A 56184-nucleotide genomic window follows, 5' to 3' on the forward strand; every position below is an offset into this window, starting at 1 on the left:
ATCGGTTCCAGCCGCCTGGCCCAGCACCGGGCCACCTTCCTGGGCAGCACCGCCAACCGGATCCTGCGTGCCCTGCCCGTTCCCATGATTGTGGTCCCCCGCGACTACACGCGCCACAGCGCCTAGCAATCGCCTGAGAGGCAAAACCCATGTCAACTGCACCAAAGACGGTCCAGTCGAAAGAAACGTCATCCCTGAGTGAAAAGGGACTGAAAGCCGGATCGGTGGGCCTGATCGGCGCCGTCGTGATCGGTGTTTCCTGCATCGCGCCCGCCTATACGCTCACAGCGGCCCTGGGCCCCACCGTGTCCGAGGTGGGCGTGCACCTGCCCGCCATCTTCCTGGTGGGCTTCATCCCCATGCTGCTGGTGGCGCTTGGCTACCGCGAACTGAACAATGCCATGCCCGACGCCGGAACCTCCTTCACGTGGGCAACGCGCGCCTTTGGTCCGTGGATCGGTTGGATGGGTGGCTGGGGGCTGATCGCGGCAACCATCATCGTGCTGTCCAACCTCGCTGCCGTGGCCGTGGACTTCTTTTACCTGATGCTGGCGCAGATATTCAGTAACCCCTCATTGGGGGAGCTCAGCAAGATTCTGCCCCTGAACATCGCCACCACACTGGTGTTCATTGCCTTGGCTTGCTGGATTTCGTATCGCGGTATGGAGACCACCAAGGGCGTCCAGTACGTGCTGGTGGCCTTCCAGTTGCTGGTTCTGGGCTGGTTCGCTGTCTCGGCGTTCGCCCACGTAGCAAACGGCACGGCGTTCGACGCCACCGCCATTTCACCGGATTGGTTCAACCCGTTTGCCGTGGATTCCTTCTCCTCGTTCGCTGCGGGTGTGTCTCTCTCCATCTTCATTTACTGGGGCTGGGACGTCACCCTCACCATGAACGAGGAGACCAAGAACCCGGAGAAGACACCCGGCCGCGCAGCGACCATCACTGTGCTGGTTATCGTGATCATCTACATGACCATTGCACTGGCTACCCTTTCCTTCGCTGGCGTTGGCGAGACCGGATTGGGTGCTGGCAACCCGGAGAACCAGTCCAGCATCTTCGCCGTACTGGCCGGTCCTGTGATGGGTCCTTTTGCGATCCTCATGTCTTTGGCCATTCTGAGCAGTTCCGCCGCATCCTTGCAGTCGACGTTCGTTTCCCCGGCACGCACCATGCTGGCCATGGGCCATTACCGCGCCATCTCGCCAAAGTTCGGCAAGATCAGCCCCACCTACAAGTCGCCCAGCTTCGCGACCATTGCGGCCGCGATCGCTGCCGCGGCGTTCTACGTGATCACGCGGACAGTGTCCGAGAACGCACTGTGGGACACCATCACCGCCCTGGGCATGATGATCTGCTTCTACTACGGAATTACGGCGCTGGCTTGCGTCTGGTTCTTCCGGGCCGAGGCTTTCCGTGGTGCGCGGGCGTTCTTCTTCAAGTTCCTGGCGCCGTTGCTGGGCGGGGTGATCCTGCTGGTTATGTTCGTCAAGACGGCCATGGACTCGATGGACCCGGAGTATGGCTCGGGATCATCCGTGGGTGGCATTGGCTTGGTGTTTGTGCTGGGAATGGGCGTGATCCTGCTCGGCGTGGTGGTCATGCTGGTGATGTATAGGCTGCGTCCGGAGTTCTTCAAGGGCAAAGTGTTGTAGCTCTTTGCTCTCACCTCCGTCGAGGTGACGTATATGTCACCTCGGCGAGGGTAGCGCGGGAACACCTGCTGCCCGTTCGGCGGTGGCGAGGGCCTCGGCGAGACGCTCGACGGCGGCACAATAGTCAGTCCCGGCTGTCACCTTGCAGTACTCGGCCTCCCGCATGGCCCGCGTCAGTGCCGCTGTTTCGGCAGTCCTGACGTCCGTCATGGCCGGAAAGTCGATGGTCCGCGCAGGATCCAGCTCGTATTGGCGCCACTGCTCCAGAATGCTTTCGTGGCGGGCTGCGTCGTCCGGGAAACCAGCACGACGGCGGGGCTCGGCTGCATGGATCCGTTCCACTCTGCGGACGCTGAGGAGCGTTCCTGCCACGGTGGCGATGCCGACGAAAATCATGATGAGCCCGGCCGGAGACCATTGCACGGCAGGGACGAGAATGGCGGGAAGAATCACCACCATGCCACCGAACACGTCCCAGAAGACGCCGTCCGGCTCCGGGCCGCGGCCGTAGGTCAGTTTCCTGTGCAGGACGTAAGTAGTTGCTGCGGTGGCAAGAACAAGAGCTACACCCCACAGGAGCATCATGGCGGGCATCGGACCACCTCCAGGCGACTTCGCTGCTTTGAATTCAGTATGCGCCAGCGCCTGCCTGGGCGCGAGGGGTTAGGTTGTCGGACCCGGGGCGTAGCCTAGGCAGCATGAGACTGAAAATGTGCAGCATCCACGTCAAGGACCCCGCAACAGCCCACGTTTTCTACACGGAGACCCTCGGCTTCGAGACTCTGATGGCCATGCCCGAGTACAACCTGTTCATCATCAAGGATCCCGGCGCGGAGAACAGCACGTCGCCGGGGCTTTTGCTGGAGCCCAGTGACAACCCCATCGCGTCCAACTATATGAACGCACTCCATGAGTCCGGCCTGGCCGCCATTACGTTTGGCGTTCCCGATGTTCAGGCCGAGTATGAGCGTTTGACTGCCGCCGGTGTGAAGTTCCAAGGCGAGCCCTCTGAGGATCCTTCCGGCGTCAGCGCAGTCTTCGACGACGGTTGCGGCAACTTCATCCAGCTCCACCAGGACTGAGCTTAAACAGTTGTGGCCGGGACCCGCTGGTCCCGGCCACAACTTGCTAAGACTTACGCGTGATCGCGCTTGGAGGTCTTCGGAGCATCGCGCTTAGCAGCGGCGTTGTCCCGGGCTTCCTTGGTGGCGGCCTTCTTGGCAGCTTCATCCTTGACGCGCTGCGCCTCGGAGCGGACAGCAGCGTGGGTGGCGCGCTCGGTGACCAGCCACTGCGGCGGAGCCTGCAGCAGCTCGGTGATTTCCGCCGTCGTGAGCGCATCCTCCACGCCGCCGCGGGCGAGGCCGCTGATGGAGATGTTGAGCTTGTGCGCGACTACCGGCCGCGGGTGCGGGCCGTTGCGGCGCAACTCGGTCAGCCACTCCGGCGGGTTGGCCTGAAGTTCTGCGAATTCTTCACGGGAGATGGACGAATCCTGGAACTCCTGGGGTGTCGCGGGCAGGTAGATGCCGAGTTTCTTGGCAACTGTTGCCGGCTTCATGGACTGGGAGTTCGAGGACGTCATGCTTCAAGGGTATCTGGCCGGTACTGTGAGTGTGTGCCAGACGCTGAAGAATCCGCCGAAACAACCGAACCCCTAGCCGGTCTCCGCTTCGCCTACGTTGCGGGTGTGACGCCTGGGAAGTGGATTCGGCGTTGGGAGGAGCGGATGCCGAACTTCCCGTTGCACTCGTTCATGTCCGACGACGCCGCTCAGGTTTCGGTGTTGCACGACGGTTTGGCTGACCTCAGCTTTGTTCGGTTGCCGGTGGACCGCGAGGGCCTGAACGTCATTCCCTTGTATGAAGAGCAGCCCGTGGTGGTGGCTCCGAAAGGGCACGAGATCTCAGTGTTTGAAGAGGTGGCCGTCGATGATCTTTCGGAGGAGAACTTCCTAGACATCGACGAAATGGGTGGGCCGGACATGGCCCTCCAAGTAGTTGCATCCGGCGCGGGGTTGGCAATACTGCCCATGTCCGTGGCGCGTCACCTGAACGTAAAAGACACGGTCATGCGGCGCCTGACCGGTGCTCCCGTTACGCAGATCGGCTTGGCGTGGCTTGTTGGAACCGACAGCCCCGTGATCGAAGAATTCATCGGGATTGTGCGTGGGCGGACAGCTCAGAGCTCCCGTCAGCCTTCAGCCCAGCAGGAAAAACCCAAGAAGGCACCCAAGCCCGATCGTCGTGGCGGTGGCCCCAAAAAGCCGGCAGTCGCGCAGCGCTACGCCCCCAATCCGGACAAGGGCCGCGGCAAGGGTTCACGCAAGAAGGGCAAGCGCTGACTATTCGCCGTGGATGGCGCTCTGCTGCTGTTCTGAACGGTTGAGGTAGGCAAGGAGAAGGTCTCCGGCGGACTCGAGCTCGCCCGCTTCCAAAGCTGAGCAGATCTGCTCATTTTCCCTCAGCCAATCGCTGTAGAAGTGGGCGTTCAAGGTGGCTTTGTGAAAGTAGAGCCGCATCTCGGCCAGGATCTGCGCCATGATCGTGTTCAAGCGGCTGCTCTCGGCCAGGGCGACGATTGCCCCGTGGAAATGCTGGTTTGCGCTGCCCAGGCCTTTATTGTCGTTGGCATCTGCTGCCCGCTTGCCTTCCTCGACGGCGGCCCTAACGGCGGCGATGCGTTCCGGAGAGCCACCCGCACGGATGGAACTGACCTCGATGGCGCGGCGAACCGTGTAGACATCATGGATGTCGCCTGCTTCAAGCGTGGCTACGAAGACGCCCTTATTCGGCTGACGGAGGAGTAGCCGCTCACCGGCCAGCTCGGCGAATGCTTCGCGAACGGTATTCCGGGAGACGCCCAGATCCTCGGCAATGGTGGCTTCGGTCAGTTTGGCGCCCGGCACCAGGAAACCTTCGGCCAATTGGTACCGCAGTTCCTGGGCGACTCTCTCGGCAACGGACGGAACTCTCATGCGGACCCGGGCCCGGGCGCTGTCAATGCCGGCATGTTCGCTTTTTTCCTGATCTACACCGGCCATGACACCAAAATTACACGATTGCCGAAAATTAGGATCGCTGGATTGTTGAACAATCCAGCAGATTGATGCATCCTAGATGTAACGCACATCACGAGGCAGGGATCACATCATGGCAGTCATCGATCTGAACAGCGACGTCGGAGAGTCTTTCGGGCGCTGGACGCTCGGTGATGACGCGGCCATCTTTGAGTCCGTATCCAGTGCCAACGTTGCGTGTGGATTCCACGCCGGCGACCCCAGCGTCATCCGCAGCACCTGCGAAAAGGCGGTTGAGGCCGGCGTCGTTATTGGCGCCCATGTCGGCTACCGCGATCTCGCTGGTTTCGGCCGCCGCTTCATGGACATCGATCCCGTTGAACTGGCTGACGACGTGGTTTATCAAATTGGTGCGCTCCAGGCGTTGGCCGCCACTGCCGGGGCCAGCGTCCAGTACGTGAAACCCCATGGCGGCCTCTACAACGCGATCGTCAAGCACACAGCCCAGGCCCGCGCCGTCGTACAAGCCGTGAAGTCGGTTGACCCCAACCTTCCGATCCTTGGCCTCCCCGGTTCCGAGGTCCTGCGCCTCGCCGAGGAAGCCGGCCTTCGGGGAGTTCCCGAAGCCTTCGCGGACCGCGCTTACAACCCGGACGGAACATTGGTTTCGCGCTCCCAACCCGGCGCTGTTCTTCATGGCCCCCAGGAAGTGGCTGAACACGTCCTGCGCATGGCAACCGAACAGTCCGTCAGGACCATTGACGGTTCCATCCTGAAAATCCGCGCAGAGAGCATCTGCGTGCATGGTGACTCACCCGGAGCCGTGGCAATGGCTACCGCAGTGAAGTCCGCTCTGGGCGATGCCGGCGTAACTGTCGGCTCGTTCCTCTAGCTCCATCAAGGCTCTGCACCACAACCCTCATCCCCCCGGAGGACATCATGACCAGCACCAACAATGCAGCCAAGGCAGTGACAAGGAAGCCACCGCCCGGCGCCATCAAAGCGTACGTAGCCAGCCTCACCGGAACGTCGCTTGAGTACTACGACTTCGCCATCTACTCCGTGGCCTCGGCCCTCGTGTTCCCCAAGATCTTCTTCCCGGGCAACGACGAATTCGTGGCGTTGCTGCTCTCCTTCTCAGCATTTGCAGTGGGTTACTTGGCCCGACCTATTGGTGGCGTCATCTTCGGGCGTCTGGGCGACAAGATTGGCCGCAAGTACGTCCTGGTCTTCACGCTCGTCCTGATCGGTGCGGCTACGGTCCTCATCGGTGCACTGCCTGATTACTCAGTGATCGGCGTCGCGGCACCCACCATTCTTGTGCTGCTGCGTCTGGCCCAGGGCATTGGCGTGGGCGGAGAATGGGGCGGCGCGGTGCTGCTGTCCAGCGAATTCGGCGACCCCAACAAGCGCGGCTTCTGGTCCTCTGCAGCCCAGATCGGCCCGCCCGCCGGCAACCTCATGGCCAACGGTGTCCTCGCTATTCTCGCCGCTTCCCTGAGTGAAGAGGCCTTCCTCTCCTGGGGCTGGCGCGTGGCCTTCCTGGCTTCCGCGCTCCTGGTGGGATTCGGTCTGATCATCCGGCTCAAGCTTGAAGAAACCCCTGTATTCAAGGCCATCCAGGCCCACGGTGACCGTCCCAAAGCTCCCATCAAGGAAGTCTTCACCACTCAACCCAAGGCTTTGGTAGCCGCAGCACTTTCCCGTGTTTGCCCTGACATCCTCTATGCGCTGTTCACGGTGTTCGTTGCTGTTTATGCCACCAAGGAACTGGGCATGACCACCGGCAACGTTCTGTCCGCCATCCTGATCGGCTCTGCCTTCCAGCTCTTCCTGATCCCGGCGGCCGGTGCGCTCACGGACCGCGTCAATCGTCGCTGGGTTTACGGCATCGCCGCAGCTGCAACCGCGGCTTACATTCCCCTTTTCTTCTTGATGATCCAAGGCAAGTCCGTAGTGATGCTGACAATCGGCACCGTGATCGGCCTGGCTCTCCACGCCTTCATGTACGGCCCGCAGGCGGCTTTCATTACCGAGCAGTTCCCGGCAAGGCTCCGTTACGCCGGCAGCTCCTTGGCTTACACCCTGGCCGGTGTCATTGGTGGAGCCGTTGCTCCCATCATCTTCACCGCGCTCTACGGGGCAGCTGATGGTGGCTGGTACCTGATCGCCGTGTACATCCTCGTTGCCTCTGTTGTCACGATCGTCGGCATGCTCCTCGGCCGTGACCCCAAGCCGGAAGAAGATGTCCGACTGATTCAGGGAACCCACGCTCAGCCGGCGGCGTAGCGAACAATGGAAACCGTGATGCACACACCCACAGCCAAGAGGGTTCGCTCCGTCAGGCCCGTGGGCACCCGTGCCGTGCTGGCCGAATTGGACGGTCTCCAGGATGTCCTCGCGCTGCAGGACATGCTCAACAAGTCCCCGCTCCCCGGGCAAGTGGACGTTCTTGCCGCCGCAGAAACGGTGATGGTGGTTGGTGAATCCGCGGCTGCCACCCGCGCCATCGGCGCACGGCTCATGGAGTTGGAACTGATGGTGCCGGAGGTCACTGACTCCGGCCTGGTAATCATTGATACCGTGTACGACGGCGACGACCTGGCCGACGTCGCGGAGCTCACCGGACTGAGCGCGGACGGTGTCGTAGCAGCTCATACGGGCCAGATCTGGACGGTCGCCTTCGCTGGCTTTGCACCAGGCTTCGGCTACATGGTGGGCGAAAACGAGGTTCTCACAGTTCCACGGCGATCTTCCCCGCGCACGGCTGTTCCCGCTGGATCGGTGGCTCTCGGTGGACAGTACTCCGCCGTCTACCCCCGCCGGTCTCCAGGGGGTTGGCAGCTGATTGGACGCACCGGTGCAAGGATGTGGGACTTGGGCCGGGCACAACCGGCGCTTGCCAGGCCCGGTGATCGGGTTCAGTACCGGGCAGTCCGCGAAGTTGTTACTGCTGGAGCCTCGGTTGCCGGCGAGCCCGAAAAGGAGCACCACCCTGAGTCCGGCCTTCAGATTCTCAACCCGGGTGCGCAGAGCCTGATCCAAGACCTCGGCCGTCGGGGCTATGGTCCGTTGGGTGTCTCTGCTGCCGGAGCCCTGGACCGGGCTTCCCTGCGGCGGGCCAACCGGCTGGTGGGGAACGCTCCTTCCGCTGCGGCCATCGAATCGGTCAACGGGGGCCTCACAGTGGAAGCTGTTGGCGACCAAGTAGTTGCTGTGACAGGTGCGCACGTCACGCTGACTATCGAGTCGCCGTCGTGGTTAGGGTCCGACGACGGCGCCGACCAGCCGGGTGCCATTCGAACCGTCCCCATGGCAGCCCCGTTCGCGTTGCTGGACGGCGAAGTACTCACCTTGGGTGCTCCGGAGTCGGGGTTCCGGAACTATGTGGCTATCCGTGGCGGAGTGGATGTCCCGGAGGTGCTGGGTAGTCGCTCGGCGGACACCATGAGTGGGATCGGACCGGCACCACTGGCCATCAGGCAGGTCCTCGCTGTCGGTGACGACACGGCCTCCACCGCAGTTGGGGCCCCCGAATTGCAGCCGGACTTCCCAGGAGTGGGGGTTACGGTGCTGGACGTAGTTCCTGGGCCGCGTGCCGACTGGTTCAATTCAGAAGCACTCGATTCCCTCTGCGCCCAGGAATGGCTGGTCACTCCCCAGTCCAACCGTGTGGGCATGCGCCTGGATGGCACACCGCTGAAGCGCACGCGGGAGGGGGAGCTTGCCAGCGAGGGCACCATGGCTGGAGCCCTCCAGATTCCGCCTGCTGGATTGCCCGTCCTGTTCCTGGCCGATCACCCCATCACCGGCGGCTATCCGGTGATTGGTGTGGTTCGTGACGAACACCTTGATCTCGCCGCACAGGTCCCCATCGGCGGAAAGATCCGCTTCCGGCTCGTTCCGGATGCCCCGAGCTTCACCACGACTTTTACGAAGACCCCAGAGAAGTGAGTATTTGATGCGCAAGGTCCTGATCGCGAACCGTGGCGAAATCGCCGTCCGCGTCGCCCGTGCCTGTGACGACGCCGGCATCCTGTCGGTGGCCGTCTATGCAGACATCGATGCCGATGCCATGCACGTTGGCGCTGCCGACGAAGCCTTCAGCCTGGACGGAAATTCGCCGGCTGACACGTACCTGAATATGGGAAAGTTGCTCGCCATTGCGGAGAAATCCGGCGCAGACGCGGTCCACCCTGGGTACGGTTTCCTGTCCGAGAACGCGGACTTTGCACAAGCAGTGCTCGACGCCGGACTTGAGTGGATCGGTCCCTCGCCGGAGTCGATACGTCAGTTGGGCAATAAGATCACAGCCCGCGACATAGCAGTCCGCGCTGGTGCCCCGTTGGTTGCCGGCAGCGACGGTCCCGTTTCCTCCGCAGTGGAAGCCCGGGCCTTCGCAGAGGAGCACGGACTTCCGCTGGCCATCAAGGCTGCTTTTGGTGGTGGTGGCCGTGGACTGAAGGTGGTTCGGGAGCTCGCCGAAGTTGAAGAAGCGTTCGATTCCGCAGTCCGTGAAGCTGTTGCTGCTTTTGGTCGTGGCGAGTGCTTCGTGGAGCAATACCTTGACCGGCCGCGACATGTGGAAGCACAGATCATCGCGGACAAACTCGGCAATGTAGTTGTAGTGGGCACACGCGATTGCTCACTCCAGCGCCGCCACCAGAAGCTGGTGGAAGAGGCTCCCGCCCCATTCTTGAGCGATGAACAGCGGCGGCAAATCTACGAGGGCTCCAAGGCCATTGTTCGCGAGGCCGGCTATTACGGGGCCGGAACGGTGGAGTTCCTGGTCTCAGCCGACGGCGCCGTGGCCTTCCTCGAGGTCAACACGCGCCTCCAGGTTGAACACCCCATCACAGAGGAAACTGCCGGGATTGACCTTGTGCAGGAGCAGTTCCGCATTGCCGCCGGCTTGCCGTTGAGCATCACGGAGGATCCCGTGGACCGGGGACACTCCTTCGAGTTCCGTATCAACGCCGAGGATGTTGGACGCGGATTCCTGCCGTCCCCGGGCACAGTTGTTTCCTTTGAGGCGCCCACCGGTCCAGGCATCCGCTTGGACACCGGAGTCCGGTCAGGCTCATTCGTCGCGCCGCAATTCGACTCCCTGTTGGCCAAACTGATCGTCACCGGAGCTGACCGGCAGCAAGCACTGCGGCGTGCCCGGCGTGCCCTGGCCGAAACCAACATCACTGGCCTCGCAACCGTCCTGCCGTTCCACCGCGCGGTCCTGGAGTCCGAAGACTTTACATCCGTTGCAGGAATGCGCGTTCACACCCGGTGGATAGAGACGGACTTCGCAGACCAGATCCCCGTGGATCCCGAATACAACGTGGTGGCCCCGGAAGGGGAGAGGCGCACCATCACCATCGACGTGGACGGGAAACGCCTCGCTGTTGGGCTCCCCGCAGACTTGTTGGATGGCTGGGCTCGTTCCGGTCAGGGCATTCCTGCGTTTACTGGGCCGAGCGATACGCCGGGTTCTGTCCCAGGCAGCGACGACTCACCTGCTGAATCTGCGCTCGTGTCCAGCATGGCCGGAACAGTAGTGAAGTGGTTGGTGGAACCCGGCACGGAAGTTGCAATTGGCGATCCGTTGGTGGTCCTGGAGGCCATGAAGATGGAAACCCAGGTCCCGGCACACCGGACAGGTACGCTCTCCGAGGTCTTTTCCGCACCCGGTGGCGTGGTCACAGCCGGAGCCGTGCTGGCACACATCGAATAGCGGCGCTAGGCGTGCGTCGCTGCGGAGATGCCGAGCACGCTGTCCAGCAGTTCGTTGCGGAACTTCCCGGAAGGATCGTTCGCCTGGACCAAGGCACGGAAGTCCTCAAACCGAGGATACAAAGAAGCAAAGTCGTACTGGCCGGGTGTGAAGAGCTTGCCCCAGTGCGGGCGTGCACCGAACGGACGCAGGGCTTCCTCAAGCTCGGGCAGCACTGCTTCCACCTCGGTCTGAAGCGGTTTCCACGTGAAGTGGAGCGCCACGCTTTGCTGCTGGTAGAACGGGCTGAGCCAGAACTCATCTGCTGCCACAGTGCGGATTTCAGAGACGAACAGGAGCGGCGCGAGCTTGGGGGCGAGTTCCCGGACAGCCTGAAGTGCGGCCGGTGCCTGGTCCAGTGGCAGGAGGAATTCGCTTTGCAGTTCCTCGCCGTTGCTGGGCGTAAATTCGTGGCGGAAGTGGGGTAAACGGTCCAGCCACTTACCTGCGACGTCCAGTTGCTCGGTGCAGTTCTCCGCGGACATATCCGGGAGGGGGTGCATGGCTGCCGTCGCGGGGGTGGCGCCGAACAGGTCCGGCAACGGAGCTTCGGTGTCCAGCGCTTTGAGCCAGATCTGGGGGATGGTGTCGCCGGAGTAGTCGGTGAAGAAGCTGACGCTGTAGGCACTGGATGCGATGGCCTGGAAGTTCGCCAAAGCATGTTCCCATGACAGGTTGGTGAGCACGCGCTGCCGGACCTCATAGCTCGGCCGGACCGCCAGCTCCAGCCCTGTGACAATGCCAAGTGCGCCCATTCCCACCACGCTGGCGAGGAATTCGTCGTCGTCCGCTGTGAGGGTCACCAGCTCGCCGGAGGCGCGCACCAGGTCAACGCTGACGACGGCGGCAGCCAGCGAGGGGTTGTTGACTCCACTGCCGTGCGTGCCGGTTTGAATAGCGCCGGCCACTGAGATGTGAGGGAGGGAGGCGAGGTTGTGGATGGCGTAGCCCTTTTCCTCGAGCGCTCGGCCCAGAGCCCCGTAGCTGATGCCACCGCTGACCTTGACTGTGTTTTTCGCGGTGTCCAACACAACCTCCTGGGGGAGGGCATCGAGCAGAATGTGTGTTCCGTCTGTGTCGGCAACCGTGTTGAAGGAGTGCCGGGAACCAAGGGCCTTGATCCGGGCGGCCTGAGCTACGAGCTCGCGCAGCTGATCCACGGTGGTGGGCCGCTGGACGTCAGCTGACGAGTACTCAAGATTTCCTGCCCAGTTCTTCATCGAATAATCTCCCGCTTTGTATTAATAGACTCCCGCAATTGTTAACGTTCACAACTAATTGCGTCAAGAGGAGTCCAGCCCGGCAGCGGATAGAGTTCAACAAATCCGCTGTCTACGAGGAGTCGCAACGTGAGCAAGGGATCCAAGCCCACCATTCGGGACGTGGCCAGGGCGGCCGACGTCTCATTGACCACCGTGTCCTACGTTCTCTCCGGTCGCCATGGTGGCACCACCCGTATCAGTCAGCCCACGCAGGACCGTGTTTTGGCAGCGGTCAAAGAACTCGGGTATGTGCCCAATCAGGCTGCGCGGGGGATGCGTCGGGGCAGGACGGACGTGGTGGCCGTGGCCATCGGAGATCTCGAATGGCCGTGGGACCGCGCCCTCGCCACCGCCGCAGCGAGGATTCTTCCTGAGCACGGATACCAACCGGTGATCCTGCTGGGCGACGACTGGCGGAAGTTCATGATGTCCGGCGGCGCCGACGGCGTCATCATCGGCTACTTCCCGGAAGCAACGTCCGAGGACCAGACAGTTACCGAGCTGGCCCGCCGAGGCGTTGCCCAAGTGGTCATCTCAGGGACCATGAAAGCAGCCGGATTCGATGTCCTTGCTCCTGAGACTGACGCCGGACTCACAGAATGCATGGAATTTCTCACGGCGTCGCACCGCAGAATCGCCTGCATCCGCAGAGCAGACCCCACCGGCCGGCCCAAGAGCCGCTTTGCCGTCTACGCAGCCGGGCTGGAGAAGGCCGGCATTCCCGTGGACGAGGCGTTGGTGAGGACGTCACATCACCGCCCGGCCGCTGCGTATCAATCGGCCCTTGAGCTGCTCCAGCTGACGGACCGGCCCACGGCCATCTTCTGCACCGATGACATGGAGGCGCTGCAGGCGATCCGTGCTGCCTACCGCCTTGGGCTCCGCGTGCCTGAGGACGTCCAGATTGTGGGCGTGGGGAATTCAACCGAGGGCCAGGACTACGATCCTGCTTTGACTACCGTTGGTCCGGATCCGATCTTCGAGCAGGTTGTCCGCATGTTGCTGGATCGGCTCGCTGGAACCACACCGGCGGAGGGTGTCCGGGTGGCGTCACCGTGGAGGTTGCACCGCCGCGGCACTACGGAGGGCTAGTTAGTCCTTCAACGGACGGCGTGCCAGCCAAGCGGCCACGATCGCACCGGAGATGTTGTGCCACAGCGAAAACACGGCTGACGGCAATGCTGCCAGGGGGCTGAAGTGTGCTGTGGCCAGCGTGGCGGCCAGGCCCGAGTTCTGCATTCCCACCTCGAACGCCAACGCGCGGCGTGCCTTGTCATCCAAGCGGCCTAGCTTGCCCGCCAGGTATCCGAGTCCCAAGCCGAAGCCGTTGTGGAGGACTACCGCCAGGAACACGATGGCCCCGGCAGCGACGATCTTGCTGGCGCTCCCGGCCACAACGATTGCCACAATCAGGGAGATCACGACGGCGGATGCCCACGGAAGTGCCGGGAGAACCTTTGCCACAACCTTGGAAAGGAAGAGGCGGGCGAGGAGGCCTGCGATTACCGGCAGCAACACAGTCTTCACGATGTCCATCACCATGGCGCCGGCGTCGATGTGCAGGAAGGATCCGGCCAGGAAGAGCGTCAGCGCGGGGGTCACAAGGGGTGCGATCAGCGTGGATACCGAGGCGACAGCCACGGACAGGGCAACATCGCCCTTGGCAAGGAACGCCATGACGTTGGATGCAGTGCCGGAGGGAGCGCAGCCAACGAGGATCAAACCGACGGCCAGCTCCGGCGGCAGCTGCAGGAGCACCGCAATGAGCCAGCCAGCACCGGGCATGATCACGTAGTGCGCCACAATTCCCAACGCCACAGCCCACGGACGGCGGGCAACCGAGGCGAAGTCCGGCGGGGTGAGGGTAAGGCCCATGCAGAACATGATGACGCCCAGCAGGTACGGAACTGCGACGCCCATGGGTTTGAACAGATCGGGAATCAGGAAGCCGAGAACGCCGGCAACCACCACCAGAAGCGGGAACACTGTGACGGCAATGCGCGCAATCTTGGCTTCAGCGGCCAGTGCGGCGTTGACGGGCGCAGCAGTTTCTTCGGGTTTCGAGGGGGAATTGGTTGCCTCAAGCATTCATCCATGCTCACACTCGGCGCCTAAGAGGAGCGAATTCGTTACATTCGCAAACGTGTATATGTCAGACAATCGCTGCTTCGTCAGGAGTTGAGTTTCCCCGCCAACCGTTCACGCATGCGAACGCTGGCTTCGTTGAGGCCAATGAACTCGACTTCACGCCCGTGATTCCGGTACTTCTCGGTGACTGAATCGAGTACTGCAACCGTGGAGGCGTCCCAAATGTGGGAGCCATGCAGATCGATAATCACCCGATCTATGCCGTCTGAGGAATCTTTCGCATAATCGAATTGCGTGTACAGATCATTGGAGGAAGCGAAGAACAGCTCGCCGTCCACGGTGTACGTCGCAACAACTTCACCGTTGAGCTCGAGTTCCGTCCGCTCAACGGTGGCGAAGTGGGCCACCCGCCGCGCAAAGAGCACCATGGCGGTCAAGACGCCGACGCCGACACCCACCGCGAGGTTGTGCGTCGCCACGACAGCGGCAACAGTGATGAGCATGACAGCGGTTTCCGATTTTGGCAGCCGTTTGAGGGTAGAGATGCGAATTGAGTGCCAGTCGAAGGTGATCAGAGAAACGAAGATCATTACTGCCACCAACGCTGCCATGGGAATCATGCCCACAACATCGCCCAGTACAACCACCAGCACCAGTAGGAAAACGCCGGCAAGGAACGTTGAGAGCCGGCTTCGAGCTCCTGAGCCCTTGACGTTGATCATGGTCTGACCGATCACCGCGCATCCACCCAGGCCACCAAGGAAACCCGTGACGATGTTGGCGGCACCCTGGCCCCAGGAGACCCGGGTCTTATTGGAGCGGGTGTCCGTGATGTCGTCCACCAGCTTGGCGGTCATCAGCGATTCCAGCAGGCCCACCAGCGCCATGGACAACGCGAACGGTGCGATGATCCGGAATGTTTCCAGGTTTAGGGGAACGTTGGGCAGGAAGAACCCGGGCAAGCTGTCCGGGAGCTCCCCTTTGTCACTGACTGTAGGAACATCGACGTTCCCTAAAACGGTCACCAGGGTGATGGCCACGATCGCCACCAAGGGTGCAGGGATGGCTGTGGTGATGCGGGGCAGCCCGAACACGATCACCAAGCCCACAACGACAATCGGATAAACCATCCATGGCACGTTGAAGAGCTCGGGCATCTGGGACATGAACACCAGGATTGCCAGGGCGTTCACGAAGCCGATCATTACGGATCGCGGGATGAAACGCATCAGCTTGGTGACGCCAAGGACAGCCAGGATGATCTGGAAAACTCCCGCCAGGATGATGGTGGCAATGAGGTAGTCGAGCCCGTGCTCTTTCATCACAGGTGCGATTACCAAGGCAACGGCACCGGTGGCCGCCGAGATCATGGCAGGGCGCCCGCCCACGATTGCAGTAACCACGCCCATGGTGAAGGAAGCGAACAACCCGATGCGGGGATCCACCCCGGCAATCACTGAGAACGCAATTGCCTCGGGGATCAATGCCAATGCCACCACGAGCCCCGCGAGGGATTCCGTCAGGAGGCGGCGGGGCGAGCGGAACGTCGCCCGCAGTGACATGAGTTGCTCGGGAGTCATGGGTCCTTACAGTGCAGTTTTGTACTACAGCGGCAGTTGTCCTAAAGCGCAGTCTGGCGGTAGCGCTCAATCTGCTTGAGACGCCGCTGGAGGCTGTCGCGCCGCGGGTGCGGGACGACGTCGGGCGCCTCAGCGGTGAGATCAATGTGTTCGGTTCCGTACTGCCAGAGCAGGAGATCATCCAGGAGGCGGTCCGGTCCGGGGGAGTAGCGGTGATCCAGGGCCTTGCGGACCTCGGTGATCCGGTTGGCGCTGAGCAGTCCGGCAAGCTCCACGGTTTTGGTGAGTCCGTGGGCGGCGAGCAGTTCGGCAGCCCATCCCCAGTCATCATCAACTTTACGGTCAACGTGCGGTAGCAGCGTGCGCCAGACATCGCGGACCCGGTTGGGCGTCAGGGGCATGCCGCCATCGCCCTCAAGATCCCAATAGCCACGGACTTCCTCGTACCGTTCGTGAAGATCGGCGAAGGCGCTCTCCACGGTTTCCAGCATGGCCGCGGTGGCTGTGAACTGGCGGTCGAAATGCGGCGTCCAAGCGCGCGGGTCTTCGGCCTTGAAGCGGATGTCGTGCTCGATCTCGCTCCAAGCATGCGCAAACACGGTGCGGATCTGGCACTCGAAGAAATAGCTGCCATTGGCGGGCATATCAGGGTTGAAGACGTGCTGATATTCCTTAACAGCCTCGTTCTGGATGGTCCTCAGAATGAGGTGGCGGCTGGAGTATCCATAGGTTCCGGACTCGATGGAGCCGATGTCCTTCTCGCGATCGCCGCGGCAATCAAAGAGTTGCCGCTGCCGCTTGATGATGTTGGCTACCGCCGCGTTTTCCGCCGGCAGTTTGGTGATGACGCGGATGCCCACCATGTCATTCAACGTTCGGAACGGGTCCGGGAACTTCAACACCCGCGACCCGCCCGGCTCCAAAGGATCATCCGTGCGGGAAATCTTTTCGCGGAACGACTCCACCGTTTTGGTCCGTCCCGTGACAAACAAGGGAGTGACCTCGGCGTCGTTCAACATGTCCCGCAAAGTCAGCAGCACATCCCGTGTGACCCGCTTCAATGCAGGGCGAACACGCTCATAGAGCGCCACGTTCGCATCCACTGCGTCGCGCTGAGCCTGGTCCAGGCTGTCCCAATTGCTTGCCATGCCCCCAGCTTACGGGGCGGGTCCGACACTGAACCGAGCCACCCGCCGTCGGGGTGCCTCTAGCCAAACTTCCGAAACGTCACGATAGGCTCAGTACAAAGGAGGGCGCAATGTTGCGGCACAAGTACAGCTACGGCGAACACCCCAGCCAATGGGGCGAACTCTTCATACCTGAACCGACCAACGGAAACCATCGCGGCGCGTCTACGGTCGCAGGAGGAATCGCCGTTGTGATCCATGGCGGCTACTGGCGCTCACAGTACGGCGCTGAGCTCGGTGAACCCCTTGCGCGCGATCTCGCAGCGCATGGCATCACCGCGTGGAACCTCGAGTACCGGCGGGCCGGAAATGGCGGTGGTTGGCCCCATACTTTCGAGGACATCTTGGCCGGCATCGACCACTTGTCCGAAATCGCCGGCCAGCATGACCTTCAGCTCGGCAAAGTAGTGGCGCTAGGGCACTCGGCCGGTGGTCATTTGGCCGTCTGGGCTGCCGGACGGCAGAAGCTATCCTCCATCGGAACGCCCGACGCCGACCGCCAACTTCAGCGCGGATCAGAGGACAACGCTGTGCACCTGACCGGCGTGGTCAGCCAGTCGGGCCTCCTGAACCTTGCTGCGGCGGAGAAACTTAACCTCAGTAACGGTGCCGTCTGTAACCTGATGGGCGGCGATTCCCATAGATTCCCTAAGCGGCATAAATATGCGGACCCCATGAGTTCGTTGCCCATCAACGTCCCCGTTTATGCCGTTCATGCCACGGATGACGAGGACGTTCCTGCAAGCCAGTCCGAGGCGTACGTCGCGGCGGCAACGGCGGCAGGAAGTGCGGCCCAGCTGCTGCGCGTACCCGGCGACCACTTCGACCTCATCGACCCCAAAGCCGTGGCCTACAAGAAATGCCGCGAACTGGTGCAACGGCTGCTCTCGTAATCTGTGGTTCGTGAGGGCTCGCCTCTGGCAAAGTGGTCCCCATGCTGACAGTCATTGGTGAAGCCTTGGTGGACGTCGTTCAACGCTCCTCGGGAATTGAGGCGCACGTGGGCGGGAGTCCCCTTAACGTTGCCGTCGGCCTGGCACGGCTGGATCACCCGGTGCAGTTCATTGGGCGCTACGGCCGGGATGCGTACGGCGATTCCATTGCTGCGCTCCTCCGTTCGAGTTCGGTGATGGTTCCGCTTCCGCCGGACGAAAAGCCAACCAGTGTGGCCACCGCGCAGATCGACGACGACGGCGCCGCCACCTATGCGTTCGACCTCGCTTGGGAGCTGCCCGGGCTCGCCGGACGGTTGCCGCTCATGCTGCAAGGTTCCACTCTGCTGCACACCGGTTCCATTGCCACCTTCCTGGAGCCGGGCGCCGCGGAGGTGCTTGCCGCCGTCGAGCATGCCCACCCGGGCAGCACCATCAGCTTCGATCCCAACTGCCGGCCCAGCATCATCACGCATGTTGAGCATGCACGAACCCAAGCCGAGCGTTTTGTGGTGCTCGCCGACGTCGTGAAGGCCTCGGATGAGGACCTCGAGTGGCTGTATCCCGGTGTTGATCCGGTGGAATCCGCGCGTCGCTGGCTGTCCTTGGGCGGGGAGGAAGGCCCGGCGTTGGTGGTGGTGACTCGCGGTTCACGCGGTCCTTGGGGCATCACGCGGGCAGGGGCAACCCAGATTCCGGCGCCGTCCGTGAACGTGGTGGACACCGTGGGCGCGGGGGATTCGTTTATGGCAGGGCTGTTGTCCGCCATTGTGGATCATGGCTTGGACGGCGCGCAGAACCGGTCCGATCTCCGGGCCATGCCAGTGGAAACACTGGCCGCCATCATGGATCATGCCACGCGTGCGGCGGCTGTCACGGTGTCACGGGCAGGCGCGAATCCGCCCACGCGGGCTGAGCTCAACCACGGCGTGGCATAAACCGCGAGTGTGGGCGCAGCTGGCTACCCGGCCCCGTGCCCGTCAGCAACTTCTTCGCCGTCTTTCACCGGCCCCGGAGGAGTGCCCTCACCGAACGGACTTCCGCCCAGCAATTCCCGTCCGTGATCGGTAAGCCAGCCGGAGAGGTCCGGGCCTACGGGAACGATCTTGGTGGGATTAATATCCTCGTGGACCATGTAGTAGTGCTGTTTGATCTGCACAAAGTCGATGGTGTCCCCGAAGCCCGGTGTCTGGAACAGATCCCGGGCGTACGCCCATAGTGCCGGCATTTCGCTGAGTTTGGTGCGGTTGCACTTGAAGTGGCCGTGGTAGACGGCATCGAAGCGGGCCAAGGTGGTGAAGAGCCGCACATCAGCCTCGGTGATCGAATCACCTACCAGGTAACGCTGATCGCTCAACCGCTCCTCCAGCCAATCCAACGCAGTCCACAGCCGGGTATAGGCTGCTTGGTACGCTTCCTGGGATCCCGCGAAGCCGCACCGGTAAACACCGTTGTTGACCTCGGTGAAGACGCGCTTGTTGACCTGATCGATTTCCTCGCGCAGGTGTTCCGGGTACAGCTGTGGTGCTCCGGGGCGGTGGAATTCTTTCCACTCACTGGAGAAGTCCAGTGTGATTTGGGGGAAGTTGTTGGTGACCACTGCTCCGCTGGGGATGTCCACCATGGCCGGGACCGTGATGCCGCGAGGATAGTCCGGGAAACGGCGGAAGAATGCTTCCTGCAGGCGCTCGATGCCAAGTACCGGGTCTTTGCCATCGGGATCCAGATCGAAGGTCCAGGATCTGGCGTCGTGCGTGGGGCCGGGCTGCCCGAGGCTGATGACATCCTCCAAGCCAAGAAGCCGGCGGACGATCACGGCACGGTTGGCCCAAGGGCAGGCCCGCGCTGCGATCAACCGGTAGCGGCCCGGTTCCACAGGCCAGCCAGGCTCACCGTTCGGCCCGGCGGCACCGTCACGGGTGATCCTGTCCTCGATGTAATTGGTGTCGCGGTTGAACTCGTCACCAGTGACGTACGCCCCGCGGGTGCTGTGTTCTTCGACTTCTCTGGTCTTCTCACTCATGACTTCACACTATGCCGCGCTCCCTGAACCGCGCGACCTTACGGGCCATTGCGCCCACGTAGACTGGCATGATGCGGCTCGTAGCAAGCGATATTGACGGCACCATCCTCGGTCACGACGGCAAAATCAGTGACCGGACCATCAAGGCATTCCAGGCGTGCCGCGACGCAGGGGTGGAACTCGTCTTCGTCACGGGTCGCCCGCCGCGATGGTTGTACCCGCTCCAGGACCAGCTGGGTCACAGCGGGATCGTGATTTGTTCCAACGGCGCCGTGGTGTGGGATCTTGAATCAGAGAAGGCCCTGTCCTCGTCTGTCCTGGACGCCAAATCCGTCTTTGAAGCGCGCCGCATCATAAAATCCATCCGGCCTGATGCCCTGTTCGCTGTTGAGACTCTCACGGGTTTCCAGCTTGAGCCGGGCTTCATAGAGAACGAAACCAGCGAGCTACTAGCGGAGTTCACCCCCAAACCGCTGGCCGAGACGCTCACGGCGGATGACGCCGTCGTGAAGTTCCTGGCGATCACCCGCAAAGGCACGCCGGACGAGTTCCTTGCCGAAGTGCAGCCGGCCGTGGCGCACCTGGTGAGCACCACACACTCAGCGCCACGGACCGCGATGCTGGAAATGTCCGTCCCGGGCATCAACAAGGCCGTTACGTTGGCCAAGTACGCCGATTCTCTGGGGATCGAGGCCGCTGACGTTGTGGCGTTCGGGGACATGCCCAACGACATCGAAATGCTTCGCTGGGCTGGTCACGGTTATGCGATGGCCAGCGGACACCCGGAAGCCATCCTCGCCGCCGGGCAGCAGGCGCCGCATTTTGACGACGACGGCGTGGCCCAGATTCTCGAGGCAAAGCTCACGGAGCAGCGGGTCTAGTTTCGTCGGAGGCGCGGAATCCAGCAGCGCACTGAATCGCGGTATCGCTCGAAATCGGTGCCAAACCGGCGTTCCAGGTCAGCTTCTTCGTGTGGCCGGACAGCGTAGTTCCACAGGAGCGAGCCAAGAACCGCGTAGGCGACCACCAGCCACGAACCCAGCATCAGGCCAACAGCCGCCCCCTGGGAAATGCCCGCCACCGCCATAGGGTTCCGGACCCACCTGTATGGCCCGGCGATGACCAGTCGGTTAGGCATGGCCGAGGGCAAAGGGGTTCCGCGTCCGGCAGATGACATGGTCACCGCGGAAGCGATACCGAGCGAACTGGCGAGCACCAGCACCACAAGGCCGGCGGGCGCTGCGGCGGAGGGGAACGGCACGGAAACGTCCCACCGCTGCTCGAGCCACCAAATAACTGACGGAAGTACCACCAGGAAGAAACCCCAGAAGAAGATCAGTTGGCCCATGGTCGCCCCCACGTTGGCTGCAATACCGCGTCGGGTGGGCGCCGGACGGAACGCGAATGGTCCCCGCACCATCAACTCCGTAGGCACGCGGCCCTGCACCACAAAAAACAGCGCAACCACTGAACAAGCGGCGGCGGCCACCATAATCAGGACGCCCCACCCTGCTTCGGTAGTGATTGTCGCGTAGACGGTCAAGGCGATGGCAACCAGGCCAGTCCAGCCAGCGGCCACCCCGGCTGCTGCCTTGACGCCGAACGCCGCGGCGCCTGAGGCGATGACGAACAAAGGGATGTCGAAGGCGGCCACGGCCACGGGGTCCAGAGTGCCGAGGGTGGCAGTGCGTAGGGCCGGTGACAGGAAAACTCCCACCCACCACGCCAGCCCGGCCGCGGCTTGTACAGCGAAGTAGATCCGCCCCCACCCTTGTGCCTGCGAAGCGGCAGGAGCCTGGCGTTTCACGGATGCCGCACGCCCTCACCGGCCAGCAAAGCGCGGTAGCCCTCCTTGTAACTGGGAAAGGTAAGTTCGAAGCCCGTCGCGCGGAGGCGATGGTTGGAACAGCGCTTGTCGCCAGGGCCGGCGTCGGAGGCGCCCTCAGGTGCCGCCGTCGGGGGTTCCGGGCACTCCATCTTTGAGGCGAGGAACCGCATGACGTCACCCATTTCGGCCGCTAGGTCATCCACCCCGATGTAGACGGAGTCCGGAGCGGCTTCCATGGTGGTGAGGTGGACGATCATGGCTGCGGCGTCGTCCCTGTGGACACGGTTGGTGTGCCGGGGCTGGGCAGGGATGACAGCCTTGCCGTTCCGCACTTGGTCGATCAGGCGGGTGCGTCCTGGCCCGTAAATTCCGCCCAGCCTCAGGGAGATGGGCTGGATGTTGGTCAGCGGCAAGGTCCGGCTGAACAGCAGGTCTTCGGCTTCCACCAGGACCTTGCCGCTGAACCGTGTGGGCTCCGTGGGCGTGGATTCGTCCACCACGGCTCCGCCGGAATCCTTATACACAGCCGTGGAAGAGACAAACAGGATTCGTCGCGGCTCGATGGCCTGCCGTTTCAGGGCGTCCAGCACGTTCTTTATGCCGTTCAGGTACGCCGTCCGGTAAGCCTCTTCGGTGGACGCGTCGGCGGCGATTGCCACCACAACTATGTCCACATCCTCCGGCAGTTCCGGCAGCTCAGTGGAGAGGTCCGCAAAGACGCCTCTGATTTCGGCGGGCAGCTTTTCGGGGGACCGCCGCAAGCCCACCACGTCATGGCCCGCAGCTGCGAAGCGCAGACCAACTTCGGTTCCAAGGTCGCCGCAGCCGGCAATCAACACAGTCATGCCCCTAGTTTGTCAGTCCCGCAGTGTCACCTTGTTCCCAGCTTCCATACAACCTGCGTTCAACTTGCCTCCGTAGGCTGCCAGCCAAGAACCCGTTCGCACGGTTTATCTGTCTCATTGAATTTGTAGGGGGAACCATGGCTAAGCGTCGGATCATCAACGTCAACAGCGCACCTTTGCGGCGCGTCGAACCGGATCATCACTGGCGTTCGCTTCGCCAGGGCGACCGCGTCAATGTCACCCTGACTTCTGGCTTCGAGTGGGCAGGCGTGGTGGACGCCGTCACCGGCGATGCCACGGCGGTTTGGGTGGAACTCGACGGCGGCCGCGGACGGACGCTGGTGCATGTCAGTGACGGCGTGGCGATCGTTCCGCAATCGACGACGGCGGCCCTCCCGCAGGAGAGCTAACCGCACCTTTGTGATGGGCTACGCTACGGGAGTGACATTGCCCTACTTCCTCCGCAAGGACGGTTCAGTGGGCCCTTTGGCCTTCGCCCACCGGGGTTTCTCCTTGGATGGCCTGGAGAATTCCATGGCCGCATTCCGAGCTGCAGTGGAGCTCGGAACCGTGCACCTTGAAACGGATGTCCACACGACGTCCGACCGCGTACTGCTGGTGTTCCACGACTCCTCCCTTGACCGCGTGACTGATTCTGTGGGCAAGGTTTCCGAGTTGACGGCCGCTGAGGTGGCCACGGCACGTATTGGCGGGGTAGAGCCGGTGCCATCTTTCGATGAGCTTGTGGCTTCGTTGCCCCACGCCCGGCTGAACCTGGACGTCAAGGACTGGAACTCCGTAGGCCCCATGGCGGCGGCTATTGAGAAGCACGGCGTCCATGACAGGGTTTTGGTCACCAGCTTCTCGGATAGGCGCCGCCGCGCAGTCCTTTCCAAGCTGTCCCGCCGCGTGGCGTCCTCTGCAGGTAGCTCACTTACTGCGCTCTTCGTTCTTCTTGGGCCTGTGCTGCCGGTTTCCTTGGCACGGAAGCTGCTCGCCGGCGTCGACGCTTTCCAGGTTCCCGTTCGCTATGGCCGGTTGCCCGTGGTGACGCCCGGATTCATACGGCGCGCACACCGGCTGGGTAGACAAGTTCATGTGTGGACCATCAATGATCCGGCGGAGATGGAACGGCTGCTGGATCTTGGTGTGGACGGCATCGTTTCCGATCGGCTCGACCTCCTCAAGCAAGTCCTGGTGCGCCGGGGCGAGTGGGTCTAGAACCTCGGCGCGGGCTAGTTCCGGATTTCGATCGCAGCAGGCCGGATCTGACTGGCGCGGATCCTCTCCACATCGAACTTGTTGCTGCGGTCGAAGTTAAAGATGCCATTCTTCTCCTGGAACACGTCCGTGAGCTGCGTGTAGCAGTATCCGAACATGTCCGGGTTATCCAGCAGTACCGAGCAGAGACCGTCGAACCGGGTGTAGAACTCTTCCTCGCTGCTGACCCGCTGGCCGTAGCCCCAGGACGTGGCGACGTCGCTTCCGTCCGCGGACTGGCGGGCCTCAAGTTCGTTCCACCAGATCCCGCCGAATTCGGAGACGAAGTAGGGCTGGCCGGCATACGGCACTGAATGGTCCTGGCCGTCCGCAGTTTGGTTGATGTACGGCTTTCCGTCGGCAAGGCCCTGCTGTTCCAAACGGAAGCGGTCCGGATCCTGCTCGTAGGAGTGGGAATCGTAGATGTCCGTTTCCCGGATGCGATGCGAGTAACCGGAGGCATCGATGACGGGCCGAGTGGGATCGGCGAGCTTGGTGGCCAGGAACATGGCCTCCGTGACGTCATCCAGCACGGTGGGGCGATCGTGCATCACTTGATGTGTCTCGTTCAAGGGGCACCAACCAATGATGGAGGGGTGGTTGAAATCGCGCTTCAGCACTTCCAGCCATTGCGCCACGAAGCTCGCTGTGGGCTTCTGGTTGTGCCCCACAGTTCCTCCGCCGGAAACACCCCAGTCGCCAAACTCGCCCCACACCAGATAGCCGAGGCGGTCGGCGTGATAGAGGAAGCGTTCCTCGAAGACTTTCTCGTGCAGCCGGGCGCCATTGAAGCCTGCGGCCATGGACAATTCGATGTCCTTGATCAAGGCAGCATCGTCCGGTGAGGTCATCAGGGACTCCGGCCAGTAACCCTGATCCAGGATCAACCGTTGGAAGACGGCCTTGCCGTTTATGCGTACCACTTTGCCGTCCAAGGCAACCGACCGCACTGCTGCGTAGCTGCTGACCTGGTCCACCACCTGTCCGGAGGAGTCCCGGATGCTGACCTCGAGGTCGTAGAGGAAAGGATCCTCGATGGACCAAGGGCGCAGGGAATCGGCGGGGATCTCCAGTCGTAGGGAGGGCGTAAGGTCCAGATCTGCTTTGACCGTAACCTCAACCTGTACATCACCCTTATCGCTGAGGACGGCGGTGACCGTGTGCCCGCTGCGATTCTGGCTGACGGGCGCTTCCAGCGCGATGCTGGAATTTGCAAGGTTAGGGGTCATGCGGAGGCGCTGGATATGAACCTCGGGGACCGCTTCCATCCACACGGTCTGCCAGATTCCGGTGGTCCGGGTGTACTGGCAGTGGGTGTTGTTGTACCAGGTGGCCTGCTTGCCGCGGGCCTGCATCTCATGCCGTGAGTCCCTGGCGCGGACTACAATCACGGCGTCCGTTCCGGGCTCGGCCACTCCTCCGAGGTCCGCTGTGAAGGGCGTGAACCCGCCGCGGTGACGGGCTACTTCCACGCCGTTCACCCACACCGTAGCGTCGTGATCCACCGCGCCAAAATGCAAAAGGACGTTCTGGCCGGCCCATTCCTGCGGGATGGACACCGTTCGCCTGTACCAAACGGCTTCCATGAAATCGACGTGCTCAATCCCCGAAAGCGCAGATTCCGGTGCGAACGGAACCAGGATCTCGCTGTTGAGTTCGCGGGTGGTGAGTCCGCGCTCCAATCCGGAGTCGCCGGCGTCGATCTCAAATTCCCAGGTGCCGTTGAGGTTCAGCCAGTTCTCGCGGACCAGTTGTGGGCGGGGGTGCTCGGGTTTGGGCATGGTGGAGTTCACATTTTGGCTCACACCCAAAAACCTAACGTGAGATGGGGTTGAGTACCACCAGCCGCCGCGCAAGGATAAATAGCGTGACCCTCTTCCGTTTAGCCATCCTTGATGATTACCAGCAGGTCTCCGGCGATTACGCCCCGTGGGATTCACTGCTCGATGACGGCGTGAAGGTCAGCGTCTTCAGCGCTCCTTTCCTTTCGGAAGAGCAAGCCGTGGCCGCCTTGGCGCCCTTCGACATCATTGTGGCGATGCGTGAGCGAACGCGTTTTCCACAAGACGTCCTCGAGGCGCTGCCGAACCTGAAGCTGCTGGTAACCACTGGCATGGCAAATGCGGCGATCGATCTTGCTGCGGCGGCAGAACGCGGGATCGTGGTGTGCGGAACCGCGGGCTCGCCGGCCGCTGCGCCCGAACTGACGTGGGCTTTGCTGCTCGCTTTTGCCCGAAACCTGACTGTGGAGGAGAACTCACTGCGGGCTGGTAGCTGGCAGACCGGCGTCGGGTTTGAACTTGAAGGCAAGACTCTCGGGATTGTTGGCTTGGGCAAAATCGGCAAGCGCATGGCGGGGTACGCCAAGGCGTTCGGGATGGACGTGCTCGCGTGGAGCCAGAACCTCACGGACGAAACTGCCGAGGCTGCCGGCGCCCGGAAGGTCAGCAAAGAGGAATTGTTCCGTGAGTCGGACGTGGTGACGCTGCACCTGCGGCTTTCCGAAAGGAGTGAGGGAATCGTCGGCGCCGAGGAACTGCGGCTCCTGGGACCGGACGGCGTTTTGATCAACACTGCACGCGGTCCCTTGGTGGACGAGGCAGCACTGATCCGTGCTTTGGAAGAGGGATGGATCCGCGGTGCCGCCCTGGATGTGTTCGACGAGGAACCCCTCCCTGCGGGGCACGCGCTCCTGCATTCACCGCGGACGGTGCTCTCCCCGCACATTGGCTACGTAACGCACGAGAGCTACCGGCAGTTCTTCGGTGGGGCGTTCGAAGACGTGAAAGCGTGGCTTGTTGGGGCTCCCGTGCGGGTGATTAGCGGGTAGTTTCGGGTAGCGCTGCGGCAGGGACCGAACCCTTTCGCGCCGCTCGCACCCGTTTGTGGTGGGCGCCGCACCCATTCGCGCCGAGCGCACCCAGAGGTTACGGGCGCGCTTGGGGGCAGCTGGTGCGAGGCTAGAAGCCCGGGCTCGAATCCTGCTCACGATCCGCCTCTGAGCGCTAAGGTTACGCGCTGGGCAAGCGCTTTCCGAGCCAAGCTGGCAAGATGGACCCATGCGTATCCTCATTGCCCCGGACAAGTTCAAGGGATCCCTGACCGCCGCCGAAGCCGCGTCAGCCATGGCCGAGGGCGCCCTGCGCGTTTACCCGGATGCCGTGACCACCCAGTTCCCTGTGGCCGATGGCGGCGAAGGGACCTTGGACGCAGCCATTGCGGCAGGCTACGAGGAACGGAACAACGCAGTTGTTGGCCCTATCCTCAAGCCTGTAGGGGCCTCGTGGGCCATTCGCAAGGATGCTTTCGGCGGTGCAAGCGCGGTCATCGAGACGGCGATGGCCTCCGGCCTGGCCCACATGGAGCCGACGCCTGAAAATGCACTACGCGCCCACAGCTACGGCTGCGGGCAGCTCGTAGCGGCCGCTCTCGACGCCGGTGCCACCGAGATCGTGCTGGGTCTGGGAGGCTCTGCGATGTCCGACGCCGGTAGCGGCGCCTTGCGTGCTTTGGGGCTCAAACCCCTCGATGCCGCCGGCAATGTGGTGCCCCTCGGCGGTGGCTCCCTTGCCGACGTCGTTGCCTTGGATGTCTCCGAGCTCGATCCCCGGCTGTCCGCCGTGAAGTTCAGGATCGCCGTCGACGTTCAAAACCCGCTGTACGGGCCGGAAGGTGCCGCGCATGTTTTCGGCCCCCAAAAGGGCGCGGATGAGGACGCCGTTGAGAAGCTCGACGCCGGTCTTCGTAACTGGGCGTCGCTCCTTCGGGAGGCCACGGGCTGCGACGTCAACGTTCCGGGAGCCGGAGCCGCAGGTGGCTTCCCGGCGTCGTTCCTGGCTTTCACTGACTCCGCGCTGGAAGGGGGCTTCGCGCTGGTGGCCGGGCTGACCGGCCTCGCGAAACACTTGGGCGAAGCCGATCTGGTGATTACCGGTGAAGGTTCAATGGACGAGCAGTCGCTCACGGGTAAGGCGCCCATTGCGCTGGCCGATGCCGCGAGCGGGCACGGCATCCCGGTGATCGCAGTGGCTGGACGCATCACGGTGACGCCGGAAGACCTGGCGAAGCACGGCATTGTTGCTGCAGCACAGTTGCTGGACGTTGCGCAGCGCAAGGACGGTGTCCCGGACGTGGCCGACGCCGTGGCCAACGCAGCCAAATACCTCGCGTGGGCCACCAGCCAGGTGCTCGAAGGAGCGTAGCTACTGCCGGTAGCCCTCCACTTCACTGATGGGGCGCGGCTCTGCTTCGTCAGGGTTCTCGCCTGCGTCCTTCTTGGCGCGACGTTGGCGTAACAGGTCCCAACACTGATCGAGCTGGGCTTCGAGTCGAGCCAGGCGCGCGGTGCTGTCGCCGCCGTCGTCTGCTGACCCGGCAGCGTCGCGGAGTCGGTGCTCTTCCTCAACAAGAGACTGAATTCGTTCCAAAAGGTCCTGCTCGTCCATGTTCCCTCTCCTTGCTTAACGGGGCGTTATGTTGAACCTAGTCCAGCTGATGGGGTGCGTCTACCAGCGGGCGACGGCATACTTGGGACATGAAATTTGCAACGACCATTGTGGGCGATGGCAACAAGGCGGGCATCGAAGTTCCTGACCAGATCGTTGAGGAACTCGGTGCGGGCAAGCGGCCGCCGGTGGTGGTGACCATCAATGGCCAGAGCTACCGCAGCAGCATCGCCGTGATGGGTGGGAAGTACATGGTGGGCGTTAGCTCGGCCAACCGGGAGCTGACCGGGGCTGCGGCGGGCGACACCGTGGAGGTGGACCTGGAAGTGGACACCCAGCCGCGCGTTGTGGAAGTACCGGATGATCTTGCGGCCGCGCTGGACGCCGAGCCCGAGGCGAAGGCCTTCTACGGAACGCTCAACTACAGCGCCCAGCGGCGGTACGTGGAACCGATCGGGGATGCGAAGACGCCGGAGACCCGTACGCGGCGCATCACCAAGGTGGTCTCTGACCTGAAGGCCGGAAAGAAATAGCACTTTAGGCCGGACCGTTGGCCCGTGCGATGGACACGGCTTCCTCAATGCCCTTGGTCCATGGTTCACCATGCCCGGGGAGAACCAGGCTGGCCTGTGTTTTTGCCAGCTCCTTGAGCGAGGCGAGATTGAGTGCGCTGTCTGCCGTTGCGGCACCGGCGACGATTCTGGGGCCGGTTCGTTGAGTGTAGGGATCCATGGTTACCAGCGCATCCCCACTGAAGAGGATGCCGCGCTCGCGAAGGAAAAGCCCGCAATGACCGCTGGTATGGCCGGGGGAAAAGACGATTTCCGGGCTGCCGGGTACAGGAAGTGCGCCGGTTCCGGGGAAGTGGCGGAGGTCGCTGACTCCCTTGACGTTGAGCGCGCCAGCCCTGGTCATGCTGGCCATCGCCGGCAGTCCACGCGGATGGGTCAAGGCGAAGACGAACCGGGAGCGTTCATGCCGGTAGCGGTATGGGTGGTTCGCAATGTACGAATCCTCGGCATGGACCCACACGGGAATACCCATCTCCTGGTGAAGGCGCCTGGCCAGTCCCAAATGGTCGAAGTGGGCATGGGTCAGGACCAGAGCGCGAATGTCCTGGAGGGAGTGGCCGAGGGCTTTGAGCGACTGATCCAGCGGTGTCCACATGGCGGGTAGGCCGGAATCAATCAGCGTGAGGCCGTCGCGACCCTCCACCACATAGAAATTCACGTAGGCGTCCGAGAAGCGGTGGACACCGTCTGCCACCTCGGTCATTGCCATGGCTGCTCTACTTTCTGGTTTTGTCAGATGAGTGCCGGTGCAATCACTACCATAAGCTTGCTTACTATTTCTGGGCAAGGCTCAGATCAGGGTTCGGGCCGTAGGGGCAAAAATAAAGCTCCCGGAACCGTGTCACGTTTTACCCTGTGGCTTCACTACTAAGTAAGTGACAGGCTGCTGGGTGCATTTCGGATGCGGAACCGCAGTCACGGCTGATGGGAAGACGAGACCCTTTCTTCAGCCGGTCACGGCGCATGAGCAGGGCCCCATCTAATGGCTGGCCGGCCGTGCGTATGTCCGCTCGCTCAGCGGACAGTGTGGCCGGTTCTGACTTAGACCCCCCGGGCCGGCCACACGCAGGGCGGTTCTGTCCGACCCGAGGTTAGATCTTTTCCAGAGGCTCGAGCCGATAGGCGTCGTGCAGGAGGTTCACCAACTCCTGGCTCGCCGCCAGCTGCCGGCCACCGATGCTTTTCACTCCTATCCCGGGACTCCAAGAATTAAGGACAGCGGAAGACAACGATTCATTGACCGAGGCAGCGGCAATTGACCGGGTCTCCTGCACAACACCCTGGGCATGAAGCTGCCTCTGGAGAATCTGCATGGTGACGCCGTAGAGAATATCCGCCTGGGGCCAAATCACTCCTGAACCGTCCCGGAATGCAAAATTCCATATAGTTGCTTCACTGAGCTGCCCGCAGCGATCCATGAACGCGGCGTCGTCGAAACCGCGTTCTTTTGCGTGGCGAAGTAGCAACGTCTTTGACACTTCTCCTACATGTTTCACGCGTGCCAGATGGCGTTCGTGCTGCACGAGATCCAGTGCTAAAGGAGTGGCCGGCGGCGTCACAGGATCAACAATTTTCACCAGTACATCAAGGGCGGGTTGGGCGGTGAAGCTGAATTCGCCGGACCTCGAGCTGATGTAAATCATCATCGAAGAGTCCGCTGAGCCCGCAGCAGCACCTACCTCACTAAGGATGCGAGAGTCGGGGAGGTGATGCCCGAAGAGCAGGTCACTTCCCTCCCTGAGACGCTTTAGATGTAAATCCAAACCACGCACGCGCCCGCCACGAACTTGCATTGCTGTGAAATGCGAATAGCCGGCAAATGCCAGAGGGGCCAGGTCCTCGGCCGTGGGAGTACTACCGTTGAGATACATCTTCGAATTTGTCATGGACCGAACGTAAGAGGTGACACCAGTGTCAAAGGCAAGCGAGTCAATGCTCCGGGTGGGTGACTTGTCTGTCCGAACCGGTGTGGCACCACGCTTGCTGCGCTACTACGAGGGCCGTGGGCTTCTGTTCGCCGAACGGTCTCCCACCGGACAGCGACTGTTTGGGTCTTCCGCCGTGGAGCGGGTACGGCATATTCGCTCACTGCTGGAAGCCGGGCTTCCAACAAGCGTCATCCGGGAACTGATCGACTGCATATACCAGCCGGGGCGGTTGGAGCCATGCGCGGTTCCCACCTTGATGGCCCACGTGGAGGACTATGACAACCGCATCGCAAACCTTGTCAATACCCGCGCTGCCCTGCAGGGTCTGATCGACGCCTCGAAGGAGTAGCCCGCAGCATCAGTCTGCCTGCACAGCCGAACCAGCCACCCGCCGTCGTGCATTTTCGCGTGCGTCCACCATCTGCGTGCCAGTCAACAGCCCTGAAAGTCCTCGCGATTTGGTGAGCGGAACGGCCACGAACGCCACGAGCAGTAACAGGCCGCTCAGCAACCCGAAGACGGCCGACGGATACAGCCCACCCAGAAAAGTCAGCGTGACGTACAGCCCGCCGGTGACGCTCGCCCGGAGCAATGTTCGACGGCGGGTGGCCGGCCACTGCGGCTGGAGCCACACTGCGCGCTGGCCGAGCGAGGCGCCCGAGCCCACGAGCGCCGGCAGGTAGAACGCCAAGAAACCGGGCACCAGATGCATAAGGACGAGGGAAGTGGTGTCGTCTTTACCGGGCAGTTCCGCACCGAGGGTGAGCAGCGCAGTCCGGTAGGTGACTACAAAGGCGAATCCGAGGAACGTCAGTGCCGCGTAGTCGATGATCATGCCTAGCCAGCGACGCCAAACAGTGACAGGACGGCTCTGGCAGCGGGACGCGCGAAGCTCCCCGCGTTGTGGCATGAACCACAGGACAAGAGGTGCGATGAGTGCGCCGATCAGGGCGCCCAGCGTGTTGGTGATGAAATCGTCAACGTCTGCCAAACGGTACGAACAGTCGTAGATTCCCCAGAGGCCGGTGAATTGCGTGGTCTCGATAAGACCTGATGCGATGGCGCCGGTCAGGACAGAAACCGGTATGTTCCACGAGAGATACCGCCGCGCGATCACGCCCCACGGTATGAAGAGGACCACGTTGAACACGACTTGCAGCGTTGCGCGGCTGGCAAGTGTTCCGGTGATCCCAAGCCCGGCTGTTTCCCGCTGGATGTCATCCAGGAACTGAAACGGGACGGCTTGGAACGAGCTGCCGCCAAGTGGGCACTGCAGAAGGGCGGGGTCCGGCAGGGGCAGCAGCGTGTACGCCACGAGTGCCACGCCGTACACACTCAGTCCTGCCGCTCCAAGGAACCTACGCCACGTGAACCGGCCATACATTCTGTACTGGACCGCAATGATCGGCACCATGAACATTGCGAAGAGGAGTACTCCTCCCAGCACGCCCACGTATGCCGGCCACACCCATTCCCCCATGACTTCCTTTCACTCGTCACTTCCATGGTTTCAGGAATGGGGGTTCAATTCCTCCGTCTGCGTGGTGACGTTGCTCGCTGCGGGGTGGTACCTGGGGCTGATCCCGTCCCACCATGTTCACCCGCAGGGCTTCAGCTCCCTTGAACCACGGCGACCCGCTACTGTTGATGTACCCGAGAGCGAACTGGGCGCAGCGTTGCTGCTGGGTTGAGCGCTGAGCCGGGCCGACGGCGGCAGGCGGGTGCCGCCGTCGGGCGCTTTAGTCCTTGCGCAGACTGTATGTGCTGACTATGTTGCCCTTGCTGGTGGCGTACTGGTTCTCCAGTGCGAGCCGGTGCAGGGGATCGCCGTCTTCGAAAAGTCGGCGCCCGCTGCCAGCCACCACCGGGTGCGTCATCAGGGTGAGTTCGTCAAGGATGCCCGCGAACAGCAGCTGACGGACCAGGGAGATGCTGCCACAGACCGCTATCTCGCCGCCGTCCCGGGACTTCAGATCGGTGACGAACTGCTCCACGTCGCCCTCGATCAGATGCGCGTTCTCCCATTCAAGCGGTTCGGACAACGTCCGGGAGGCAACGAACTTTTCGATTGGGTTGATGAAGGTGGCAAAGTCGTCGTCTTGCGGCGCGTTGGGCCAGTAGCTCGCCCATTCTTGGTAGCTGACGCGGCCCAAAACCACGGTGTCCACGGTGTTGATCATTTTGGTGAGTCCCGTGCCCAGCTCGTCGTCGAAGCTGTCGAACTGGAACTTGAAGGGGTCCTGCACTACGCCGTCCACTGAGTGGAAAAGGCCAGCGGTAACTTTGCGCATGTGTATCTCCTGTTGGATGGCTGGTGCTTGGACGGCGGGTGTTTGGTTTGTTGGCCTTAGGCGGCGCGGCTGGTGGTTTGGAGGCCCCGGGATGGAAGTGCGGTCACGTTGCCGAAGTCTGCGGCCAGGCGTAAAGGTACCGCGTTGAGCGCAGCATAACCCTGCAGTTGATCCAGTGCGTCCGGGTCAATGGTCGCTTGGGAAAGGTCCATCTCGACGCCGAGTCCGCCGCCCAGGCTCTTGGTGCGTTGGACCACCGGGTAGAGCCCCTGGAGGCTCAGGGTGGTTACTCGCCCGGTCGCTGCGATCTGGATCTGTTCGCCGTCAACGTCGACGCGAACAACTACGGAGAGCTTGTCGCTGGCCAATGTACTGCCTTTCATCCTTGCTGCCACGCTGCAGCGTCCCCCAGCGTATGCGGCGGGTGTGACCTGCGCAACATTACGACGGCGGAGCTGCCGCCAGCGTTGCGGTCACATGGCACGTATTTCTGCGGGGAACTGTATTCCCTGACATCAGGCACCGTCACCCGATCGGCGACCTTTCTTTCATTCTCCAAATCTATTCCGAAGGTATCCGCTGCAACGGCGTCCGGTTGGGGACCGGCATACGGACAGGGTCGGGCGGTGATTAGCTGTTCCTATGGACGAACAGCTCCCGGTCATTGAGTTCGCCTTTCCCGGGCCACTTCGCGATCGCCTCGTTAGTGCAATCCGGACTGGTCGCAAGACTGCTACGAGTTCTCTTCTCCATGAATACGAGGTCGGTAATGAACCGCTGCCTGCTGTGGGAGACCGGGGTGCGGTCATCGATTCGAACGGAGAACGGGTGGAAACGATCGAAACTACCGCCGTCCGGATCGTCCCGCTACGAGATGTTCCGTTGGGTCACGCCCTGGCTGAGGGAGAGGGGTACGCGACGGTCGCAGACTGGCGCTTAGGCCACACTGAATTCTGGTCGTCAGAGGCAATGAGAGCTGAACTTGGCGACGACTTCGAAATTACCGACTCATCGCTTGTTGTGCTCGAACAGTTCATACTCGCCCGTTGAGGCAGCAACTGCGTGGCCGCAGTGAACTTCATGGGAGCCTTGGGGAATGTCTACCTTTGATCTTCGTCCGCTACCGGCGGGGCACGTGGAGATGCACGACGCGCGACGGGGCCGCCGTTGGGCCGTCCATCTGGAGCCATTCGAGATTGCCGCCACCCCGGTCACCACGGCTCAGTTCGCGCACCTGATGAGTCATAGCGAAACGGGTTCCCGGATACCTCTGACAGGTATTAGTTGGGTCGAAGCCACGAAGTTTTGTAACGCAGCTTCAATGAACGAAGGTCTTGCCCCTGCGTATGTCAGCAAGGCAGGGGACATACGTTGGCAGACGGGCGCTTCCGGGTACCGTCTGCCCACTGAGGCCGAATGGGAATATGCATGCCGCGCCGGCACAGTGGGGCCGCACTATGGACCCCTCAACGCCATCGCGTGGACAGCCAATGATGAGTTGGAGAACCCCGTAGAGGTAGGGCTGAAACAAGCCAACGCATTCGGGCTCCAGGACACCCTTGGAAACGTTTGGGAGTGGTGCTGGGATTTGCTCGATCCTGCCCGCTACGGAGATTACCGTGTCTTCCGTGGGGGAGGTTTCGCTGACAAGCCGTGGAGCGTGCGTGCCTCTACTCGGCGCGGCGGAGCCCCTGGAATGAACCACCCGGATCTGGGTTTGCGCATTGCTCGGGGTGTCTTCCATGATGCGCTGGCCGCTCAAGGTTGGTCAGCGGAGGCTGATTCTGTACGGGCAAAGATCACTGGCATGCTTCCGTCAGGGTGGACACCGCTGCGGCGCTGACTTCAACCACCATATGCTTGCCTGAATTCACAGTGATGAGTTGCCCCGGTAGAGGATCCGCTGGTGGAACGCCAGCATGTCTGTGCGTCACATGACGGTGAGTCGCAGTGGACTCCTACCCCCTTAGGCAGAAATACGCCATCCCGAGTACGCCTCGGTAGCCCTCTTCATATGCAGCGCGCTGTTCCTCATATCGCCGACGGACCTGCTCTGCGGCGGGATGGTCGGCTTCGTGGGCTTCTAGCCAACGGGTAAACCTGTCGCGATACCCGGCCTCGAAGACGTCCCACTCCTGAACGCTTGCCTGGTCGTCGTTCACCACCTCGAAACCAGCGGCGCGGATCTGCTCGCGTAACGCATCTTGCGTTAGGTACTCGTCATCACGTCCAGCCAGAGGGGCGGTGGCAGCCGGATGAGGTGTTGCCGACCAGATCGCCTCGCCGTAGACGAGTCGGCCGCCGGGAAGCACCAGAGCTCGAAGGGCGCGCAGGGCTGCGGCGTAGTCGAGCGGCTGCGCGTCCTCTACCGGAGGCCCCCAGATCTGGCTCGCGCCGATGCAGATGACAGCGTCTGCGGGGCGATCCTGGGCTTCTAGGCCAGGCATCGAATCAAACGTCGCTCTGTCGAGCAGCCCACGAGTCAATGCTTGTTGCCTCGCTCGGTCGATGGACGCGGAAGCACTGTCCACTCCGCGTCCGCGTGCCTGCGGGGCCGACGTCAAAACCCGAAGTAGTAGTTCACCCCATCCGCACCCCATGTCCAGAACCTCAGCCGGCGCCGGGTCGGACAAGAACGCCACAAGGTGTGCGGCGCGTTCCTCGGAAAGCGGTGTAAGCCAGGTGAGGGATTCGTAGAGGGGCGGCAGCTCAAGCGAAGTACTGTCGGTCACTCAATGATGTTCTCACGATTCGCAGCGCCGCTGCAGGGCGGTCCTGTCATTTCGGGGCATGTATGAGTCGAAACTGATCTCAGTCGAACTCTTCATTGTCAGGGGTTTTCTGCCGGAGGAGACTTGAGGTGACGGTATCCAATCCTGGGCCGCCCGCGGGGCCACTCGGCTGCGGGGCCTCACAGCGCCTTGTAGCGGCCTGGTGGATCAATGAGTTCTGTGACACCCCTCGAAAAGCCCGCTCAGCGGTCGCGCCATCTCTTGCCCTTGGTGACTATCGCACTGATTGGATGTCTCGGCGGGTGCGAGTATGAGTCTGACGACGCGCCCCTCCCGTCTGCCACTTCTCAGGTTTCGGAGGCTCGTACGGTCTCACCGCTGCCGGAGAGTCGCGGCACTCGCACAGTGCCACCGCTGCCGGAGAGTGGTGATATCGACGCCGGCACATATCTAGTCCCCGTCGCCGGCTACAAGGAGCCTTTCGAGATCACCGTCCCAGGCGGCTGGTTTGCTTTCGACGGCAATAGCCTGGGCAAGGATGATCCGGACCACCCGGCTGAATGGGCTGTCTACCTGACTCTTGGGTCCGCGGACTATGTGGCGCAGGACGCATGCACCTGGAGGGGCGCCCTTGCCGATGTCGGTCCGTCGGTCGAGGCCTTCATTAGGGCTATGGCGGCGCAGTCGTCAACGGCAAGCACTCCTCCCGTCAAGGTCATGGTGGGCGATTACGCCGGCTTCGAGTTCGACCACTCCGTCGAGGGCAGCGTGGACTTCAACGCCTGCGACGGCGGCAAGTTATGCATCCACGCACTACATACTCAGGGCTGCTCACGCTTGTACTCAACTCAGAATGAACACGAGACCTACCGGGTGGTCGACTTGGAGGGCCAGCGGGCTTTCGTCGCGGTGGGCTATATTGACGAATCGATCAATCCGGAGCTGATGAGAGAGGCACGCGCCGTTTTCGACTCGACCGTGTTCAGTCCTCCAAGTGACCAGCTGATCCGATAGGCGATCCCCCACGGGCTCCGGCTCCTTCTCTGAACTCACCGGGGTGGGGACCCGGGTAAGCCGTCCAGAGCCGGAACGGATGCTCGACCGTCTTGGCCCCCGTGATGAAGTCGTGGTCTGGAAGCTGGACCCGTCGGGGCCCAAGCGGAACGACGTCGATCCAGCCGGTTTATCAGGGGCTCAGTGGTGGGCGCGTCAGTAATTTTCGTCGACGGTACGAGGCTGACGGCGCTCAACACCAATTAATCCTTTTCTTGGATTAAGCTATGAACTCTCCATGGACCCGTGTTACCTTCGGAGACGGGGCGGTGCCGTGCCGTTCACGTCTTGGGGGGGTTCATGGCGTACGTTCTTGCCGTCGATGTCGGAACAGATCAGATAACGTGTGCCGCCGCAGAGTGGGGTTCCGGCGGCCTGCAAAAGCCTCGACTTGTGAGTTTGGGATTGTCCAGTGTCTCCGTACCGAACGTTCTGTTCTTTGCAGAGGACGGTCGCACGTTGGTTGGCGAAGAAGCGGAAGCCAGCGGTCTAGCGGATCCCGATCGAGTTCTCCGCGGGTACAAGCACCGCGTCGGAGACTCCGTTCCCATACGTGTAGGGGAAAAAGGCGTATTCGCTGAGTACCTGCTCTCCATCGCTACACGATGGGCAGTGGATCGGGTCAAAGAACTGGAAGGCTCCGATGCCGCATCTCTTATCGTGTCGTATCCGCCCGCGTGGGGTGAGTATAGAACTGGTCTACTCAGGGATGCGTTGACTGCAGTTGGCTTGGATGATGTCACTCTGATGAGCGAATCCATGGCCGCCGCCTCATACTTTGCGAGCAAGCAAAACGTTGAAACCGGAAGCGTGATAGCCATTTGCAGCCTTGGTGCTGGTTTCAGTGCATCAGTGCTCAAGAAGAGCAGCGATGGAACGTTCAGTTCCCTAAGCCACTGCGAACACCCGGACATGCTAGGTGGCGCGAGTTTCGACGACGCCGTCCTCCGTCATGTCATGCAATCCGCAAATGGTGAAATTGCAAGATTGCATCAATCCGGTAACCAAAACGTTCCGGCGCTGTCGCTGCTCAGACGTCACTGTGTTGAAGCCAAAGAGAACCTTTCGACTGATCCTGAAACCATTATCTTGGTGCCCCTTCCTGAATCCCAGTTCCAGGTACGCCTGACGCGCGAGGAGTTTGAAGACTCAATAGGTGATCAGGTGGATGAAACCATTGATGTGCTCCTTGGCACCATGGATCGTGCGGGCGTCAAGAGCGAGGATCTCGCAGCCATAGTACTAACCGGTGGTTCAGCACGTATTCCGCTGATTGCCCGGCTGGGTTTAGAAAGAACGGCACGACCCGTCTTCGTGGACGCTGAATCAGATGCCGCTATTTCCCTTGGCGCCGCATCAGCGGCTGAACAAGCCGTGGTCCGGCTACCTATTACCGCTGAGGCGTCTGTAAATGCCCCTGTGCAGCTTGCAATCGCAGAAACTGATTTGACTGACGGGCCAAGGCGCGAGTCGAGGTGGCGTCCTGCGGCTGATTCTAAGCGTCGTGTCATCAGGCAACGTTCGTGGGCAAGAATCGCCATGGCCGGGGCAGTCGCGGCCCTGTCCATCGTGACGCTTACCGGAGCCCAAGATCCTCCTACTACCGAAACGCTGGCCCCGCTGATAGCGCCGGAGGCTATCGAAGGTCAGCCCTCTCCCGGGTCCCCGGTTGGACCTGAGCAGTTGCCCAAAGACGCGACGGCCACAGAACCAAGTCCGGACGTTGCAGCGTCGCCGACTGATGCACAACCGAAACTTCACGCTACTGAGCTAGTTCCCTTCCCAGGGCAAACGGCAAGCACGCCCCCGCCCGCAAACTTACCCTCGCCACCAGGCCGCCCTACGACGAACGGTGACAACACGACATCGTCACCGGCTGGAACCGCCAGTAATGATGGGGCTGGCGCTACCATCCCAGGCGCGGAAATACCGGCAGGTCAGGCCCCGGCTTTGATACCTCAGCCTGCCGTAACGTCTGGCGTGGACGTCGTGCCAGCCCCGGGGACGCCTTCCCCCGCCCCAGCACCTGCCGAAGCGGCTGAACCTGAGCCCCTGCCGGATCAGTCTCCCTCAGATCCGGGGTCCACGCCTGAGGTTCCTCAAGCAACTCAGGACTTGGTCGAATGAGGCTGGTGGACGCGCCGGCGGAGAGCCCCATGCGAGAGTTTCCCACCCGTTTGGCGGATCATCTCAGTGATCAACGCGCGCTGGGGTTCCGGCCGGGGGCACTTAGGATTATCTCCGGTGTCAGGGGTTCAGGTAAGACTGCTCTGCTCTATTCCCTTGCCCGGCATTATGAAGCCGCCGGGCTCAGGGTTTTTCGCTCTATCAACGAGCTGGATGCTGAACGTCCTGATTTCCCTTGTGCACTCTTCCTGGACGATGCTCATCGGCTTAGCGCCTCTTCCTTGGAGGTAGTACGCGCTCTCCTGGAGACGGAACACGTTGACCTTACAATGGCATGCCGACCGTGGCCGTGTCAGCAGGGGATGGAAGAACTCCTGTCCACATTTCAGACCGGCAGTGAGCCGATCGTGGTTTCCGAACTTAGTGTTCAGGACATTCAAGAGCGGTTCTCATCGCGCCGCGGAAAACCGGTTCCCATCCACGTGGCCAAGTGCTTGTGGAAGCAAACATTTGGCCTTAACTGGCTGGTGGAGCATCTGCTTGTTGCCCAGGGGGACGGAGACTCCCCAGGCACTCTGCTGGACGTTGAGGGCGTGTCCGTCCTCCAGGACGTCGCGTTGGAGTTGTCGGGTCTGGACACAAAATTGCAGACCCTCGTCCTGGCCATGGGTCTGGGTTTCGATGTTCGTGAGCAGGTCCCGGATGTCTTGGCCGACGAGGATCTAGAAGGTCTCATTGCCCATGCCCGATCGGAGGGACTTATCACCGAAAGCGAAACAGTTCCCCCTTTGTTGCGCAGGGCACTTCTCTTGGGAAATCGTCCCGCTCTTGTAAAGTCGCTGCAACTTGAGCTGGTACAGGCTTTGACAGATCGCGGCCCACTGTCTGTGGAGGCCGCCCGTTCGTTTGCCACTGATGGTTTCCGAGACCGGCGCGTAGCACGGGTGCTCGAATCAGCGGGGGATGAGAATTTAGTCGTTGATCCGGCTCTGGCCATAACGCTGTACGAAGAGGCAGAAACGGCCGGGTTGGCTGAGTGGTCAACAGCATCGCGCCGTGCAGAGGCAGCTTATTCACTCGGAAACCTGGACCAGGCTGCCCGGCTGGTAGACGGGCTGCTGGCGCTGCCGGAGGCCCCGGATCTTTTGAGGGGTGCAGAAGTAGGAACAGCAGTGTGGGCTGCTCGGGGAATGATGGGCAGAAGCGCTGCCCTATACAAATGGCTCGGGATAGAAAGAACAGGGCCGGCAACACCGGCAGCTTCAGTAGTGCTGACAGGCACTGGTGACATCGAGACGGCCCGCATGATGTTGGACTCCACGAGCACTCATGCAGCTCCGACTTTGTTGGCTGAAGCGTCAAAACTTATGGGTCAGGGGATCCAGGAGTCGCTGACGGGGCATCCGCATCAGGTGCTCGCGCTGTTAATTCGGGCCTCGGACATGCTGACTTCTTCCGGATCCGTCCCACCTATGGCTGAGACTCCCGCTGTGCTGGCAGCACTTGTCGCTATTCACGGTGGAGAGCTGGAAACCGCCGGCACTGTAATCCGCTCGGCTCTGGCCAGCGGTCAAGGCGGGCCCGCCCATCGGCCCCGTCTGCTCCTGATGAGCGCTTGGGTTGCAATGCAGCAGGATGACCCGGAGGAAGCTCGAGCCGCAATGCTAAACGCCCAACCAGCGGGCACAGCCCTTACCCCACGGGATCAATTCCTGCGTTCAGCCCTTGAAGTTGGTCTTGCCCGGAGGGCAGGCGACGCCGGGCTTTTGATCCAATCGTGGCAACACGCCCGTGAGGCGCTCCTTCATGTATCAGTTGACCTTTACAGTTTGCTCCCCTGGGGGGAGCTTATGGTTGCCGCCGCCCGGCTTCGCCAATCCGCAACAATTGAGCCCTATATTGCAGAAGGGTGGGCACTGCTGGGAAAGCTCGGCAACCCTCCCCTGTGGTCCATACCCTTTCACTGGTCAGCCGTAGGGGCCGCTCTGCTGGCCGACCGTCCGTCAGCCATGGCTCCTCACGCGGCTGCCCTGGTCCGGGCTTCTGACCACAGTCATGTTGCAGCGGTGCTCGCGGAGGCGGGAAGAACCTGGGTCTCAGTCCTGGCAGGACATTTCAGTGTCGAATCAGTGGAGAAAGCAGCCCGGGGGCTGGCCTCGCTGGGCATGAAATGGGAGGGCTCGCGGCTGGCCGGCCATGCGGCACCCCGCGCTGGCGACCGGAAGGATATGGCGCGGTTGCTCGCCTGTGCCCGGGACCTGGATTCCCACGCCCCGTGGAGAGCTGACACTGGACAACCGGTGGTCTCTCAGGCTTTTCCCGAGACTACTGCAATCCGTGTGCGAAATGACCGGACCCGCCTGAGTGTAAGGGAACGCGAAGTAGCCAGAATGGTCCTGGACGGAAAGACATACCGGGAAATCGGAGAATCACTGTTTATTTCACCGCGAACTGCCGAGCATCACATGTTGAGAATCCGCCGCCGTCTGGAAACCACCAGCCGTTCGGACACTTTGACCAAGCTTCGGCTGCTGCTGGATCCCTTGGAAGCAGGGAAATCTGAGCCGAACCCGTAACGGGAGTCCCCAAGAACACGTAATGCCCGTAATCCTGCTCCTGTGAAATCGCGGAAGGGGGGCGTGTTCGGTACAGGGAACAACCCCGATGCCGGGCTTGGCCCTCCTGCAATAGATTCAAATCAAGCCAGGCAGCAACGCAGGGCCTACAACTTAGCTCACAGAATTTGAGGATCATTCCAATGTCTAACATCACCTCCGAACTCCTGCAATTCCTGATGAACCTCTTTGGCGATCGCCAGGCTGCTCAGGAGTTCCTTGACAACCCGGACAAAGCGCTGGACAACGCCGGACTAGGCAACGTCTGCTCGGCAGATGTTGATGCAGTCATGCCTGTAGTTCTGGACTACGCGCCCATCACCGTCAAGTCTTCCTTTGACCGCGAATACAACACCGGCGGCAACGGCTCCTTGGCCGGCACCGGCGCAGCTGCAGCCCCCGGACACCACGCCCCGGCTCCCCAGCACGACGATCACGCCCACGCAGTGCAGCAGCTGCACCACGTGGTGCACAACTATTCCTACACTTCCACCACGGATGACCGCGACACGATCACGGACCAGTCGGTCAACCAGAACATCTGGGCTAACGGCGACGTTACCCAGCTGTTCGACAACGATGCTGTCGTCGCCTCAGGCGACGGTGCCCTCGCAGCCGGGGATGACGTTGAGATCGATGAGTCCGAGGACAACTCCACCAATATCACCGTTGGCGACATCGAAGACTCCTTCAACGAGGACAATGACACGCGTGTAGACGTTGACATCGAAGATTCCTTCAACCAGGACAACGACGGCATCGATGGCGACGACAACATTGTTGGCGATGGGAACGTCGTCGGTGATGGAAATGCAGCCGGTGACATCGTCGGTGGCGACAAGGTCGACGTAGGCGACGTCACCGTTGGCGACATTGCCGGCGGCGACATCGCTGGCGGTGACATTGCCGGTGGCGACCAGATCGACGTGGGCGACGTCACTGTTGGTGACATTGCCGGTGGCGACCAGATCGACGTGGGCGACGTCACTGTTGGTGACATCGTCGGTGGCGACCAGATCGACGTCGATCTTGAGAACGTCGGAAATACCGACGAGTCCGTCACCGTTGGTGACATCGACGCCTCCGTCACCGATGAGTCCATCACGGTCGGTGACATCGACGCCTCCGTCACCGATGAGTCCATTACGGTCGGTGACATCGACGCCTCCGTCACCGAAGACAACGACACGTTCACCGATGACCGCGACCTCATCGATGCAGATGTTCCGATCGATGGCGACGTCACCATCCCGGTCACTGTCGAGGTTGTGCCGTAACCCGAACCGCTTGGAACGGCAAAGCCCGGCAGGACCACTCCAGCCGTAACCGGGAAGGCCCGGCAGGACTCCACGTCCTGCCGGGCCTTCATCGGGCTTCAATTGAAATCGCATTAATACGGAGGAGGACCGGTGGCAAACTTGGTCAAGCTGGTAGAACACGGCATCACCATGGCCCGGGCCGGTGATCGGGATGACCTTAGTCGGCGCCTCGAACAGACCCGAAGCCGGCTTATGGACCCCAGTGTCCGGGTGATCGTTGTCGGAGAGTTCAAGCAGGGCAAGAGCCAGCTCATTAACGCCCTCGTGAATGCTCCGGTCTGCCCTGTGGATGACGATATAGCCACTTCCGTCCCTACCGTTGTCCGGCATGGGAGTCCTGCATCGGCCGCGGTGCTGGTAGCAGGCTCACCTGGCGGGGAGACTGAACTGAAACGTGTCCCTATTGCAATGGATGAACTGGCCGCCCACGTATCCGAAAAGGGGAACCCGGGAAACAAACGCGGGTTCATCTCGGCCGAAGTATGTCTGCCGCGAAAGATCCTCTCAGGCGGGCTGTCACTGATTGACTCCCCCGGCGTGGGAGGGTTCAACTCAGTACACTCACTGACGACACTTACAGCGCTGCCGACAGCCGATGCCATGCTCTTGGTCTCCGACGCATCCCAGGAGTACACCGAACCGGAAATGCGGTTCCTCCGCCAAGCCATGCGGGTTTCACCCAACGTTGCGTGTGTACTAACGAAAACAGACCTCTATCCTCAGTGGCGCCGGGTACTTGATCTGGACCGCGAACATCTCAGTGAAGGAAGACAGGAGCTAATCCCCCTGTTCCCGGTTTCCTCCGAACTGCGGCTGCACGCCGCCCGGCTTGAGGATCAGGAACTCAACGATGAGTCCGGTTTCCCGCAGCTAATAAAGCACCTGCGTCAGGAAATAGTCGGTAATTCCGAGCGTAACCAGGAAAAGTCTGTCCGCCAGGACTTGCTCTCCGTAATTGAGCAGTTGCGTCTGTCACTCAAGGCTGAACTGGCTGCTCTGGAAAATCCCAACGGCACTCCGCAGCTGATAGCGGATTTGGAACTGGCCAAAGAGAAGTCAGGTGAGTCCCGTAAGCGCTCAGCTCGCTGGCAGGTGGTGCTCAACGACGGCATGTCAGATCTCATCTCAGATATGGAACATGATCTGCGCGACAGGCTCCGGAAAATTCAGCGTGAGGCCGAGCAGGCTATTGACGAAGGCGACCCCGGAAAGTCCTGGGAACAGTTCACTGAGTGGCTCGAAGAACGTTGCGCCGAAGCCATCGCGGACACATTCGTCTGGACAAATGAGCGCGCTCAGTGGTTGGCCGCCAAAGTAGCAGAGTACTTTGACCAGGACGAAATGGCCCTCCCCGCGCTTCGGGTTGATGAGACAGATGACGTCATGGACCCGGTAGAACCCATGCCCGTGTTGGATCCCGGGCACGTCAAGCCCACCCAGAAGATTCTCATCGGGATGCGAGGATCCTACGGGGGCCTTTTGATGTTCGGACTCCTGACCGGGGTTCTGGGAATGGCGCTGATCAACCCCATCTCTATCGGGGCCGGTCTGCTGCTCGGTGGAAAAGCTTACAAAGAGGACATGCAGGGACGGCTCCAGCGGCGTCAGGCCGAAGCCAAGAACCTTGTGCGTCGACAGATTGACGATGTCATATTTCAAGTGGGCAAGCAGCTCAAGGACCGGCTCCGTTTGATCCAGCGCTCAACCCGTGATCACTTCACAGACGTAGCCGAAGAACACCACCGCTCGCTGGCCGAATCGGTCACGGCCGCGCAGAAGGCCGCCACGACCTTCTCGTCGACGCGCGAGCTGCGCATCAAGGCCATAAGAACCGAGTTGGAGCGCGTGAATGTACTGCATCGTCATGCATCCGCTTTGACGGCTCCCCAGATGGTTACAGCAAAACCTTGAAGCCAGTAACCAGCGCCGCCGCTGAGCTGCTGCGTGAGACAACAGAGCTTTACGCAGGAGACCATACAGCCCTCAGTATGCTGGAGGCGTATTCCTGCCGACTCCAGGAACCGCTCCGTGTCGCAGTCGCTGGAATGGCCAAAGCCGGGAAGTCCACGCTGCTCAATGCCATCATCGGGGAAGAGATTGCCGCCACAGATGCCGGGGAATGCACCAAAGTTGTCACCTGGTATAGACACGGACACGTCCCGAAGCTGACTCTGCATCCGGTTGAGGGTCAGCCCCGTGAACTGCCCATCCGCCGGCGCGAAGGCCATCTGGTTCTTACTCTCGATGGCCACCGGCCCGAAGAAGTTAAACATCTCGTTGTGGACTGGCCGTCCCCGGCCCTAAAAAATCTCACACTCATAGACACCCCGGGCCTTGCATCGCTGGCAGAGAGTGTTTCTGCTCGATCCGAGAATTCCATGGCGCCCGATGATGCACCTTCTGATGCGGACGCCATCATCTATCTCATGCGGCACCTCCACAGCTCCGACGTGAAGTTCCTCGAAGCACTTCAGGACCCCAAAAGGAGATTTTCCGGTGCTGTTAGCTCCTTGGTAGTGCTCTCGCGGGTGGATGAAATCGGTGCGGGGCGAATTGAGTCCCTTGTATCGGCCGGTCGCATAGCCGACCGCTACAGGCAAGACAAGAAACTGCGAAGGCTCTCGCTGGGGATCATCCCGGTGGCAGGATTGCTCGCGCAAACTGCCCGCACCCTACGTCAGTCCGAGTACGTTGCCTTGGCAGAGCTTGCGAAAGTGGATCGATCAGCCCGGGAAAGAACACTGCTCTCGACCGACATATTTTTGGCCTCAAAGAACCCGTCAACAGTGAACGAAGAAATGCGGACATGCTTAGTCAACCGCTTCGGCATTTTCGGAATCCGCCTAGCCGTAGTGCTGATTCAAAGCGGATCGAACGACGCAACGACACTCGCCCAGGAGCTTGCCCGACGAAGTGGATTGGACGAGCTGCTGGACCTTCTTCAAGGCCAGTTTCAGGCCCGAGCTGCCGAACTCAAAATTCGCTCGGTCATTATGGGTGTGGACCAGCTGCTCAAAGACCGGCCACGGCCAGGAGCTGAAAGGGTGTCGCCCATGCTCGAGCGTCTGCTGTCTGCCTCACACGAGCCACGCGAACTACGCCTTCTGATGCGCCTGCGCTCCGGTGCCGCGACACTTCCCAGGGAGTTCGCGCCAGAAGCCGAACAGCTGCTCGGTGGCTCCGGAACCTCGGTGTCGAAACGTCTTGGCCTGCCCGAAGAGGCCTATCAGAGTGAAATCGAAGAAGCCGCCTTAGCAGCGGTGAAACGGTGGCGTACTTTATCTGAACACCCCTTATCAGATAGAGCAGTAATCGACGTGTGCCGGACCATCGTCAGAACCTGCGAAGGCATTATTGAGGATCTGCAAAGCACAGCGGATCAGCGTTAGACAGGCCGGGCTCTGGACTTAATCCAGGCTGCAGTAGCAGGAAGAAACATCGTAACCGTCGCAGCCAAAGCCATGATGAGCTGCACAGCCAAAAACGAAAGAACGAATGGCCCCCTATTGTCTGGAGGCACCAGGAACGCTCCGGCGAGGACCGTCACCGCGAGGTGTAGCAGCATGACACCAACCAGAGCCCAGCGCGCCCAGTTACGTGCGTGCATCACTGTGGAGACAAGAAACACTTCAATCAGGATCACGAGGGAGACCGCTCCCAGGGACGCCCAAAAGACCAATCCCGTGATGGTGTCCAAAGTCTCTGGGCTGGTGTCGAGGGATGCCTCACGAACCAACTCGCGCAACCAGTCAAGTTGGCTTTCACGCACGAAGTAGACGATGAAAATACAGCCGGCGCCCACGAGGAAGCTCACCACCCATAGGAACTGGGCTAGCCGCATGGTGCCAGGTGGCGGTGTGGGCACCAGTTTCCCGATCGGCGCCGGACTTCCCGTAGACCGCTCCGGCCGCTGTGGGACCTCCGATGAGCTGCCTCGCTTTTTCTCGTCGTTGACGCTTTTCGAGTGAGCTTCCCCCAGTGAATCCATTGGGTAAATATACAACTCTCATCGCCCCCTTTCAGCCACCTTTTGTTGAGCCACGTCAAGTTCTCTTGTTGGCCGCGGGCTACTCATACCTTTACCCGGCACGAAGCGCCTCACGATGAACTCCTCCCGTATGTGGGTGGGTGAGCGCTAGGCGGTCTGGCCTGCGTGCTGGCCTTCGGAGATCTCCTCGACCACCTTGGCGTTGAAGGCGGGGAGGTCGTCCGGGTTGCGGCTGGTGACCAGGCCTTGGTCCACCACCACTTCCTCGTCGGTCCAGTTGGCGCCCGCATTCTTCAGGTCCGTCTGGAGCGTGTGATACGAGGTGACGTTGCGGCCCTTGATGACGCCGGCGTCGATGAGAATCCACGGACCGTGGCAGATCGAAGCCACGGGCTTGTGCTGTTCGAAGAAGGTGCGCGTGAAGTTCTGCGCGTCCTTGTCCACGCGGAGATGATCGGCGTTGACTACTCCGCCGGGAAGAACCAGGGCGTCGAAGTCGGAGGCGTTGGCGTCGGCCACGGCAAGGTCGACGTCGAAGGTGTCACCCTTCTCCACTCCATTGAAGCCTTGGAGCTTTCCCTTGGACGGAGCCACGAGGGTTGGCTCGCCGCCAGCGTCCTTGACCGCCTGCCATGGGCTGGTGAGTTCCACCTGCTCCACGCCGTCCGTCAGCAGGAATGCGACCTTCTTGCCTGTGATGTTGTGTTCTGACATTGTTCCTCCTCCGTGGTGCGGCGGTTGCTTTTTGAGCGTGTGCCGCCGCTGTGAGAGTTGTTTGTCTGACCTGTTCAAGCCTAGGGAAAGCGGCTTTAGTAAGCAAGCTGACTATCCCCATAAGCCAGTATTGCGGTTGCTTAAGTATCGAATATCGATAGAATCGGGTTGTTGTTCGATAAAGGAGTCTCTGTGGGAAAGCTGTCAATCCTCGCCTTGCGGATAGTAATGGCGATGGTGCTGGCGGGTTCACTGTTTGTGCAGCTAAGGATGGTCCCGCTGCTCTCAACCGATCTGGTGGAGGCCGGCGCCCCGGATGGTCCCCGGATCGCGCTGCTGGGCATCGTGGTCCTGGGGATTCTGTGTGTCCAAGTGGTAGCGGTCTGCGTGTGGCGTTTGCTGACCATGGTGCGCCGCGGGACAGTTTTTTCCCACCGGGCGTTCCGATTTGTGGACATCATCTTCGGAGCCATCGCTTTCGCAGCGGTGTTGATGTTTGGCATCGCAGTGATCCTGGCGCCCGGCGAGACAGCCCCGGGGATCGTGTTGCTGATCTGCGGGGCGGCGTTGATGATCGGGGGAGTGGCGCTGGTTGTGCTGGTGATGAGAACGCTCCTCGCCCAGGCTGTGGCGCGGGACGTCGAAGCTGCTGGTCTGCGGGCCGAGCTGGACGAGGTGATCTGATGCCGATCATTGTGGACATCGACGTCATGCTGGCCAAACGCAAAATGCCCGTAGGAGTGCTCGCCGAAAAGGTCGGCATCACCCCGGCCAACTTGGCTGTGCTCAAGAACGGGCGTGCCAAGGCTGTGCGCTTTACAACGCTCGAAGCGCTATGTGAGGTGCTGGAGTGCCAGCCAGGGGATCTGCTGCGGTGGGAGTCTGAGGATCGCTGGGATAGCGGAGACCCATCTGCCGGCGAGCCTCGTCCAACAGTTCCATGGTCCCAACCGACTCCTCAGGAGTCATGAACGGGCTCTCGGTCAGCCCGGCCTGTAGGCAACGCGTCACCTCACGCAGCTCGTAACTGAATCCGTGCCCGAGCACCTCAAATTCCTCCGTGCGCAGTGTGCCGCTACGAGGCTGAATGATGAGCTCGGCCGGGTTGAAGAGGGGAGCAGAGGACCGCAACCAACCTTCGGTACCTCCCACTGTTACTACGCTGGGGCACTCCGCGCCGATTGAGGTGATGAGCTGCGCATGCGCGCCGTCGTCGTAATTCAACGTGAGCGAATTCTGCAGGTCCACGCCCTCGGGAGTCAAAACTCCGCTGGCAAGCAAACTGCAAGGCTCGCCGAAAACTCCCAGCGCCCACGTCAACGGATATACGGCGAGGTCAAGCAAAGCTCCACCGCCGGCGGCCGGATCCCAAATCCGTGCTTCGGGATCGTAGGCGGGTACGAAGCCAAGATCGGCCCGGAGCCAGCGCGGCTCTCCGATTTCACCCGAACGCAAGATCTCCAGGGCGCGACAGAAACTCGGAAGAAACCGGGTCCACACCGCCTCCATGAGGAAAAGCCCCCTATCCCGGGCTAGATCGGCCAGCTCGCGCGCCTGCACGGCATCCATGGCGATGGGCTTTTCGCACAGGACATGCTTTCCCGCATTGAGCGCGGCCAACGCGACAGCATGGTGCTGCGCATGCGGCGTGGCGATGTACACGACGTCGACGGCGGGGTCCGCGAGTAGCCGCTCATAGCCCGGCGTCGATCCAACATCTGAGTAGGACGCAGCAAAACCGAATTTCTCCGCGAAGGTCCGGGCCGATGCTTCCGAGCGGGAACTGACAGCGTGGAGGACGGCGTCCTCGAGGAGCGCAAGGTCCTCCACCACGCGAAGTGCTATGGAGCCTGTGGCTACTACACCCCAGCGGATGGGGCGGCCTGTTGCGAGCGAAGGTGCGACGGTGCTTACGGGAGCAGGAAGCATGGAAGAGCCTTTCAAGGCGCAGTGTTAAAAGCTATACGGAATCTCGGATCACGATTGAAGTGGGCATCCTGTTGACGCGTTCTGCCGGTTTCCCCTCGATCAGGTTCACCAGGGTTTCGGCCATTTTCTTGCCGAGTTCAACAATCGGGTGGTGCACGGTGGTGAGGGCGGGGGTTACGGAGGTAGCGAAGGAATCGTCGTCAAAACCCACGACGGCGATGTCCTCCGGGATGCGCAGGCCCCGCCCTTGGATGGCAGTGTAGGCACCGGCAGCCATCTGGTCGTTCGCTGCAAAAACGGCGTCAATGGGTACGCCGCGATCCAGCAAACGGTGCATTGCTTTGGCGCCGGAGGCCAAGGTGAAGTCGCCCTCCTCCATCAAGCCCTCCCCAAGACCTGACTCCCGCACGGCCGTCCTCCAACCAGCAAGACGGTCCAGGCCCGGAGGCATGTCTTGAGGGCCGGCAATGGTTGCAACGTTCTTCCGGCCGCTCTCGGTCAGAAGTCGCGTGATTTCGTAAGCCGCTGCCTCGTTGGCTACATCCACGTAGTAGCTCTCCTTGCCGCCTACCAAAGGGCGTCCGGCGAACACCATGGGAAGTGACCCCGAGAGGTGCGTCCAGGAATTGTCACCACTGTGGTGCGACACCACCAGCACCCCGTCCACGTTGCCTCCGAGTAGAAAGCTGCGGGTCTTCTCCGGTTTCGATTCCGAGGAGATCACCATGTTCAGCGTGTACTCGGTATCGGTGAGGTACAGGGCAATGCCTTGCACTACCGAGGCGAAGAAGGGATCCGCGAAGACCTTGGACGTGGACTCCGGAACGATCAATGTGACCGCATTTGCCCGGCGTTTGGCGAGTGATCGTGCAGCACGGTTTGGCGTGTAGTCCAGTGCCAGGATGGCTTTCCTCACGGACTGCGCCAACTCCGGGTCAACGCTGGGGCTGTCGTTGACCACACGGGACACGGTGGCCCGCGAGACCCCGGCCAAGGCAGCCACCATTTCAAGGGTGGGTACCGGCCGGGGGCCGCTGGTGTCCTGCGTCGTCATGGTCATCTCCGGAACGTAAGAAAAGTAAGCCTCTGAAGGCTACTTTAGGCGTTCACTGTGGCGTCAGCCGCTGCCTTGGCCGAGGCGATGACCCGGGAATATGCCAGTCCGCTGTCCTTCACCGTGCGTTCAAAGGTGTCGTAGTCCACGCGAACCACCCCGAAGCGCTTGCCATACCCCCAAGACCACTCAAAGTTGTCCAGGAGTGACCACACAAAGTAGCCCCGCACATCGGCGCCTTGGTCCAGTGCGTCACCCACGGCTGTGATGTGGTCCAGGACGAACTGGGTCCGCTCGGCGTCGTGGACTGCGCCATCAGGACTGACGACGTCGTCGTAAGCTGCACCGTTTTCGGTGATGTAGAGCGGCGGCAGGGTGGGGTATTCCTCACCAAGGCGCACCAGGAGCTGCCGCAGCCCATCCGGGTTCACCTCCCAGTTCATGGCAGTGCGCGGCAGGCCGCGGCTCGGGAACGCGATGTCCTCGGAACCGATCCAGCACGACGACGTCGGGCGGGTTGCACCGCCCGAGTGGCCGTCGCCGTGTTCAGCACTGGGGTGACCGCTGATGAGGTCATCGTGGTAGTGGTTGACGCCCAGGAAATCGATGGGAGTACCGATGATGTCCAGATCGCCGGGCTTGATGACATCCCGGATGCCGAACTGCTCAAGGTCGTTCAGGGTGTCCTCAGGGTAAGCGCCGCGGAGGATTGGATCGAGGAAGATCCTGTTCTGCAGCGAATCAAAGCGGCGGGCGGCATCAAGGTCCACGGGGTCGGAAGGATCCCGCGGGATGGAGTTGCTGAGGTTCAGCGTGATCCCCAACTGTTGGGCGCCGCGGCTCCGCAGCTCGTTGACCACCAGACCATGCGCGAGGTGCTGGTGATGGATTGCTGCGACGGCAGCTTCCGGTTCCTGACGGCCTGGAGCATGTACGCCGGCTGCATAGCCAAGGAGCGACGAGCAGAAGGGTTCGTTGAATGTGGTCCAGTGCTGAACCCTGTCACCCAGTGCCGAATAGACGTCGTTCGCGTAGTCCACGAAGCGGTAGGCGGTGTCCCGGTTGGCCCAGCCGCCCTTCTCCTCCAGCGCTTGCGGCAGGTCCCAGTGGTAAAGGGTCAGCCAGGGGAGGATGCCGGCGTCGAGCAGTTCATCCACCAAACGTGAGTAAAAGTCCAAGCCCTCGGCGTTCGCGGCCCGACCCCCGGGACGGACGCGCGACCAGCTGGTGGAGAACCGGTACGAATCCAGGCCCAGCTCCTTCATGATTCTGACGTCCTGGGGCATGCGGTGATAGTGCTGTACCGCGTCCTTCAGCGTCTCACCGTTGGCAATTGCACCCGGGACGCGGGCGAAAGCATCCCACACCGAATCTTCCTTGCCGCCCTCGTGGCTGGCGCCTTCCACCTGTGCTGCGGCGGTAGCCGAGCCCCAAAGGAAGCCCTTGGGCCACACCCTGTTAAAGGGGGTGATCGCTGGGTGAGTTGTTGCTTCGAATGGCATTAGCCCTTCACTGCTCCTTGCATGATTCCGGAAATGAGTTGACGTCCCGCCAGGACAAAGAGGGCCAGCAGCGGAAGTGTTGCCATGACGGCGCCGGCCAGGACAATGGAGTAGTCCACGTACCGGGCCGACTGCAGTTGGCTGAGCGCCGTTTGCAAGGTGGGGTTGCCGGCGTCGAGCACCAGCAGGGGCCACAGGAAATCAGTCCATGCCGTCATGAACGTGAACAGGCCCAGGATTGCCATGGCCGGACGCGCCGCGGGCAGTGCCACATGCCAGAACGTGGAGATCATGGACGCACCGTCCATGCGCGCCGACTCGATCAGCTCGTCCGGGATCACGTCCACCAAGTACTGGCGCATGAAGAAGACACCGAACGCTGTGACAAGAGTAGGGATCACGACGGCGCCGATCTCACCCGTCCAGCCCAGCGTGCGCATCAGCATGAACAAGGGAATGATGCCCAGTTGCGTGGGGATGGCCATGGTGGCGATTACGGCCACCATCAGCCAGTTGCGGCCGCGGAAGCGCAGCTTGGCGAACGCATACCCGGCCAGGGTGGAGAACCCCACCACGGAAATGGTGATGATGCCCGAGATCAGGACGCTGTTGCCGAGCGCGAGCCAGAACGGAACGGTGTCGAATACTTCCCCAACGTTGGTCCAGAAGTTTCCGCCCGGGAACAGCGGCGGCCAGGTTTCGCCGAGGGCCTCGTTGGAGCGGCTGCCGATGATCACGGACCACCACAGCGGGTAGGCCGAGGCCAGGAAGAACACCAGCAGCAACCCGTAGGTGAGGAATCCGGGACGCCGGCCGTTGCCAAAGAGTGCTTTCCGTGTGGCCAGGGCCCGGGAGGTCTGCTGAGGTGCCGGTGCTTGTGGCCGGTTTTGCGTGAGGGTCATTTCCCGCTCCTCGGGGTCGAGTCTGGTGCCGTTACCGCCTGGGCGGCGAGGCCGGCGTCGTCAGCTTTTGCGTTCGCAGCCAAAGACCGCTTACGACGGCGGCGGCTGGCTGTGCCGCGATCGTCGCCGTTGGTGGCGATACGGCGCGAGATCAGCCAGTTCACGATGCCGAAGAGCAGGATGATCAGGAACAGGAGCCAGGCGATGGTGGAAGCCTTGCCGAAGTTCTGCCGCTGGAAAGCCATCTCCCACAGGTACAGCACGGTGGTCTGGAACTGGCGCGCCGTTCCGCCCGCCGCCACAGGATCGAAAAGCCGGGGCTCAGTGAAGATCTGCAGCCCGCCAATGGTCGCGGTGACAATGACGAACACCATGGTGGGCCGGATGCTCGGCAGCGTGATGCTGAAAAAGCGGCGGAAGGACCCGGCGCCGTCGATTGCTGCGGACTCGTAGATATCGCGCGGCACCGACTGCATGGCGGCCAGAAGGATCAGGGCGTTGTAGCCGGTCCAGCGCCAGTTCACCATGGTGGCGATGGCGATGTGGCTGGGAAGGGTGTCGTTCTTCCACATAATGGGGTCGATGCCGAAGCTGGACAGGATGTTGTTGATGAGCCCGTACTGCTCGCCGAACATGTTGGTGAAGATCATGGCGACAGCCACGGGAGTGACAACGTAGGGGAGCAGGATGCTCATGCGCCAGAAGGTCTTGGCGCGGAGGTTCTGATCCAGCACCGCGGCGATGATGGTGGCCATGATCAGCTGGGGAATGGTGGAGATCAGGAAAATGCTGACGGTGTTGAACAGGGAGTTCCAGAAAAACCTGTCCTGAAGAACCTCGGCGAAGTTCTGGAATCCCACGAACTCGCCCTGGCCTTTGAGCAGGTGCCAGTCGAAGAGCGAGACGAAGAACGTATAGCCCAGGGGAAAGAGGCCCACCAGGGCAAACAGGATGAAGAACGGGGCAATGTAGAAGTACGGGGACGCCTTCATGTCGAAGACGTTGAGGCGCTGGCGGAACGTCGGTTTCGGTTTGGTGGCGGCCGTTCTATCGGCAGCCGGGCGGTTCAATGTGGTGGTCATGGTCGGGTCTCAGACTCTGTGAGGGGGCCTCCGGTTTCCCGGAGGCCCCACGGCCGGGTGCTGCTAGTTGTTGACCACGAGGTCGTTGAGGAGCTTGACGGCTTCATTCCAGGCTTCATCGGCGGTGCCCTTGCCCGAATCGAGCATCTTGAGGGCGGGACCGAACACGTTCTCCTGGATCACAGAGTCATCCGGACCCTTGAACTGGGCGGTGACACCCTCGGCGCGTGACTCAAAGATTGCGCCGTACGGAGCGTTGTTGAACAGTTCGTTCGGCTTTGCTGCTTCCACGATCTTTGCCTGTGCTTCGAGGGTGCTCGGGAAGTTGTTCGCCGCAGCGGACTGCTTGATCTGCTGCTCAGGTGCGGTCAGCCATGCTGCCAGCTTGGCTGCTTCAGCGGGGTGCTTGGAGGACTTGGGGACCGAGAGGAAAGCGCCGCCCCAGTTGGAGGCACCGCCGGGGAAGACATCTGCTACGTCCCAGCCACTTGCTGCTCCGCCGCCTGCTGACTCAAGCTGGCCCTTGATAGTGCCCAGCATCCACGCCGGGCAAACGTGCGTGGCGAAGGAACCGTCCACGAATGCCTTGCCGTTGCCCCAGTCGAACTGGGTCTGGTTGGAGGACAGGCCATCAGCAGTGCCGGCGGCGAGCATGTCGAACTTTGCCCGCATCTCCTTGTTGCCCTCAACGTTCAGCTTGCCGTCTTTGGTGTAGTAACCTTCGTCCATCTGGTTGACCATGGAGTTCCACACGAAGCCGGACTGGTCATACCAGGCCTTGCCCGTAGCCTCTTTGTACTGGCGGCCCAGCTTGAAGTACGTTTCCCAGCTTGCGTCCTTGCCGCCGAACAGTTCGGCCACCTTTTCGCGATCACTCGGCAGACCGGCAGCTTCAAAGAGTTTGCCGTTGAAGCACAATGCCTGCGGTCCGATGTCTGTGCCGTAACCGATCACGCGGCCGTTGGGGTCGGTGCCCTGCTTGTACTTCCAGTCCACCCAGTTGCTCTTGATGTCTTCGGCGCCGTGCTCCTTGAGGTCCACGAACTGGTCCGAGACCTCCATGATGGAGCCGAGCCAGCCTTCCTCGATGGCCGTGACGTCGCTGAGCCCGGAGCCTGCGGCCAGCTTGGTGAACGCATCGGTCCTGGCGTTGGAACCGCGGTCAATGTTGGTGGCCTCGATGGTGACGCCGGGGTTCTGCTTCTCATATTCGGCATACAGGTCGTCGTATCCGAAGGTGCCGAACGTCGTCACGGTCAGTGTGACGGGGTTGTCGGCGCTCGCCGCTTTATCGCCGCCACCGCTGCAGCCTGCCGCCACGAGGGCAAGAGAGGCTACGCCGGCCAGGGCAGTGAATTTCCTTAGTCGCGAAAACTCCACGATCACTCCTTTGTGTGTTCGAGCGACCGTACGCCTAGGGCGAGAGAGCGCTCTCTGGGATGTGGGACCAATGTATGTGCTGCAAGTCACGTACGTCAAGAGAGCGCTCTCTCGAGGATGCTGTGTGTCTCCGCAAGTCCGCTCGATGAGTGCTCTCCACCAACCCTCGCCGAGGGGTTAGCTCTTGGGGCTATGGAGGGTTGTTGCTGCTGAGAGCTCGCCCCTCGGTGAGTGCTTTCTTCCGAAATCTGATGCCCACGGGTCCTGAACACGTCACGTTCGGCCCTCGATCAGCCACCAGCAGTGTTAGCGTCCGAGGGTGCATTATGTTGACTACGGGTCGGGAACCCCAATTTTGATCATCCACGGATTCTGCGTCGATCATCGGCTTTTGCTGGAGCTCGACCCCGTGTTCGATGCCCACGGCCATTGGCGGCGGGTGTACGTGGACTTGCCGGGCATGGGCCAATCCACGGCAGGGCCCGAGATCGACAGCGCGGATGCCGTGGCCGAAGCAGTCGTCTCCTTTGCCCGGACGACTTTCGCTGACGAAAGGTTCGCAGTCCTCGGCAACTCCTTCGGTGGCATGATCGCCCGTCACCTGGTGGCCGAATTCGGGGAACAAGTACTGGGCCTGGCGCTCCTATGCCCAGTGGTCGTTGCGGATCATGGGTCCCGAACCGTGCCTGCCCGAACAGTGCTCCAAACAGACCCGACCCTGTTGGCGGCCTTGGATCCCGTGGACGCTGCCGACTATGAAGCCATGGCCGTGGTCCAATCCCCTGAGAATTGGTGTCGTTTCCGGGACGCAGCTCTGCCGGGGTTCCGGGTCTTCGATCAATCAGCGGTCCAACGGATCTCCAGCAACTACGCACTCCGTGCCGAACCGGAAGATCGCTTCGCCAACTTTCAAGGACCGGCGCTGATCCTCGCCGGGCGTCAGGATCATGTGGTGGGGTATGAAGATCAGCTCGCCCTGGCAGGTAGCTATCCGCAGGCCACTGTTGCAGTCCTTGACCGTGCCGGTCATAACGCGCACTTGGATCAACCTGCGCTAACGGCTGCCCTCCTTGGGGAGTGGTTGGAGCGGGTCCAGGAATGGAAGAGG

56 protein-coding genes and 1 pseudogene (2 of these 57 only partly in view) are annotated in these 56184 nt (G+C 61.5%); 30 read left to right on the top strand and 27 right to left on the bottom strand.

Annotated features, from left to right (window positions below):
• Positions 1–126, top strand: the 3' end of a protein-coding gene (locus J7I86_RS14460) for a universal stress protein (protein ID WP_214820895.1). Its footprint begins 747 nt before the window's first position; the window shows 126 of its 873 coding nt (coding positions 748–873); the start codon falls outside the window, past its left edge; the stop codon is at positions 124–126.
• 23 nt (positions 127–149) lie between these two features.
• Positions 150–1655, top strand: coding sequence for an APC family permease (locus J7I86_RS14465; protein ID WP_214820897.1), 1506 nt, complete (start codon positions 150–152; stop codon positions 1653–1655).
• Between the two features lie 36 nt (positions 1656–1691).
• Here J7I86_RS14465 and J7I86_RS14470 read toward each other — a convergent pair whose 3' ends face one another.
• Complete coding sequence (locus J7I86_RS14470) at positions 1692–2249, bottom strand: hypothetical protein (RefSeq protein ID WP_214820899.1); 558 nt, start codon at positions 2247–2249, stop codon at positions 1692–1694.
• Positions 2250–2353: 104 nt separating this feature from the next.
• Between J7I86_RS14470 and J7I86_RS14475 the strand changes: the two genes are divergently transcribed.
• Positions 2354–2737 carry a VOC family protein gene (locus J7I86_RS14475; protein ID WP_214820901.1) on the top strand — a complete coding sequence of 128 codons (384 nt, stop codon included), beginning with the start codon at positions 2354–2356 and terminating at the stop codon, positions 2735–2737.
• Between the two features lie 53 nt (positions 2738–2790).
• Here J7I86_RS14475 and J7I86_RS14480 read toward each other — a convergent pair whose 3' ends face one another.
• Entirely contained in the window at positions 2791–3240 is a 450-nt protein-coding gene (locus tag J7I86_RS14480; protein ID WP_214820904.1) for a DUF5997 family protein, read from the bottom strand.
• A 33-nt stretch (positions 3241–3273) separates the two neighbouring features.
• On the opposite strand from J7I86_RS14480, the gene J7I86_RS14485 reads away from it, so the two are divergent.
• Positions 3274–3999: a LysR family transcriptional regulator substrate-binding protein gene (locus J7I86_RS14485; RefSeq protein ID WP_214820906.1), complete on the top strand. Its 726-nt coding sequence runs from the start codon at positions 3274–3276 to the stop codon at positions 3997–3999.
• On the opposite strand, the gene J7I86_RS14490 is transcribed toward J7I86_RS14485, so the two are convergent.
• Positions 4000–4698, bottom strand: a complete 699-nt coding sequence (locus J7I86_RS14490; protein ID WP_214820908.1) for a GntR family transcriptional regulator — start codon at positions 4696–4698, stop codon at positions 4000–4002. It abuts the gene before it with no gap.
• Between the two features lie 109 nt (positions 4699–4807).
• Between J7I86_RS14490 and J7I86_RS14495 the strand changes: the two genes are divergently transcribed.
• The 4 genes from J7I86_RS14495 to J7I86_RS14510 are packed head-to-tail and all read left to right on the top strand — an operon-like array spanning position 4808 to position 10399.
• Positions 4808–5566, top strand: coding sequence for a LamB/YcsF family protein (locus tag J7I86_RS14495; RefSeq protein ID WP_214820909.1), 759 nt, complete (start codon positions 4808–4810; stop codon positions 5564–5566).
• A 47-nt stretch (positions 5567–5613) separates the two neighbouring features.
• Positions 5614–6963 carry an MFS transporter gene (locus tag J7I86_RS14500; protein ID WP_214820910.1) on the top strand — a complete coding sequence of 450 codons (1350 nt, stop codon included), beginning with the start codon at positions 5614–5616 and terminating at the stop codon, positions 6961–6963.
• Between the two features lie 6 nt (positions 6964–6969).
• On the top strand, positions 6970–8628 hold the full coding sequence (locus J7I86_RS14505; RefSeq protein ID WP_214820911.1) for a 5-oxoprolinase/urea amidolyase family protein: 1659 nt from the start codon (positions 6970–6972) through the stop codon (positions 8626–8628).
• 7 nt (positions 8629–8635) lie between these two features.
• Positions 8636–10399 (top strand): biotin carboxylase N-terminal domain-containing protein, encoded by a 1764-nt coding sequence (locus J7I86_RS14510; RefSeq protein ID WP_214820912.1) that lies wholly within the window; start codon positions 8636–8638, stop codon positions 10397–10399.
• Positions 10400–10404: 5 nt separating this feature from the next.
• Here the strand turns inward: J7I86_RS14510 and J7I86_RS14515 are convergent, their stop codons facing one another.
• Positions 10405–11658, bottom strand: coding sequence for a D-arabinono-1,4-lactone oxidase (locus tag J7I86_RS14515; RefSeq protein WP_214820913.1), 1254 nt, complete (start codon positions 11656–11658; stop codon positions 10405–10407).
• A 129-nt stretch (positions 11659–11787) separates the two neighbouring features.
• Between J7I86_RS14515 and J7I86_RS14520 the strand changes: the two genes are divergently transcribed.
• Positions 11788–12792 (top strand): LacI family DNA-binding transcriptional regulator, encoded by a 1005-nt coding sequence (locus tag J7I86_RS14520; protein WP_214820914.1) that lies wholly within the window; start codon positions 11788–11790, stop codon positions 12790–12792.
• Here the strand turns inward: J7I86_RS14520 and J7I86_RS14525 are convergent, their stop codons facing one another.
• The 3 genes from J7I86_RS14525 to J7I86_RS14535 form a co-directional block, all read right to left on the bottom strand.
• Positions 12793–13788, bottom strand: a complete 996-nt coding sequence (locus J7I86_RS14525) for a bile acid:sodium symporter family protein (RefSeq protein WP_214820916.1) — start codon at positions 13786–13788, stop codon at positions 12793–12795.
• 83 nt (positions 13789–13871) lie between these two features.
• On the bottom strand, positions 13872–15368 hold the full coding sequence (locus J7I86_RS14530) for a SulP family inorganic anion transporter (RefSeq protein ID WP_214820918.1): 1497 nt from the start codon (positions 15366–15368) through the stop codon (positions 13872–13874).
• A 41-nt stretch (positions 15369–15409) separates the two neighbouring features.
• A complete protein-coding gene (locus J7I86_RS14535) occupies positions 15410–16516 on the bottom strand; it encodes a GTP pyrophosphokinase family protein (protein ID WP_214820920.1) in 1107 nt (368 codons plus the stop codon).
• 110 nt (positions 16517–16626) lie between these two features.
• On the opposite strand from J7I86_RS14535, the gene J7I86_RS14540 reads away from it, so the two are divergent.
• Positions 16627–17448, top strand: a complete 822-nt coding sequence (locus tag J7I86_RS14540; protein WP_214820922.1) for an alpha/beta hydrolase — start codon at positions 16627–16629, stop codon at positions 17446–17448.
• A 41-nt stretch (positions 17449–17489) separates the two neighbouring features.
• Complete coding sequence (locus J7I86_RS14545; protein ID WP_214820924.1) at positions 17490–18425, top strand: carbohydrate kinase; 936 nt, start codon at positions 17490–17492, stop codon at positions 18423–18425.
• 23 nt (positions 18426–18448) lie between these two features.
• Here J7I86_RS14545 and J7I86_RS14550 read toward each other — a convergent pair whose 3' ends face one another.
• Positions 18449–19510, bottom strand: a complete 1062-nt coding sequence (locus J7I86_RS14550; RefSeq protein ID WP_214820933.1) for a glutathione S-transferase family protein — start codon at positions 19508–19510, stop codon at positions 18449–18451.
• A 71-nt stretch (positions 19511–19581) separates the two neighbouring features.
• Here J7I86_RS14550 and J7I86_RS14555 point away from each other — a divergent pair, with 71 nt between their 5' ends.
• A complete protein-coding gene (locus J7I86_RS14555; RefSeq protein WP_214820935.1) occupies positions 19582–20391 on the top strand; it encodes an HAD family hydrolase in 810 nt (269 codons plus the stop codon).
• Here the strand turns inward: J7I86_RS14555 and J7I86_RS14560 are convergent.
• On the bottom strand, positions 20388–21317 hold the full coding sequence (locus J7I86_RS14560; RefSeq protein WP_214820937.1) for an isoprenylcysteine carboxylmethyltransferase family protein: 930 nt from the start codon (positions 21315–21317) through the stop codon (positions 20388–20390). The genes J7I86_RS14555 and J7I86_RS14560 overlap by 4 nt on opposite strands.
• Entirely contained in the window at positions 21314–22183 is an 870-nt protein-coding gene (locus J7I86_RS14565) for an SDR family oxidoreductase (protein ID WP_214820939.1), read from the bottom strand. Before J7I86_RS14565 ends, J7I86_RS14560 begins: the two co-directional genes overlap by 4 nt.
• A gap of 137 nt (positions 22184–22320) precedes the next feature.
• On the opposite strand from J7I86_RS14565, the gene J7I86_RS14570 reads away from it, so the two are divergent.
• Positions 22321–22593, top strand: a complete 273-nt coding sequence (locus J7I86_RS14570; protein ID WP_214820941.1) for a hypothetical protein — start codon at positions 22321–22323, stop codon at positions 22591–22593.
• Positions 22594–22606: 13 nt separating this feature from the next.
• A complete protein-coding gene (locus tag J7I86_RS14575; protein WP_214820943.1) occupies positions 22607–23404 on the top strand; it encodes a glycerophosphodiester phosphodiesterase in 798 nt (265 codons plus the stop codon).
• Positions 23405–23418: 14 nt separating this feature from the next.
• On the opposite strand, the gene J7I86_RS14580 is transcribed toward J7I86_RS14575, so the two are convergent.
• Entirely contained in the window at positions 23419–25236 is a 1818-nt protein-coding gene (locus J7I86_RS14580) for a glycoside hydrolase family 2 protein (protein ID WP_214821074.1), read from the bottom strand.
• 74 nt (positions 25237–25310) lie between these two features.
• On the opposite strand from J7I86_RS14580, the gene J7I86_RS14585 reads away from it, so the two are divergent.
• The gene (locus J7I86_RS14585; protein ID WP_309476735.1) at positions 25311–26273 is read left to right on the top strand and encodes a D-2-hydroxyacid dehydrogenase family protein; all 963 of its coding nucleotides are present in this window, start codon (positions 25311–25313) and stop codon (positions 26271–26273) included.
• A 229-nt stretch (positions 26274–26502) separates the two neighbouring features.
• The gene (locus tag J7I86_RS14590) at positions 26503–27645 is read left to right on the top strand and encodes a glycerate kinase (RefSeq protein WP_214820946.1); all 1143 of its coding nucleotides are present in this window, start codon (positions 26503–26505) and stop codon (positions 27643–27645) included.
• Here J7I86_RS14590 and J7I86_RS14595 read toward each other — a convergent pair whose 3' ends face one another.
• Complete coding sequence (locus J7I86_RS14595; RefSeq protein WP_214820947.1) at positions 27646–27888, bottom strand: DUF2630 family protein; 243 nt, start codon at positions 27886–27888, stop codon at positions 27646–27648.
• 89 nt (positions 27889–27977) lie between these two features.
• Between J7I86_RS14595 and J7I86_RS14600 the strand changes: the two genes are divergently transcribed.
• Positions 27978–28421: a YdeI/OmpD-associated family protein gene (locus J7I86_RS14600; RefSeq protein ID WP_214820948.1), complete on the top strand. Its 444-nt coding sequence runs from the start codon at positions 27978–27980 to the stop codon at positions 28419–28421.
• A 4-nt stretch (positions 28422–28425) separates the two neighbouring features.
• On the opposite strand, the gene J7I86_RS14605 is transcribed toward J7I86_RS14600, so the two are convergent.
• Both J7I86_RS14605 and J7I86_RS14610 read right to left on the bottom strand, forming a co-directional pair.
• Complete coding sequence (locus J7I86_RS14605) at positions 28426–29169, bottom strand: MBL fold metallo-hydrolase (RefSeq protein ID WP_214820949.1); 744 nt, start codon at positions 29167–29169, stop codon at positions 28426–28428.
• Between the two features lie 382 nt (positions 29170–29551).
• Entirely contained in the window at positions 29552–30346 is a 795-nt protein-coding gene (locus tag J7I86_RS14610) for an aminotransferase class IV (protein WP_214820950.1), read from the bottom strand.
• Positions 30347–30371: 25 nt separating this feature from the next.
• On the opposite strand from J7I86_RS14610, the gene J7I86_RS14615 reads away from it, so the two are divergent.
• Complete coding sequence (locus tag J7I86_RS14615) at positions 30372–30737, top strand: MerR family transcriptional regulator (RefSeq protein WP_214820951.1); 366 nt, start codon at positions 30372–30374, stop codon at positions 30735–30737.
• A gap of 9 nt (positions 30738–30746) precedes the next feature.
• On the opposite strand, the gene J7I86_RS14620 is transcribed toward J7I86_RS14615, so the two are convergent.
• The gene (locus J7I86_RS14620) at positions 30747–31868 is read right to left on the bottom strand and encodes a VanZ family protein (RefSeq protein ID WP_214820953.1); all 1122 of its coding nucleotides are present in this window, start codon (positions 31866–31868) and stop codon (positions 30747–30749) included.
• Here J7I86_RS14620 and J7I86_RS14625 point away from each other — a divergent pair.
• Entirely contained in the window at positions 31867–32079 is a 213-nt protein-coding gene (locus tag J7I86_RS14625) for a hypothetical protein (RefSeq protein ID WP_214820955.1), read from the top strand. The two genes, J7I86_RS14620 and J7I86_RS14625, sit on opposite strands and share 2 nt — an antisense overlap.
• Positions 32080–32127: 48 nt before the next feature.
• Here the strand turns inward: J7I86_RS14625 and J7I86_RS14630 are convergent, their stop codons facing one another.
• Entirely contained in the window at positions 32128–32679 is a 552-nt protein-coding gene (locus tag J7I86_RS14630) for a dihydrofolate reductase family protein (RefSeq protein WP_214820957.1), read from the bottom strand.
• Between the two features lie 56 nt (positions 32680–32735).
• On the bottom strand, positions 32736–33062 hold the full coding sequence (locus J7I86_RS14635) for a hypothetical protein (RefSeq protein ID WP_214820959.1): 327 nt from the start codon (positions 33060–33062) through the stop codon (positions 32736–32738).
• A gap of 259 nt (positions 33063–33321) precedes the next feature.
• On the opposite strand from J7I86_RS14635, the gene J7I86_RS14640 reads away from it, so the two are divergent.
• Complete coding sequence (locus J7I86_RS14640; RefSeq protein WP_214820961.1) at positions 33322–33729, top strand: ASCH domain-containing protein; 408 nt, start codon at positions 33322–33324, stop codon at positions 33727–33729.
• A 46-nt stretch (positions 33730–33775) separates the two neighbouring features.
• Positions 33776–34522: an SUMF1/EgtB/PvdO family nonheme iron enzyme gene (locus J7I86_RS14645; protein ID WP_214820963.1), complete on the top strand. Its 747-nt coding sequence runs from the start codon at positions 33776–33778 to the stop codon at positions 34520–34522.
• A gap of 115 nt (positions 34523–34637) precedes the next feature.
• Here the strand turns inward: J7I86_RS14645 and J7I86_RS14650 are convergent, their stop codons facing one another.
• Positions 34638–35411, bottom strand: coding sequence for a class I SAM-dependent methyltransferase (locus J7I86_RS14650; protein WP_214820965.1), 774 nt, complete (start codon positions 35409–35411; stop codon positions 34638–34640).
• 405 nt (positions 35412–35816) lie between these two features.
• Here J7I86_RS14650 and J7I86_RS14655 point away from each other — a divergent pair, with 405 nt between their 5' ends.
• Positions 35817–36425 carry a hypothetical protein gene (locus tag J7I86_RS14655; protein ID WP_309476736.1) on the top strand — a complete coding sequence of 203 codons (609 nt, stop codon included), beginning with the start codon at positions 35817–35819 and terminating at the stop codon, positions 36423–36425.
• A gap of 339 nt (positions 36426–36764) precedes the next feature.
• Positions 36765–38591, top strand: coding sequence for an Hsp70 family protein (locus tag J7I86_RS23305; RefSeq protein ID WP_214820969.1), 1827 nt, complete (start codon positions 36765–36767; stop codon positions 38589–38591).
• Between the two features lie 128 nt (positions 38592–38719).
• Here J7I86_RS23305 and J7I86_RS22895 read toward each other — a convergent pair whose 3' ends face one another.
• The gene (locus tag J7I86_RS22895; RefSeq protein WP_286179797.1) at positions 38720–38854 is read right to left on the bottom strand and encodes a hypothetical protein; all 135 of its coding nucleotides are present in this window, start codon (positions 38852–38854) and stop codon (positions 38720–38722) included.
• Between the two features lie 144 nt (positions 38855–38998).
• Here J7I86_RS22895 and J7I86_RS23125 point away from each other — a divergent pair, with 144 nt between their 5' ends.
• From J7I86_RS23125 to J7I86_RS14680, 4 genes are all read left to right on the top strand, one after another.
• Positions 38999–41167, top strand: a complete 2169-nt coding sequence (locus J7I86_RS23125) for a LuxR C-terminal-related transcriptional regulator (protein ID WP_214820971.1) — start codon at positions 38999–39001, stop codon at positions 41165–41167.
• Positions 41168–41349: 182 nt separating this feature from the next.
• A complete protein-coding gene (locus tag J7I86_RS14670; RefSeq protein ID WP_214820973.1) occupies positions 41350–42483 on the top strand; it encodes an IniB N-terminal domain-containing protein in 1134 nt (377 codons plus the stop codon).
• A 171-nt stretch (positions 42484–42654) separates the two neighbouring features.
• Positions 42655–44436 (top strand): dynamin family protein, encoded by a 1782-nt coding sequence (locus J7I86_RS14675; protein WP_214821075.1) that lies wholly within the window; start codon positions 42655–42657, stop codon positions 44434–44436.
• A gap of 134 nt (positions 44437–44570) precedes the next feature.
• Positions 44571–45914, top strand: coding sequence for a dynamin family protein (locus tag J7I86_RS14680; protein WP_309476738.1), 1344 nt, complete (start codon positions 44571–44573; stop codon positions 45912–45914).
• Here the strand turns inward: J7I86_RS14680 and J7I86_RS14685 are convergent.
• Positions 45911–46390, bottom strand: a complete 480-nt coding sequence (locus J7I86_RS14685; protein WP_214820974.1) for a hypothetical protein — start codon at positions 46388–46390, stop codon at positions 45911–45913. The two genes, J7I86_RS14680 and J7I86_RS14685, sit on opposite strands and share 4 nt — an antisense overlap.
• A 270-nt stretch (positions 46391–46660) precedes the next feature.
• Positions 46661–47227, bottom strand: coding sequence for a type 1 glutamine amidotransferase domain-containing protein (locus tag J7I86_RS14690; RefSeq protein WP_214820975.1), 567 nt, complete (start codon positions 47225–47227; stop codon positions 46661–46663).
• 192 nt (positions 47228–47419) lie between these two features.
• On the opposite strand from J7I86_RS14690, the gene J7I86_RS14695 reads away from it, so the two are divergent.
• Together J7I86_RS14695 and J7I86_RS14700 are read left to right on the top strand one after the other, a co-directional pair.
• Positions 47420–47911, top strand: coding sequence for a DUF2975 domain-containing protein (locus J7I86_RS14695; protein WP_214820976.1), 492 nt, complete (start codon positions 47420–47422; stop codon positions 47909–47911).
• Positions 47911–48198 carry a helix-turn-helix transcriptional regulator gene (locus J7I86_RS14700; protein WP_309476737.1) on the top strand — a complete coding sequence of 96 codons (288 nt, stop codon included), beginning with the start codon at positions 47911–47913 and terminating at the stop codon, positions 48196–48198. Before J7I86_RS14695 ends, J7I86_RS14700 begins: the two co-directional genes overlap by 1 nt.
• Positions 48199–48364: 166 nt before the next feature.
• Here the strand turns inward: J7I86_RS14700 and J7I86_RS23310 are convergent.
• The 6 genes and pseudogenes from J7I86_RS23310 to J7I86_RS14730 all read right to left on the bottom strand — a co-directional run.
• A pseudogene (locus J7I86_RS23310) lies at positions 48365–49156 on the bottom strand (Gfo/Idh/MocA family protein); the annotation flags it as partial.
• 31 nt (positions 49157–49187) lie between these two features.
• Positions 49188–50210, bottom strand: a complete 1023-nt coding sequence (locus J7I86_RS14710; RefSeq protein WP_214821079.1) for a LacI family DNA-binding transcriptional regulator — start codon at positions 50208–50210, stop codon at positions 49188–49190.
• Positions 50211–50254: 44 nt separating this feature from the next.
• Entirely contained in the window at positions 50255–51712 is a 1458-nt protein-coding gene (locus J7I86_RS14715) for a GH1 family beta-glucosidase (RefSeq protein ID WP_214820978.1), read from the bottom strand.
• Entirely contained in the window at positions 51712–52614 is a 903-nt protein-coding gene (locus J7I86_RS14720; RefSeq protein WP_214820979.1) for a carbohydrate ABC transporter permease, read from the bottom strand. The genes J7I86_RS14715 and J7I86_RS14720 overlap by 1 nt, the downstream gene beginning before the upstream one ends.
• Positions 52611–53696 (bottom strand): carbohydrate ABC transporter permease, encoded by a 1086-nt coding sequence (locus J7I86_RS14725; RefSeq protein ID WP_214820981.1) that lies wholly within the window; start codon positions 53694–53696, stop codon positions 52611–52613. The genes J7I86_RS14720 and J7I86_RS14725 overlap by 4 nt, the downstream gene beginning before the upstream one ends.
• 63 nt (positions 53697–53759) lie before the next feature.
• The gene (locus tag J7I86_RS14730; RefSeq protein ID WP_214820983.1) at positions 53760–55076 is read right to left on the bottom strand and encodes an ABC transporter substrate-binding protein; all 1317 of its coding nucleotides are present in this window, start codon (positions 55074–55076) and stop codon (positions 53760–53762) included.
• 319 nt (positions 55077–55395) lie between these two features.
• On the opposite strand from J7I86_RS14730, the gene J7I86_RS14735 reads away from it, so the two are divergent.
• Positions 55396–56184 carry the 5' portion of an alpha/beta fold hydrolase gene (locus tag J7I86_RS14735; RefSeq protein WP_214820985.1) on the top strand. 36 nt of this gene lie beyond the right edge of the window, so only the first 789 of its 825 coding nucleotides appear in the window; its start codon is at positions 55396–55398; its stop codon lies beyond the right edge, outside the window.

Source organism: Arthrobacter sp. ISL-95, assembly GCF_018613695.1.
Classification (GTDB): domain Bacteria; phylum Actinomycetota; class Actinomycetes; order Actinomycetales; family Micrococcaceae; genus Arthrobacter.

Coding starts and splice junctions, on each gene's coding strand:
- J7I86_RS14465 (WP_214820897.1), top strand. CDS start 150: ATGTCAACTGCACCAAAGACGGTCCAGTCGAAAGAAACGTCATCCCTG.
- J7I86_RS14470 (WP_214820899.1), bottom strand. CDS start 2,249: ATGCCCGCCATGATGCTCCTGTGGGGTGTAGCTCTTGTTCTTGCCACC.
- J7I86_RS14475 (WP_214820901.1), top strand. CDS start 2,354: ATGAGACTGAAAATGTGCAGCATCCACGTCAAGGACCCCGCAACAGCC.
- J7I86_RS14480 (WP_214820904.1), bottom strand. CDS start 3,240: ATGACGTCCTCGAACTCCCAGTCCATGAAGCCGGCAACAGTTGCCAAG.
- J7I86_RS14490 (WP_214820908.1), bottom strand. CDS start 4,698: ATGGCCGGTGTAGATCAGGAAAAAAGCGAACATGCCGGCATTGACAGC.
- J7I86_RS14495 (WP_214820909.1), top strand. CDS start 4,808: ATGGCAGTCATCGATCTGAACAGCGACGTCGGAGAGTCTTTCGGGCGC.
- J7I86_RS14500 (WP_214820910.1), top strand. CDS start 5,614: ATGACCAGCACCAACAATGCAGCCAAGGCAGTGACAAGGAAGCCACCG.
- J7I86_RS14505 (WP_214820911.1), top strand. CDS start 6,970: ATGGAAACCGTGATGCACACACCCACAGCCAAGAGGGTTCGCTCCGTC.
- J7I86_RS14510 (WP_214820912.1), top strand. CDS start 8,636: ATGCGCAAGGTCCTGATCGCGAACCGTGGCGAAATCGCCGTCCGCGTC.
- J7I86_RS14515 (WP_214820913.1), bottom strand. CDS start 11,658: ATGAAGAACTGGGCAGGAAATCTTGAGTACTCGTCAGCTGACGTCCAG.
- J7I86_RS14525 (WP_214820916.1), bottom strand. CDS start 13,788: ATGCTTGAGGCAACCAATTCCCCCTCGAAACCCGAAGAAACTGCTGCG.
- J7I86_RS14530 (WP_214820918.1), bottom strand. CDS start 15,368: ATGACTCCCGAGCAACTCATGTCACTGCGGGCGACGTTCCGCTCGCCC.
- J7I86_RS14535 (WP_214820920.1), bottom strand. CDS start 16,516: ATGGCAAGCAATTGGGACAGCCTGGACCAGGCTCAGCGCGACGCAGTG.
- J7I86_RS14540 (WP_214820922.1), top strand. CDS start 16,627: ATGTTGCGGCACAAGTACAGCTACGGCGAACACCCCAGCCAATGGGGC.
- J7I86_RS14545 (WP_214820924.1), top strand. CDS start 17,490: ATGCTGACAGTCATTGGTGAAGCCTTGGTGGACGTCGTTCAACGCTCC.
- J7I86_RS14550 (WP_214820933.1), bottom strand. CDS start 19,510: ATGAGTGAGAAGACCAGAGAAGTCGAAGAACACAGCACCCGCGGGGCG.
- J7I86_RS14555 (WP_214820935.1), top strand. CDS start 19,582: ATGCGGCTCGTAGCAAGCGATATTGACGGCACCATCCTCGGTCACGAC.
- J7I86_RS14565 (WP_214820939.1), bottom strand. CDS start 22,183: ATGACTGTGTTGATTGCCGGCTGCGGCGACCTTGGAACCGAAGTTGGT.
- J7I86_RS14570 (WP_214820941.1), top strand. CDS start 22,321: ATGGCTAAGCGTCGGATCATCAACGTCAACAGCGCACCTTTGCGGCGC.
- J7I86_RS14575 (WP_214820943.1), top strand. CDS start 22,607: ATGGGCTACGCTACGGGAGTGACATTGCCCTACTTCCTCCGCAAGGAC.
- J7I86_RS14590 (WP_214820946.1), top strand. CDS start 26,503: ATGCGTATCCTCATTGCCCCGGACAAGTTCAAGGGATCCCTGACCGCC.
- J7I86_RS14595 (WP_214820947.1), bottom strand. CDS start 27,888: ATGGACGAGCAGGACCTTTTGGAACGAATTCAGTCTCTTGTTGAGGAA.
- J7I86_RS14600 (WP_214820948.1), top strand. CDS start 27,978: ATGAAATTTGCAACGACCATTGTGGGCGATGGCAACAAGGCGGGCATC.
- J7I86_RS14605 (WP_214820949.1), bottom strand. CDS start 29,169: ATGGCAATGACCGAGGTGGCAGACGGTGTCCACCGCTTCTCGGACGCC.
- J7I86_RS14610 (WP_214820950.1), bottom strand. CDS start 30,346: ATGACAAATTCGAAGATGTATCTCAACGGTAGTACTCCCACGGCCGAG.
- J7I86_RS14625 (WP_214820955.1), top strand. CDS start 31,867: ATGACTTCCTTTCACTCGTCACTTCCATGGTTTCAGGAATGGGGGTTC.
- J7I86_RS14620 (WP_214820953.1), bottom strand. CDS start 31,868: ATGGGGGAATGGGTGTGGCCGGCATACGTGGGCGTGCTGGGAGGAGTA.
- J7I86_RS14630 (WP_214820957.1), bottom strand. CDS start 32,679: ATGCGCAAAGTTACCGCTGGCCTTTTCCACTCAGTGGACGGCGTAGTG.
- J7I86_RS14635 (WP_214820959.1), bottom strand. CDS start 33,062: ATGAAAGGCAGTACATTGGCCAGCGACAAGCTCTCCGTAGTTGTTCGC.
- J7I86_RS14640 (WP_214820961.1), top strand. CDS start 33,322: ATGGACGAACAGCTCCCGGTCATTGAGTTCGCCTTTCCCGGGCCACTT.
- J7I86_RS14645 (WP_214820963.1), top strand. CDS start 33,776: ATGTCTACCTTTGATCTTCGTCCGCTACCGGCGGGGCACGTGGAGATG.
- J7I86_RS23305 (WP_214820969.1), top strand. CDS start 36,765: ATGGCGTACGTTCTTGCCGTCGATGTCGGAACAGATCAGATAACGTGT.
- J7I86_RS22895 (WP_286179797.1), bottom strand. CDS start 38,854: ATGAGCATCGTCCAGGAAGAGTGCACAAGGGAAATCAGGACGTTCAGC.
- J7I86_RS14670 (WP_214820973.1), top strand. CDS start 41,350: ATGTCTAACATCACCTCCGAACTCCTGCAATTCCTGATGAACCTCTTT.
- J7I86_RS14675 (WP_214821075.1), top strand. CDS start 42,655: ATGGCCCGGGCCGGTGATCGGGATGACCTTAGTCGGCGCCTCGAACAG.
- J7I86_RS14680 (WP_309476738.1), top strand. CDS start 44,571: ATGGCCAAAGCCGGGAAGTCCACGCTGCTCAATGCCATCATCGGGGAA.
- J7I86_RS14690 (WP_214820975.1), bottom strand. CDS start 47,227: ATGTCAGAACACAACATCACAGGCAAGAAGGTCGCATTCCTGCTGACG.
- J7I86_RS14700 (WP_309476737.1), top strand. CDS start 47,911: ATGCCGATCATTGTGGACATCGACGTCATGCTGGCCAAACGCAAAATG.
- J7I86_RS14710 (WP_214821079.1), bottom strand. CDS start 50,210: ATGACGACGCAGGACACCAGCGGCCCCCGGCCGGTACCCACCCTTGAA.
- J7I86_RS14715 (WP_214820978.1), bottom strand. CDS start 51,712: ATGCCATTCGAAGCAACAACTCACCCAGCGATCACCCCCTTTAACAGG.
- J7I86_RS14720 (WP_214820979.1), bottom strand. CDS start 52,614: ATGACCCTCACGCAAAACCGGCCACAAGCACCGGCACCTCAGCAGACC.
- J7I86_RS14725 (WP_214820981.1), bottom strand. CDS start 53,696: ATGACCACCACATTGAACCGCCCGGCTGCCGATAGAACGGCCGCCACC.